General features: G+C 43.9%; 38 protein-coding genes. 24 read left to right on the top strand and 14 right to left on the bottom strand.

Translation table 11 applies throughout. The features are described 5' to 3' along the window. Positions 1-303: 303 nt before the first annotated feature. From K1X61_11860 to K1X61_11850, 3 genes are all read right to left on the bottom strand, one after another. A complete protein-coding gene (locus tag K1X61_11860; protein ID MBX7109334.1) occupies positions 304-963 on the bottom strand; it encodes a response regulator transcription factor in 660 nt (219 codons plus the stop codon). Positions 964-1,005: 42 nt separating this feature from the next. Then, positions 1,006-4,140 (bottom strand): hypothetical protein, encoded by a 3,135-nt coding sequence (locus K1X61_11855; protein ID MBX7109333.1) that lies wholly within the window; start codon positions 4,138-4,140, stop codon positions 1,006-1,008. Positions 4,141-4,275: 135 nt separating this feature from the next. Continuing rightward, a complete protein-coding gene (locus K1X61_11850) occupies positions 4,276-4,917 on the bottom strand; it encodes a hypothetical protein (GenBank protein ID MBX7109332.1) in 642 nt (213 codons plus the stop codon). A 465-nt stretch (positions 4,918-5,382) separates the two neighbouring features. Here K1X61_11850 and K1X61_11845 point away from each other — a divergent pair, with 465 nt between their 5' ends. Then, positions 5,383-7,464 carry a tetratricopeptide repeat protein gene (locus K1X61_11845; GenBank protein MBX7109331.1) on the top strand — a complete coding sequence of 694 codons (2,082 nt, stop codon included), beginning with the start codon at positions 5,383-5,385 and terminating at the stop codon, positions 7,462-7,464. A gap of 346 nt (positions 7,465-7,810) precedes the next feature. On the opposite strand, the gene K1X61_11840 is transcribed toward K1X61_11845, so the two are convergent. Further along, on the bottom strand, positions 7,811-8,893 hold the full coding sequence (locus K1X61_11840; protein MBX7109330.1) for a hypothetical protein: 1,083 nt from the start codon (positions 8,891-8,893) through the stop codon (positions 7,811-7,813). 303 nt (positions 8,894-9,196) lie between these two features. On the opposite strand from K1X61_11840, the gene K1X61_11835 reads away from it, so the two are divergent. The 4 genes from K1X61_11835 (at position 9,197) to K1X61_11820 (ending at position 18,799) form a co-directional block, all read left to right on the top strand. After that, positions 9,197-11,482, top strand: coding sequence for a CotH kinase family protein (locus tag K1X61_11835; GenBank protein MBX7109329.1), 2,286 nt, complete (start codon positions 9,197-9,199; stop codon positions 11,480-11,482). 482 nt (positions 11,483-11,964) lie between these two features. After that, the gene (locus K1X61_11830) at positions 11,965-15,048 is read left to right on the top strand and encodes a TonB-dependent receptor (GenBank protein ID MBX7109328.1); all 3,084 of its coding nucleotides are present in this window, start codon (positions 11,965-11,967) and stop codon (positions 15,046-15,048) included. Between the two features lie 77 nt (positions 15,049-15,125). Further along, entirely contained in the window at positions 15,126-16,508 is a 1,383-nt protein-coding gene (locus K1X61_11825; GenBank protein MBX7109327.1) for a RagB/SusD family nutrient uptake outer membrane protein, read from the top strand. 284 nt (positions 16,509-16,792) lie between these two features. Then, positions 16,793-18,799 (top strand): S9 family peptidase, encoded by a 2,007-nt coding sequence (locus K1X61_11820; GenBank protein ID MBX7109326.1) that lies wholly within the window; start codon positions 16,793-16,795, stop codon positions 18,797-18,799. Between the two features lie 127 nt (positions 18,800-18,926). Here K1X61_11820 and K1X61_11815 read toward each other — a convergent pair whose 3' ends face one another. The 3 genes from K1X61_11815 to K1X61_11805 form a co-directional block, all read right to left on the bottom strand. Next, the gene (locus K1X61_11815; GenBank protein MBX7109325.1) at positions 18,927-19,256 is read right to left on the bottom strand and encodes an iron-sulfur cluster assembly accessory protein; all 330 of its coding nucleotides are present in this window, start codon (positions 19,254-19,256) and stop codon (positions 18,927-18,929) included. Positions 19,257-19,349: 93 nt separating this feature from the next. Next, positions 19,350-19,769 (bottom strand): Fe-S cluster assembly scaffold IscU, encoded by a 420-nt coding sequence (gene iscU, locus K1X61_11810; GenBank protein MBX7109324.1) that lies wholly within the window; start codon positions 19,767-19,769, stop codon positions 19,350-19,352. Positions 19,770-19,829: 60 nt separating this feature from the next. Then, positions 19,830-21,047 (bottom strand): IscS subfamily cysteine desulfurase, encoded by a 1,218-nt coding sequence (locus tag K1X61_11805; protein ID MBX7109323.1) that lies wholly within the window; start codon positions 21,045-21,047, stop codon positions 19,830-19,832. 84 nt (positions 21,048-21,131) lie between these two features. Here K1X61_11805 and mce point away from each other — a divergent pair, with 84 nt between their 5' ends. The 3 genes from mce (at position 21,132) to K1X61_11790 (ending at position 24,770) form a co-directional block, all read left to right on the top strand. Then, positions 21,132-21,533 (top strand): methylmalonyl-CoA epimerase, encoded by a 402-nt coding sequence (mce, locus tag K1X61_11800; protein MBX7109322.1) that lies wholly within the window; start codon positions 21,132-21,134, stop codon positions 21,531-21,533. Positions 21,534-21,693: 160 nt separating this feature from the next. Further along, positions 21,694-22,965, top strand: a complete 1,272-nt coding sequence (gene serS, locus K1X61_11795) for a serine--tRNA ligase (protein MBX7109321.1) — start codon at positions 21,694-21,696, stop codon at positions 22,963-22,965. 230 nt (positions 22,966-23,195) lie between these two features. Then, a complete protein-coding gene (locus K1X61_11790; protein ID MBX7109320.1) occupies positions 23,196-24,770 on the top strand; it encodes a T9SS type A sorting domain-containing protein in 1,575 nt (524 codons plus the stop codon). Positions 24,771-25,077: 307 nt separating this feature from the next. On the opposite strand, the gene K1X61_11785 is transcribed toward K1X61_11790, so the two are convergent. From K1X61_11785 to K1X61_11765, 5 genes are all read right to left on the bottom strand, one after another. Then, positions 25,078-25,356 carry a hypothetical protein gene (locus tag K1X61_11785; protein ID MBX7109319.1) on the bottom strand — a complete coding sequence of 93 codons (279 nt, stop codon included), beginning with the start codon at positions 25,354-25,356 and terminating at the stop codon, positions 25,078-25,080. A gap of 214 nt (positions 25,357-25,570) precedes the next feature. Continuing rightward, positions 25,571-25,858, bottom strand: coding sequence for a hypothetical protein (locus K1X61_11780; protein ID MBX7109318.1), 288 nt, complete (start codon positions 25,856-25,858; stop codon positions 25,571-25,573). Between the two features lie 46 nt (positions 25,859-25,904). Beyond that, the gene (locus K1X61_11775) at positions 25,905-26,258 is read right to left on the bottom strand and encodes a hypothetical protein (protein MBX7109317.1); all 354 of its coding nucleotides are present in this window, start codon (positions 26,256-26,258) and stop codon (positions 25,905-25,907) included. A gap of 46 nt (positions 26,259-26,304) precedes the next feature. Further along, complete coding sequence (locus K1X61_11770) at positions 26,305-27,975, bottom strand: PspC domain-containing protein (protein MBX7109316.1); 1,671 nt, start codon at positions 27,973-27,975, stop codon at positions 26,305-26,307. Continuing rightward, positions 27,968-28,348, bottom strand: coding sequence for a PadR family transcriptional regulator (locus K1X61_11765; GenBank protein ID MBX7109315.1), 381 nt, complete (start codon positions 28,346-28,348; stop codon positions 27,968-27,970). Before K1X61_11765 ends, K1X61_11770 begins: the two co-directional genes overlap by 8 nt. A 422-nt stretch (positions 28,349-28,770) precedes the next feature. On the opposite strand from K1X61_11765, the gene K1X61_11760 reads away from it, so the two are divergent. The 5 genes from K1X61_11760 (at position 28,771) to K1X61_11740 (ending at position 37,644) form a co-directional block, all read left to right on the top strand. After that, entirely contained in the window at positions 28,771-31,356 is a 2,586-nt protein-coding gene (locus tag K1X61_11760; protein ID MBX7109314.1) for an adenosylcobalamin-dependent ribonucleoside-diphosphate reductase, read from the top strand. An 846-nt stretch (positions 31,357-32,202) separates the two neighbouring features. Beyond that, a complete protein-coding gene (locus K1X61_11755) occupies positions 32,203-33,993 on the top strand; it encodes an arylsulfatase (protein MBX7109313.1) in 1,791 nt (596 codons plus the stop codon). A gap of 13 nt (positions 33,994-34,006) precedes the next feature. Further along, entirely contained in the window at positions 34,007-35,008 is a 1,002-nt protein-coding gene (locus K1X61_11750) for a transporter (protein ID MBX7109312.1), read from the top strand. A 174-nt stretch (positions 35,009-35,182) separates the two neighbouring features. Beyond that, a complete protein-coding gene (locus K1X61_11745) occupies positions 35,183-36,625 on the top strand; it encodes a DUF2252 domain-containing protein (GenBank protein MBX7109311.1) in 1,443 nt (480 codons plus the stop codon). Positions 36,626-36,855: 230 nt separating this feature from the next. Further along, positions 36,856-37,644, top strand: coding sequence for a hypothetical protein (locus K1X61_11740; protein ID MBX7109310.1), 789 nt, complete (start codon positions 36,856-36,858; stop codon positions 37,642-37,644). 88 nt (positions 37,645-37,732) lie between these two features. Here the strand turns inward: K1X61_11740 and K1X61_11735 are convergent, their stop codons facing one another. Beyond that, positions 37,733-37,906 (bottom strand): hypothetical protein, encoded by a 174-nt coding sequence (locus tag K1X61_11735; GenBank protein MBX7109309.1) that lies wholly within the window; start codon positions 37,904-37,906, stop codon positions 37,733-37,735. Positions 37,907-38,364: 458 nt separating this feature from the next. On the opposite strand from K1X61_11735, the gene K1X61_11730 reads away from it, so the two are divergent. Beyond that, positions 38,365-39,927 carry a T9SS type A sorting domain-containing protein gene (locus K1X61_11730; GenBank protein ID MBX7109308.1) on the top strand — a complete coding sequence of 521 codons (1,563 nt, stop codon included), beginning with the start codon at positions 38,365-38,367 and terminating at the stop codon, positions 39,925-39,927. A 451-nt stretch (positions 39,928-40,378) separates the two neighbouring features. Here the strand turns inward: K1X61_11730 and K1X61_11725 are convergent, their stop codons facing one another. Then, positions 40,379-41,218 carry a T9SS type A sorting domain-containing protein gene (locus K1X61_11725; GenBank protein ID MBX7109307.1) on the bottom strand — a complete coding sequence of 280 codons (840 nt, stop codon included), beginning with the start codon at positions 41,216-41,218 and terminating at the stop codon, positions 40,379-40,381. A gap of 988 nt (positions 41,219-42,206) precedes the next feature. On the opposite strand from K1X61_11725, the gene K1X61_11720 reads away from it, so the two are divergent. The 10 genes from K1X61_11720 to K1X61_11675 all read left to right on the top strand — a co-directional run bounded on the left by K1X61_11720 (position 42,207) and on the right by K1X61_11675 (position 57,478). Continuing rightward, positions 42,207-43,298: a hypothetical protein gene (locus K1X61_11720; GenBank protein MBX7109306.1), complete on the top strand. Its 1,092-nt coding sequence runs from the start codon at positions 42,207-42,209 to the stop codon at positions 43,296-43,298. A 438-nt stretch (positions 43,299-43,736) separates the two neighbouring features. Continuing rightward, a complete protein-coding gene (locus K1X61_11715) occupies positions 43,737-43,940 on the top strand; it encodes a hypothetical protein (GenBank protein MBX7109305.1) in 204 nt (67 codons plus the stop codon). After that, on the top strand, positions 43,930-45,042 hold the full coding sequence (locus tag K1X61_11710) for a hypothetical protein (GenBank protein ID MBX7109304.1): 1,113 nt from the start codon (positions 43,930-43,932) through the stop codon (positions 45,040-45,042). Before K1X61_11715 ends, K1X61_11710 begins: the two co-directional genes overlap by 11 nt. After that, positions 45,030-45,896 carry an HIT domain-containing protein gene (locus K1X61_11705; protein MBX7109303.1) on the top strand — a complete coding sequence of 289 codons (867 nt, stop codon included), beginning with the start codon at positions 45,030-45,032 and terminating at the stop codon, positions 45,894-45,896. Before K1X61_11710 ends, K1X61_11705 begins: the two co-directional genes overlap by 13 nt. A 288-nt stretch (positions 45,897-46,184) precedes the next feature. Next, the gene (locus K1X61_11700; protein ID MBX7109302.1) at positions 46,185-46,673 is read left to right on the top strand and encodes a hypothetical protein; all 489 of its coding nucleotides are present in this window, start codon (positions 46,185-46,187) and stop codon (positions 46,671-46,673) included. Between the two features lie 465 nt (positions 46,674-47,138). After that, positions 47,139-47,690 (top strand): cupin domain-containing protein, encoded by a 552-nt coding sequence (locus tag K1X61_11695; GenBank protein MBX7109301.1) that lies wholly within the window; start codon positions 47,139-47,141, stop codon positions 47,688-47,690. A 366-nt stretch (positions 47,691-48,056) separates the two neighbouring features. Continuing rightward, complete coding sequence (locus tag K1X61_11690; GenBank protein MBX7109300.1) at positions 48,057-49,871, top strand: hypothetical protein; 1,815 nt, start codon at positions 48,057-48,059, stop codon at positions 49,869-49,871. Between the two features lie 443 nt (positions 49,872-50,314). Continuing rightward, positions 50,315-51,115, top strand: coding sequence for an endonuclease/exonuclease/phosphatase family protein (locus K1X61_11685; protein MBX7109299.1), 801 nt, complete (start codon positions 50,315-50,317; stop codon positions 51,113-51,115). Positions 51,116-51,406: 291 nt separating this feature from the next. After that, entirely contained in the window at positions 51,407-55,477 is a 4,071-nt protein-coding gene (locus K1X61_11680; GenBank protein ID MBX7109298.1) for a putative metal-binding motif-containing protein, read from the top strand. A 270-nt stretch (positions 55,478-55,747) separates the two neighbouring features. Then, the gene (locus tag K1X61_11675) at positions 55,748-57,478 is read left to right on the top strand and encodes a hypothetical protein (GenBank protein ID MBX7109297.1); all 1,731 of its coding nucleotides are present in this window, start codon (positions 55,748-55,750) and stop codon (positions 57,476-57,478) included. The last annotated feature ends 193 nt before the right edge of the window (positions 57,479-57,671 follow it).

Here is a 57,671-nt window from a genome sequence, read left to right as displayed (position 1 = left end):
TGCTCAGGTTGTGCAGATATATCTCCAGCAACGTTTACCGATTCCTGGAAAATTCACTCAACAAACTACTGGGCGAAATCATTTATTATCGCTGCTATGAACATCGAGATGACCGATTAACATTCATTCAAAAATTGAAATTAACTTGACGCAAATGTGATCAATCGGGACAGACTGACTACAACAATTTTGAGATAGCTTCTGAATTTCTACAAGGGCAGCGAATCAGCACCCATAAGAATGATTGCCATAAACCTTTGAAAAACAGCATCTGCAATGAAGCGATGTATAACTGTTTCTTCCTCAATATCCCTTTGATATAGTTTTCGACACTGCTTCTCCCACTGAGTTTACATGCAGCTTCCTGTATATCCTGCTGATATGGGAGTGCACTGTTTCAAAGCTGATGAAAAGCTCATCCGCAATCATTTTATACGATTTACCTTTTACCAAAAGATTCAGCACCACTTTCTCGCGCGGGCTCAGGCTGTTGAATTCATCCTGCTCGGATTTAGACGGCCGGAGTTTAGAAAACTGGTCAAGCACTTTTCGTGCGATAACCGGTGTCATCGGCGCGCCGCCCAAATAGACTTCATTTATATATTGAATAAGTGATTCCATGTTGGCATTCTTCAGCACATAACCATTGGCGCCTGCACAAATGGAGTCGAATACTTTTTCATCATCTTCAAAACCGGTAAGCATCAGCACAGGCAAGTCGGGAAACTTTGTCCGCAGCAGTTTCACCGCATCAATCCCACTCATAAAAGGCATATCAATATCCATCAGCACCACGTCGGGCCTGGTGACTTCGATCTCCTTAATCAGGTGATTGCAGGATTCAAAGCCTGCGGCGAATATCAAATTTTGTGTGGTAGATAACAGCATTTCCACCGAATCACGCACATCTTTATGATCATCAAATATTATAATCCGCAAAATCCTGTTTTCTGAAACTGACATAACACAAAAGTGAAGGAGGACGTATTAACTGTCTATCACCATTTATGGTGAAATCTTTATTTCAATCTGAATAGTGGTTCCCTTTCCCGGTGCCGATTCCATCCTGAATTTTCCGCCGATCTCCCGCGATCGCGCTTGTATGTTTTTTATGCCGTTGCCATTGTACAACTTCTCCTCCAGCACAACGGAATCGCTGGCAGGAAGCTTTCCACCATGATCATGCAGCATAAAGCCTCTCCCGTTATCCGCAATCGTCATTATCAATTTACTTCCGTCTTTTTTAATGATGATATTAACCTCCGAACATTCAGCATATTTAATAATGTTGTGCAGCGCTTCCTTATAAATGTAGAAGAGGTTCTTTCGCTTCGACATTTCCAATTTGGTTTCACCGGTGCTTTGATCAGACGCGATGTTAAACTGAATCCCGGCAGCACCCAGGAGTGATGCAGCATAGCTTTCCATCCTGATCACCAAATTCCGGAGGGTATCATTGGTTGCTTTAACCGCCCACACAGCATCACTGGTTTTATCTACGATTTCGCGGGAAGAGATTTTTATCTTGTCGAGAATGGACAATGTCTCATCCGCCTTTTCCTGCATCAGCTTTACGCTCGCCACCTGGCTGAATAAGCTGATGCTGCCCAACGTGGAACCGATATCATCATGCAGATCTCGGGCTATCTTATTTCTCACTTCCTGCATTTTAATAATCTGGCTCATCCTGTAACGGTAAAATGCGTACCCTGCTGCTAGTACCGAAAAGATCACGCTCAGATAGAACAAGTTGGTTCTGTAAAACGGCGGCGTGATAATAATCGGAACAGAGCGTGTTTCACTCTCCGCGCCATCACTGTTGACGGCTTTAAACTTAAGCTCATAATTTCCCGGCGGCAAATTGGTGTAGGTGATATATGGATTGTTTTCATTGTTTCTCCAGTCGTGATCAATACCCGTTAACTGGTAGATGTATGTAACCTGGTCGTTATTTGAAAAACAGTTTGAGGAAAGATAAAACCTGAGAAAATTCCGGTCGTATTTAAAAATCAATCGTTGCAGCAGAAGTGAGTCCGATGCTTCATCCATCACCCACAACCTGGTAATTTGTACACGCGGCTTCTCTGCATCTCTTTGAATCTGATGCGGATTGAAGGAGAGGAAGCCTCCTTCAAAACCTGCGGAAAGCGTGGAATCATGGTCGTTGAAAAAATACCCGTCAAGTCCTTGCGGGATACCTTGCTTCGAATCAAACAGCTTATACACTTCTTTCGATATGTCGTAACTCAGGAGGCCTTTGGCGGTAATGATCCAAAGGTGCTGATCATCTTGTTTTGCCAAACCCTGCAGTGATTTGTATTCACCTTTCAGGAAGGAGAACGGAGCGCTATCATTCTCCGGATAAAACCGGATCAGTCCTGAAACCCCTGACGTCAACCAAAAACTGCCGTCCTCATTTTCAGCAATATCATATACATCATTTAAATGAATTAAATCATTTCCTTTCCTGTTTTTCCACTCCCGTTCAAAAATCAGGATATCATGCAGCATGGTATCTGCGAATGGAAACAGGTCGGGATCAAATTCCGGAGGTAATATGAATTGGGTGATCCCCTTTGTTGCTCCGCAAATCCACATGCGGTTATTTGAATCCACATATAGCTTGCGAAAAAGATTCTCGATAATCACCGTGTCACCACGGCCCTGGATGAGCCTGAACAAATTTTTGCGCTGCAGGTCAGCCATCACAACAACATGACCATATGGTAAGCCACAGAGTAAATTCCTATTACCGTCCGGGAATTCAGTGATGTAGTTGTATCGTGAAGCATAGACAGCATAAAAACCCTTGTTATCCATCTCCGGATTGGTTGGAATCAACTTTAATGCAACCGATCTGGTGTCGAGCATAAAAATCGTCTTATTCGTTCCGATAAAAACAGTCCCATTACGGCTTAAGTAAATGCTGGTGAGCTGAAGCCTTTCTTTCCTGTAGTTAAAGGATTTGAAGTGATATTGCTTTTCTGTTTTGTTCCGGTAAAACAAACCACAGGCCGAAACGATGTATTCAGTTCCGTCTGTTGTGATAACACGATCAAATACCCTGCAACTGATTTTTTCTCCGGGAACCGGGAGCAACGTTACCTCGAACTGGTTTTGAATCGGATCATAAACGTATAAACCCTGCTCCGTTCCCACCCACATCCGGTTATAGTCATCACGGTAAATGCAGTAAACTTTCGTGGTGAATAGCTCAGGAGCATGATGCCCTGTGAGAAAGATCTTATTTTTTAAATCGAAGAAATGAAGCCCTGATGCTTTACTGCCGCACCACAGCACCTTATGATCATCTTCCGCGATGCTGATAAATTCATCACTCGAAAAATTCAGCTTTCCGGTGCCGTCAAAAATATAGCTCGCCACCAGATTTGCATCTTTATCAAATTGATGAAGAGCATTGTCCCAGGCCCCGCACCAGATGAACCCATCGCTTGCCAACAGTGCGGTATTAACCGTTAACGCACCCTGAATCGGCGACCCCGGCGTACTCTTCAGAGGAACATCGCCTAATTTTTTCAATGAACGGGTCAAAGCCCCGACAAATACCGTGGAGTCCTTTACAATCAACGCATACGTACTTCTTAACCCGGAAAAGTTTGCAAAACTTAAAAGTCCATTTGTTTCCAGTGGCAGCACGTTTCTTGTTTCAAGATTAAATAGCTGCAGGCCTCCATTGTTGAGCCCGATCCAGAGTGCATTTCGCAGGGAATCAAACAGGATAACATTAATACTGCTGGAGAAAAGACCTGTGTTGCTCCTGTTATAGGTCATGAACTTTTGTGTTCTGAAATCATAAGCACAAAAACCTGAAGTAGCAGTACCAATCCATAAGATGGAATCATTATCATATGCAAGGCAAGTGATGTCGTTACTGCATAGCGAAGTGGAATCGTTCACACGATTCCGGAAAACATAAAAACCACGGCCGTCAAAGCGGTTGAGTCCATCCTTCGATCCGAACCACATGAATCCCTGCTTATCATGGAGCATGCAGGTGATACGGTTGTCGGAAAGGCCATCCTGTGAGGTGAGATGCTTGAAGGCAATCGACTTTTCCTGAGCCAGTACGGATTGCAAGGAAAGCAGCCACAATGAAAGCAGTAAAATCAGGAGGCGCATGAAAAAATGGAATGGCGTTACAACACAATATACTTAAAGATAAATATGGTGTGAGGTGCAGACGCCAGGCATGGCGGATTTGCAATCCATCAATACTTTATTGAAGATGAGACGCCGGGCATGGCATCTCTACGATCAATCATAAAAGAATTTATCCTCCTTCCATTTTATAGGGTTGTTGATGATATATGTGGAAATCCGAACATATTCAAGGTAATTGCGGATGATATGATCTTGAAATCGCTCCTGCCAATCAAATTCAATATGGTGATTGCGGGCGTAGATAGTCACCGATGATTTGAAACCACGATTAACAGAACCTAAATTTTTGGATTGTGGTCCGAATTGGTTTTTCGGCAATTCGTTGAATTTAGCGCCCGTAGAGAGGTTATGCATGGCGTCTTTTATTCCACCATCGTGCGGAATATCCGATGTAGAAACGCCATGTATGGCGTCTCTACCAGACATTATTTGTTTTTTTTCAGAGGTGTTGAATTTATTTTCCCCAATCATCAAAATCCCATGAAAATGATTCGGCATCACCTGAAATGAATTCAACGTCAAATTCATATCAGGTCGTATTTCCGGTGTTCTTGCCCATTCCGCATGTGCAATCCTTACTAATTCATGTAGATGCATTTCACCGTCTTCTATTTCCCCAAAATATTTTTTACGGTCTTTCGTGCAGATGGTAATGAAATATGATCCTGGTAAACCATAATTCCAATGCTGCAATCGCGACGATGGGATCCGGTATTTGTTTTTGAATTTGCGCATAACATATTTATATATATTCCACTAATATGAATGTTGCTCAAGCAATGCACATCTAAATGAAGTAGTCTCATTATTGAATCATTTGAGAAAGGATGATATCGTTGTTGGGGAGCCATTAATCCCGGCCTCCTGAGCATCCGGATTTTCAATATGGAACTGCAATCTGTGATTTTATTTAGCTCGTTGAATGGAACCTTGCTGCCGTTGTTAGTCTTCACAAAGCCCGCGCGAGCTTCAGACCAACAACTTGAAACATATTTACTCATATACATTCTGAGGCAGGCAATCTGCTCCGTTAACAGGATCTAAGCTTTTTTTTGAAAGCAGTTCTTCTTCAACTCATTCACATCAGTGCCGTGCTTCAATGGCCGGCAGATTAATCTTTCACATTTGAATCAGGGTTTATAAATTGCAAATAATTTACTGTCAAGCATTTCAAAATAAAATTCAAAAGTGACTCCACCGATGAGCGAGCATACTGTCCTCCGCGGTAGCGGGGCAAAAATCCGGCAACTGTCCGCATCTCAACGAATGGTGCAGCCGGTAAATGAACAACCTATAAAAAAGTGCCTGCTGCTTTTTTTAGTAATCATCTTATTCCCGGGTTTTTCATTTGCGCAAAAGCAGGGACAATCACTGATCGATTCACTTCTTTCCGAACTACAAACAGCAACAGATGACACCGGCAAGGTTAACCTGCTGATCAGTCTCAGTTATAATTACACATTAACCGATCCTGATATTGCATTAAAATACGGAAATGAGGGATTGCAGCTTGCGGAAAAACTCAACTGGAAAAAAGGAACTGCCAATGCCAACAGAACCATTGGAATAAATTACTGTTTCGGGAAGTCCGAATATTCAAAAAGTCTGGATTATTTTTCAAAAGCACTCGAACTGGTCGTGGAAATAAATGACAGGTCCGGAATGGCCAAAGTGCTCAGCAATCTTGGCGTCGTTTACTGGTATCAATCCGATTTTCCCAAAGCCCTGGAATATTATTTTAACGCATTAAAGATTGATGAGGAATTAGGCGACAAAAGCGGCATGGCACGCACACTGGGCAATATTGGTATTGTTTATAACAGCCGGGAAGATTATCACAAAGCGCTGGAGTATATGCTTAAGGCAAATGATATAGATGAAGAATTGGGAAATACCGGCGGAATAGCTTCGAATCTCGGCAACATCGGCGAGATATACAGAAGCCTGGCAGATTTTCCAAAGGCATTGGAATATGAGTCAAGGGCGCTGAAGCTTTGTGAAGAGCTGGGCGATAAAAATGGAATAGCCAGAAACCTCGGTAATATCGGGGCCGTTTATAATGATCAAAGGAATTATCCCAAAGCACTGGAATATTATTTTAATGCATTAAAGATCAGTAAAGAGCTGGGGCTTAAAATTGGCATGGCAACAAACCTCGGCGATATCGGAGGGACCTATTTATCTATCGCAAAAAACAACAACAGAGAAGAGCTCAATAAATTGTTTGCCGGCAGTAAGACACGGGCATTGCAACAGGCCAGGAATTATACAGACAGTGCCATAACTATTCTCAGCGAAATCGGAGAGTTGAATACGCTCTTCAGCAATTATGAAAAGCTGAGTGAGATACAGGCATTGCTCGGAGACCCCGCAGGCGCCCTGGAAAGTTTTAAGATGTACGCCGCCATCAAAGATTCTGTTTTTAATACCGAGAAAGACAAGAAGCTGACTGAAACCGCCATGCAGTATGAGTTCGATAAAAAGGAAGCCGCGGCAAAAGCAATGCAGGAAAAAAGCTACATCCGGCAACGCAATATCCGCAATTCCATAGCGGCAGGACTTGCCGGCGCGCTTATATTTTTAGCAGTAGTATACCGGCAGCGAAACAGGATTGGAAAGGAGAAAAAAAAGAGCGATGCAGAGAAACAGCGCAGCGAAGAATTGCTGCTCAATATTCTTCCTGCCGAAGTTGCCGAAGAACTGAAAACTACCGGCAGGGCTAAAGCCAAAGCGTTTACGATGGTGACCGTCATGTTCACCGATTTCAAAGATTTCACACGCGTCAGTGAAAAAGTAAGCGCCGAATTATTGGTGGATGAAATACATTATTGCTTCAGCGCCTTCGATAATATCATTCAGCAATACAGGATAGAAAAGATAAAAACCATCGGCGATGCCTACCTCTGCGCAAGTGGCTTGCCTGTTTCCAGCTATACTCATGCTATTGATATGGTTAAGGCCGCCATTGAAATACGCGACTTTATGATCACCCGAAAAAAAGAGAAAGAGGCGAAAGGTGAAATACCATTTGAGTTACGCATCGGAATTCATACCGGACCGGTGGTGGCCGGAATTGTCGGGCTCAAGAAATACGCTTATGATATCTGGGGCGATACCGTAAATACCGCCGCCCGTATGGAACAAAACAGTGAGGTAGGAAAAGTAAATATCAGCGGCAGCACGTATGAATTGGTAAAAGAACGATTCAGATGTGAATACAGGGGAAAAATTGAAGCTAAAAACAAAGGAGTAATTGATATGTATTTCGCGGAGCTATCATGATAGGTGTATTATTGTTCAGCCTCCTGTTAGTCCCGTTAGTCCGGATTTTTTTCAATCCGGACTGAATGAGATGAGGATTTTTAATCCACCTGAACTGGCGCAGTTCTTATCAGAGCCTAAAGGGTAGAAAGACTTATGCAGCAATCAAAGCCGCTATATATTTATTGGCGCCGTTGTTGGTCTTAACAGTGCTTGCAGGATGCTGAGACCAACAACCGGAGCCTCTTTGCCCGCGGTCGGTATCGGAGTCAGCTTTATTGCATCCAAATAAGGTAAATGCGGATTTCAGCGACGGCATAAATATTTATCACACCAATTTTCGTCAGCCCTAAAATGATTCTTCCCTTCATTTCAACCGAACAGCACTCAGCTCCATCTCCCTCGATTTCCCTTTCAGGTGAATAGACCCTACGGAGTGCGTTTCATACCGTGAAACAGGCGGGAAGCTCCGGAGCAGTTCATTGGAAATCAGCAATTCGCTTTTCAGCTCTTTGCACATGCCCTGAATGCGCGATGCCGTATTCACCACATCACCCGAATAGCTGATGTCGCGCTTGATGATTCCTATTTCACCCACCACCACTTTTCCGCAATGAATGCCTGCCTTGAATCCGGGCACCACGCCGTATTTTTTCAGGTACTGCTCCTTCTTTTTTTCTATTAACCTTTTCATGTCATAAAAGCAATCAATGCACTGCAGGTCCCGTTCATCCCCGTAATATTTCCACACGATGATGATGCCATCCCCGAGATATTGATAAATCTCGCCTCCATAATCAAGGATGGAATACGTGATGTTGCCAAAATAATTTCTGAGAAATTGATGATACCGTTCATCACTTAACGTTTCTGCAATAGTGGTTGAATCATTCAGGTCGGCAAACATAAAAATCCTGTTTTCAATCTTCGGCGTATTGTAGGTGCCCCTGATAATCTTCCATAACACACCCGGTCCGAATTTAATGGACACCTGCAGCATGAGTTGCTGCATGGCTACCAGCGGAATAATGATGAAGTAGACAGGATCGGCAAAGTGAAATGATTTCCTGAAAACACTCAGATTTTCATGGCTGATGATTGGCCTGCCCGTCACCTGCGCAGCCAGGATGAGGTAATACGGCACACGGATCACCGACATGACTGCGATAACGATCACCAGCAGGATGATCACGGAATATCCATACGGCTTATCGCTCAGCCTGTCCTGTAGATAGTAAACCATAAATGCACCGATCAGGGCGCCGGCAATGAATGCACCTAAAAGATTCAGCACGATGTAATGCATCAGGGATACGCTAGGTGACAGCTGTGCCGCAACAGCAGTGTGCCGCATCGAAATATCATACAGTATCGAAAGCAAGGAGGCAAACAGCGTACTGAAGCTGATAGCCAGCCATTGACGTAATCGTATTGCCGGTCTTCCTTTCATGGTTTGTCTGAAAAGTATCGAATCAGTATAAAGGACGTGAAAATTCTTACCTCGTACACGGAACTTCAGCATAAAGTAAAGGTGCAGACTAATGAGACTCCGGGAATCTGACAGGCTATACTCAATTGTACGGAATATAAGCATATTGTGCATATGTTACTGAATGGGAGGTGATGAAGAGTACTATGTTCTCCACGCTAGTACGGATTTATTTCAATCAGGAATCAGTAAAATGAGGATTTTTAGTCCTCTGCTTACTGCTGTAACGGGCGCTATCCAAACCCATCCATCTCTGCAGATCAAATGGAAATACTTACTTTGTTCCTGCTCAATAAAATACCGCCCCCGTTGCTTCACCATAAAAAAATTTTCACCCTGTTGGCTGCTTTAGTGATTACAGGCTTGCACTTATCAGCACAAACCTATTACACGGTCGTTAACCAGGTCATACCCGACAATGGCAGTGTGGTTACATTCGATCTCGCAGTAAGCGGACTGCCGGATGCAATTGACACCACTTTCGGATTGGAAAGTGTTTGTTTCAATATCACACATACCTGGGATTCAGATCTTCAGTTGAAACTCATCTCACCTGATGGAACGACAGTGCTGCTGATTTCAGGCGTGGGCGGTGATGGCGATAATTTTATCTATACCTGCCTCAATGATTTTTCTCCGAATCCTGTCAGTGCCGGCACCGCGCCCTTCACCGGCATGTACGCTGCCATGGGTGACCTCGGATTGATCAACAACGGACAAAATCCAAACGGTACGTGGAAACTGCAATGCAATGATACTTATCCGCAGGATGAAGGAACACTGCACAACTTTCAGATTACTTTCGGTGATAACCCTGCACTTCCCTTCATCTTCACTGAATCCAACCTGCCGCTGATACTCATCAATACCAACGGCCAGGAAATATTTTCCGAACCTAAGGTTGCAGCAGACATAAAGATCATCGATCACGGCAACGGCATACTGAATCATCCGACCGATACTGACTACGCCTACGTAGGAAAAATAATGATGGAGCTCCAGGGATTTACCGGCCCGTATTATCCGAAAAAAAATTACGACTTCGATCTCGTGGATGATGACAGCCTGGAAATTGATACCGTATTGTTAGCACTGCCTTCCGAAAATGATTTCATCCTGAAAGCCGAATACCTCGACCTAAGCCTGATGAAAAACACCATCACCTATGAGATGAGCAGGCGAATGGGACGCTATGCACCGCGCACCATGTTTTGTGAAGTGATGCTGAATGGCGAATACATCGGTGTCTATACCTTGACGGAAAAAATAAAACGCGATGAGAACAGGGTTGATATCGCTGATTTAAAACCTGAGGACATTGCAGGCGATGAACTGACGGGCGGCTACATCATTGAAATCAATGAAAACGGATATCCGAACGACTGGAACAGCTTGTACCTTCCCATCAATTATGCAACCTGCCAGTTGCCTGTTGCTTATAAAATGGTGGAACCGCAAATCGAAGATATTCAGCCGCAGCAGTTCGATTATATTCATGCATATGTAGACAGTTTTGAAAATGCCCTTCATGGCAATTTGTTTCTCGACAGTGTCAATGGCTACCGGAAATTTATTTCCGTGAAATCATTTATTGACTTCATGATCGTGAATGAATTCAGCGCCAACTACGACAGTTACGGCCGCAGCACTTTTCTTTACAAGGAAAAAATTTCGGATGGCGGTCAGCTTCACATCGGCCCGCCATGGGACTACGACCGTGCATTTGCGCCCGGCACAGAACAGGGATGGGTTTGGGAAATCACGCATCCCTATTGGCCCTTTCCGTTCTGGTGGAGTAAATTCCGCGAAGATCCCGAATGGGTGAATGAAGTGTATTGCCGTTACACTTCTTTGCGGGAAGAAATAATGAAAGACGAATCATTTTTTGAGATCATTGATTCATTGCAGAATTTACTGGAACAACCTGCTGAGCGCAACTTTAAAAAATGGGCGGAGTTGGGTGTCACCAGTCCTCCCTATTTTGTCGAAGAACTCAAAAATTTCATCGCCAGCCGTTTTGAATGGCTGGATGATGCCGTGGCGGCGGATTACATTGCAGCTCCCGATGCAACATTTACAACAGACCAGGTAGCGGCTGCAAGTTTCATATTCACCCCTGTTCTTAGCGGTGCTGACTATAATTGGAATTTTGGCGATGGCACATTTTCATCCGAACAGATTCCCTTGCATGTGTTTGACAACGCTGGTTCTTATACCGTCTCATTAACAGTTGATCAGTATTATGGATGTTCGGCAACCTATGATACTACGCTTGATGTAGTGGTGATTACCGGTGCAGATCAATCTGCAGATAGGTATTTCAAGACTTATCCTTCGCCGTTTTCAAATCTGTTACATATTCAATTGCCGGTTAGTAACGAAGAGTTTGAAATGTCGCTTATCAATAATCTTGGGGTAATTGTAATGAAACAAAAAATATCGCGGACACAGCTATTCACCCTCCATACCGGTCATTTACCCGCAGGCATTTACCGTGTTAAACTTTTTGACGGAGAGAAAAATTATTTTGAAACAGTAATCAAGCAATAGCTTTCAAAAAGAGCATTCTGCTATCTGATAATCCTGATCATTGTTTGTCCGGTTAAATTGAATGTTGACATTTTCGGTCGCCCCTGCAGGGATATGATTCCACGTGATTAATTTTCTGCTGTTCAATTGCCACTACGGACCTTGCCGTTCAAGAAACAAGCAATTCAATTTGATTTATGCTTACGCTTTGATCAAGTATTCTTGGTGTAAAAAAGCCATTCAACTTGATTTGATTTTTGCCCGCACTTTGCTCAATTAATTCGATGCCAAAGTCCCGCAGGGACGACCGTTTGGTAGCTAATGATTGTCGGGGAAAAAAAACCGTGGGGCGACCGTTGTAAGAAAAAAATGCCAACGCATGAAAAAGGTATGTCCGGAAATTTTACGCGGATAGCAATGATCCTTTTTATTAGTTCCCAATCCAATGGGAATTTACTACGTTTATGATTCATATATGAACCGCAACACAACCCAATTGAACCATGAGAAAAATTGTACTCCTTGCGATGAGCCTGCTATTGTATGCTCCGCTTTTTGCGCAATACCGTTCACTGACCGGCGTAGTCACCGATAAGGGAAGCGGTGAACCGCTCGATGGCGTCACCGTAGTCATTAAAGGAACGCAAACAGCAGCCATCTCCAATGAGCTTGGGAAATATGCGATTGACGTGCCCGCCTCAGGAGGCACCCTCATCTTTTCTTATGTGGGTTATGAAACAAAGGAAATCGCTTTCCTGAACGAGTCCGCCGTGGATGTGGTGCTGGCCAACACGGAACAGCTGCTGAAAGAAGTGGTGGTGGTTGGCTATGGCACACAGATAAAAACAGAAGTAACCGGCAGCATTGCGGAAGTAAAAGGTGAAGCGATCGCCCGTGCACCCGTTACCTCCATTGAACAGGCCCTGCAGGGAAAAGCCGCCGGCGTATTCGTGGAAACCAACAATGGAAAAGTAGGCAGCGCTATCAAGGTGAGGGTGCGCGGCTCTTCTTCCATCACCGCCAACAACGAACCATTGTACGTGGTCGATGGCATTCCTATCAATACAAAAGCAGTGAATGATGAAGTGAACCTTTCTATCAACCCGCTGAATGATATTGACTTCAATAATATTGAGTCCGTCAGCATCCTGAAAGATGCGGCGGCATCTGCCATCTATGGCTCGCGCGGCGCTAATGGTGTGGTGTTGATCACCACCAAAAGAGGCAAGGAAGGAAAATCAAAAGTTACCATCGACTATCAGCAGGGCTGGAGCAAGCCCACAGGCCTGCGCGAATTCATGAACAGCGATCAATACATCAATTACTTCGAGCAGGCAGCGGTAAATGCCGGCCAATATGATTTTGCCAATGATATCAGCGGATACGGAAGCGAGCAGGAAGCCATTGACGACTACCTGGAAGATGTGCACAAGCAGTTCGACAGAAATTCAGGATGGGCAGACTGGACTACGAGGGAAGTAAGTACAGACTGGCAGTCTCTTGCCTTTCAAAAAGCCACTTCACGTGATGTGAATGCATCCGTATCCGGCGGCACCGACAAGCTGCAGTATTTTATAGCCGGCGGCTATTCGCAGCAGGACGGCATCCTGATCAATAACTATATGAACCGTGGCAGTATTCAGATCAATCTCGACAGTAAGCTGTCAGACAAATTTGACCTCGGCACATCATTGCAAATGAGCCGCAGCCTGAATAATGATGTTCCGAATGATGATTACTTTGAATCCCCCATGCAGATTGTGGCGCAGTCGCCGCTGACACCGGTAAGAGACACACTGGGCGAACTGTCTGATCAGCCTGTTACGCTTTACTTTAATCCCTTGCTGGAAGCGGAATACACACAATCGAATAATTACACGTTTCGTACCGTTGGCAATATCTACGCAAACTTCCATATCATCCCTTCACTAACACTGCGCGGAGAAGTGGGCGGCGATTTTACCAACTTCACTTCTGACCGTTATTCAGGCAGCCGTTCCAACTTCGGGCAGTCGGTGGGCGGATATGGCGAAGCCTATGCTTCCCGCGTGGAAAATTATGACACTAAACTGTTGCTGACCTATCTCACCGGCATCAACAAGCTGCACAATATCGAAGCGACAGGCGGTATTGAATACCAGCCTTACACGCAGTTCTATCAAAAGGTGGATGGACAGGGATTTCCCAATGATGATCTGAAGACCCTGGCAAGCGCATCACAGATTGTATATGGTACCAGCAACTTTACACAGTATCGCTTTATCTCCTATTTCGCGCGGGCCAATTACAACTATGATGAGAAATATCTCTTTTCACTCACCGGCCGCATCGACGGATCATCCCGCTTCGGTGAAAACAAACGCTATGGATTTTTCCCTTCTGCCTCGGCCGGCTGGATTTTAAGCAGGGAATCATTCTTAGCCGGCATTCCCGCCATCAGCTTCCTGAAAGTCAGGGCCAGTGCCGGCGAAATCGGTAATGCTGAAATCGGCGACTTTGATTACATCGGAAAATATGGCGTCGCTTCCTACAATGGTAATCCGGCCCTCTACCCTTCCACCATCGAGAACCCTGATCTTACCTGGGAAAGAACCTTTCAGTTTGATGCCGGCATTGACTTCGGTTTCTTTGGCGACCGCCTCAACGGCGAACTGGATTATTACATAAAGAATACCTCCAATCTCCTGCTCGATGTGCCTATTCCCGCCACAACCGGTATCCTGTTGCAGACACAAAATATCGGTAAGATGAAAAACAATGGAGTGGAGCTTGTCGTGAACGGCGACATACTGGTGAATGAATTTAAATGGACAGCCAGCGTAAATTTCGCCGCCAACAAAAATGAAGTGTTGGAACTTGCGCCTGGCCAGGATCTCATAGACAATGGCGGCTCGGATATTCTGAATGTAGTGAAGGTCGGTGAACCATTGGGCGTCTTCTATGGCGCGGAATACGCCGGAGTGGATCCTGCAAACGGCGATGCGTTGTGGTATGTAAATGGCACGGAGGGCTCCACTGAAACAACCAACGATTTCAACCTTGCCAACTTTGTGGTATTGGGCGATCCCAATCCTGATTTCATCGCCGGATTCTCCAACAGCTTCACATATAAAGGATTTACTTTGGATATCGCTACGCAAAGTGTTTATGGCAACCAGATCAACCTGAATGGCGATCACTGGATGGAAGCCAATGGCGCCGTGTATGATAATCAGACCACCAATATGCTGAATTCCTGGCAGCATCCCGGCGATATTACGGATGTTCCGCAGGCAAGGCTCGGCTTTGATAATGGTGATCAGACACGCTCCAGCCGCTACATTGATGACGGATCATACATCCGGCTCAAATCACTTACACTTGGATATGACTTTTCTAACCGCTTGCTTAAAAAAATAAAATTCTCCAGTCTCCGGGTTTACATGTCGGCATACAACCTGCTTACCATAACCAGCTACCGCGGATGGGATCCTGAAGTTACTTCCGACTATGTGCTGCCCGAAGAGGCCAATGTATTAGCAGGCATAGATTTTTACAGCGCCCCGCAACCTAAAACCATTGTATTCGGATTGACGATAGGATTGTGATTTGTTTTTACTGAAATAATTGCTTCACCGGCCAATCAATCAAAATGAAAAATCTAATAACAGATAAAAATAACGACATGAATACGATTATAAATTCAGACTGCCACACATCCGCTCCCGCAAAAAGATGGTTGCATGTTACCATCCTCCTCACTGCCATTTTGTTTATGAATGGCTGTGCCGGCAAGCTCGACCTTCAGCCTGCGCAGGACCTCACCAATGCCACGGCACTCAGCAATGATGCCGGCGTAAAACAGGTATTGGTGGGTGCTTATGATGAACTTTCACAGGATGACTTGTTTGGCGGCAACATTCTCAGAAATGCTGAACTGTATGCCGGCGAAGGCGAAGTGCTGTGGGTAGGAACCTTCGAAGCGCCGCGCGAAATTTTTAACCGGCAGATACTGGTAACTAATTCAGACGTAGAAGCATGCTGGTCAGATGCCTACAACTGCATTAACATCTGTAACAATGTTTTGTCTGCATTGTCAGTGGTGAATGACGAAGACCGCGCGCAGGTGGAAGGTGAAGCTAAATGCCTGCGCGGCTGGATGTATTTTGAACTGGTGCGCTATTTCGGGCAGCAATACGAAACGGGCCAGGTCAACAGTCAGTTAGGCGTACCTATTGTGTTAACACCAACTATCGTGATTGATGCATCATCAACACCTGCAAGAAATACCGTGGAAGAATGCTATGCACAGGCAATCGCCGACCTGACTTCGGCGGAAAGCCTTTTACCGGAAACGAATAATGTGTATGCCGACAAATTTGTTGCCGCAGCCTTATTGGCCAGGATTTATCTGCAGCAAGGTGATTATGCAAATGCGCGTGATGCCGCAGACCGCGTTATTGCATCCGGAAAGTATAGCCTTGTTCCTGCCTATAAGGATGTATTCAACCAGGTGGAAGACACCAAGGAATCGGTGTTCTCGGTTCAAATCAATGAGCAGGATGGCAATAATTCAATGAATGAGTTTTTTGCCAACGCCTCGAACGGCGGCCGTCGTGATATATTGATTGAAGATGCGCATCTCGCGCTCTATCCCGCCGACGATGTGAGGAAGTCGCTCTTCTACACCAGCTCCGGCGATTACCTTTCCGGCAAATGGAAAAATCAGTATGCGAATATCGCTGTCATCCGCCTCGCGGAAATGTACCTGGTGCGCGCCGAATGTAATCAGCGGCTCGGCACTTCCGTTGGTGCGACTCCGGCAGATGACTACAATATGGTGCATGTTAGGGCTGCCTTGCCTGCTGTTACCTCCGTCACGCTGGATGATATATTACTGGAGCGCAGACTGGAACTTGCACATGAAGGTTTCAAATACCACGATGTAAAACGGTTGCATGGTGTCGTGGGCACCATGCCTTACAACGACGATAAGCTGGTGTTTCCAATTCCGCAACGCGAGCTGGAGGTGAATAACAACCTGGTCCAGAATCCGGGGTATCAATAGTCTTCCGATAATTCTTTAGCAAATGTGGCGATGAACAACAGCCATTACGCTTCTTTCATTTAATATTGACAGTTGCAATGCGCGGGAATAAGACAACCATTTACCTTAAGAAAACGGAAATTATGTATTCTCTGTAAGCAACACAGTTGCAGCCGTGCTTACTAAGAAGTAACGATGAACAAATAAGGTAACAATGACGGCAGCAGGTCAGCACAGTAACAATTCTCCGCAATTCAACTTAACATCATCATTCAATCATCAATAATTCACCACAATTCAAAATCATGCGTCACACGATCATCACGCTGCTCACATTAACCGCCTGCCACCTGTGTTTTGCCCAGTCACCCAAAAAACCCATCACCATTGCCGATGCAGACAGTATTCATGATGTTACAGAACCTTCCATTTCTCCCGATGGTAAATGGGTGGCTTATACGGTTTCATCCACCAACTTTGAAGATGATGATTTCACCACAGATATATGGATGTCGGGCTGGGATGGAAAAACCACCATGCAACTCACGTACACAAAAGAGGAAAGCGAAAGCACTCCCCGCTGGTCGCCTGACAATATCTACCTGGCTTTCCTTTCTTCAAGATCCGACAGTAATGAAACCAGTCAGCTTTGGCTGCTGAACCGTAATGGTGGTGAAGCAAAAAAACTAACCTCATTTGCCGGTGGTGTGGAAGATTATGCCTGGAGCCCTGACGGGAAGAAAATTGCATTGATTGTAAATGTTATTGACACAACAGAATATATAGAAGGCACGGAAACGCCGGTGCCCATTGTCATTGATCGCTATTATTTCAAGGAAGATTATGCAGGATATCTTACTACTGCGCGAAAACATTTGTTTGTGATGGATATTGCAACCGGCGATACGGCCAGGATTGTAGATGGCAATTTTGAAGAACAGCTTCCCTCGTGGAGTCCTGATGGTAAACAGCTTGCTTTTGTAAGCAAACGTGCACGTGAAGACTGGGACCGCGACGACAATTATGATGTATATGTGGTGGATGCAAAAGCACATGCAGCGCCGCGTCAGCTCACTACCAATGCCGGTAACGATAACGATCCATCTTATGAATCGCCGCCGGCATGGAGCCCCGACGGAAAATACATTGCCTACACGGCAGGCGGTCCGCTGAAACTCATTTATTATGCTACGCAACGCCTGGCCATTATTCCGGTTGCAGGCGGCACGGCAAAAATCATAACCGCTGCATACGACCGGAATGTCTGGAATCCGCAATGGTCGCCGGATGGAAAGGATATTTATTTCATTGCAGAGGATGACCAAAACCTCGATCTGAATAAAATTTCATTTGAAGGCGGTGAGATGAAGAAAGTAATTACCGGCCGGCATACGGTTTACAAGTATCACTTACTTACGGCGGATAAAATTGCTATGCAATACACCACGCCGATGATTCCTGAAGAAATTTTTGTGCAGGATGAAAATGGCTTCCGCAGGTTATCACATCAGAATGACGGCTGGCTGTCACGCCATCAGCTGGCCACCACGAAAGAGTTCCAGTCAAAAAGTAAAGACGGAACAATGATCAGCGGCTTCATGGTTTTACCCGCTGATTATGTAGAAGGCAAAAAGTATCCTGCCATACTGCAGATCCATGGCGGCCCAACGAGTCAGAATCAGAATGAGTGGGCACTTGACTGGCAATTGTACGCGTCGTGGGGCTATGTAACCGTTTCCATGAATCCACGGGGAAGCACGACCAGGGGCGAGAAGTTTGCCACGGCGATTTTTGCTGCATGGGGCTCCGTGGATATTGATGATGATTTATCCGGTGTAGACTATATCGTGAAAAACGGTATTGCTGATGCTAACCGGTTAGCGGTGGAAGGCTGGAGCTATGGCGGCATCGCCACCGATTATGTTATCGCACGCGATCAGCGTTTCAAATGTGCCATCAGCGGCGCAAGTATAGGCAATGCCCTGGCTGGTTATGGCACCGACATGTATATCCGCGAATATGAAGCAGAGCTGGGAACTCCCTGGGCCAACTTTGATACTTATGTAAAAAATTCCATGCCCTTCCTGCATGCTGACAGGATAAAAACCCCGACACTCTTTATGTGCGGCGCAAAAGACTTTAATGTTCCGCTGTTGAATTCAGAACAGATGTACCAGGCATTAAAGAGTCTGGGTGTTGAAACACAACTCGTCATCTATCCCAACCAATATCATGGCCTCGATGTGCCCAGTTACCTTCGCGACCGGTTTGAGAGAAGAAAAGAATGGTTTGACGATCATTTGAAAAACTGATAGACTTAGCATAGGAAATCCGGATAGCGGTTAACCCGAAGGAAGAGCAACAATAAAGTTGAATTGTATACAAAAAAGAGCGTCTCCTCGCTGACGGGGAGACGCTCCTGTTATTTGAATGCATCATTTACACTGCAAAACTCTCCCCGCATCCGCAGGTTCTCGTTGCATTAGGATTCACAAAATGAAATCCTTTGCCATTTAGTCCGTCAGAATAATCGAGTTCTGTTCCGCACAGGTAAAGAAAACTCTTAAGATCACATACCAGCTTCAGTCCTTTGTCTTCAAATACCTGGTCATCTTTCTTCGACTCATTGTCAAAATCCATCTTGTAGGAAAGTCCTGAACAGCCGCCGCCTACTACTGATACGCGCACAAAATAATCTTTGTCAAGGCCCGCTTCATGCGTCAGCGCATCCACTTTTGTTTTCGCTTTTTCGCTTACTGTAATCATGATGCAAAATATTGAAGATTAAAGCGCTGAAAGACGGATTACCATATTACAGGTCTCATCTCTTCAGTTCTTAAGTCTCTGTTCTTTTATTATTTTCTAATGAACCACACTTTCCTTCAGCTTAATTGGTTCCATGCCATTCTTCACGCGATAGTCGTTGATGGCAGCTTTCACTGCATCTTCTGCTAATACAGAGCAATGAATCTTAACCGGAGGCAGTGCAAGTTCTTCCACGATGTCCATGTTGTCAAGCGTGGCAGCATCATCCAGTGATCGTCCTTTCAGCCACTCGGTGGCCAGGGAAGACGAAGCAATGGCAGAACCGCAGCCGAATGTTTTGAATTTGGCATCTATAATAGTTTGCGTTGCCGGATCTACCTCAATCTGCAGGCGCATCACATCTCCGCATTCCGGCGCACCCACCAATCCTGTTCCTACGGTATTTTTATTTTTATCGAGTGTTCCTACATTTTTAGGATGCTCATAATGTTCCAGCACTTTTTCTGAGTAAGCCATCTGATGGGTGATTAAAGGTTTGTATTAAGTTATTTGTTTTCTGTGCTTCAAATTATTCGGTTAATGGGCAGCCCATTCAATCTTGTTCACATCAATTCCCTCTTTGAACATTTCCCACAGCGGGCTTAGTTCCCGTAGTTTATTCACCGCATCCGTCAATCTTTGTATGGTATAATCAACCTGTTCCTCTGTGGTAAATCTTCCCAGCGAAAAACGGATCGAAGAATGTGCGAGGTCATCACCCAGCCCAAGGGCTTTGAGTACGTAAGATGGTTCAAGCGAGGCAGACGTACAGGCACTTCCTGATGAAACAGCAATGTCCTTATTGAATGCCATCATCAGCCCTTCGCCTTCCACATATTTGAAGGAGATGTTGGAGATATGCGGCAAACGGTGCGCCGGGTTGCCATTCACATAAGCCTCTTCAAGCTGCAGCAATGCATTTTCCAACTTATCACGCAGGCCTGAAAGACGGGCAGCTTCCTGTTCCATTTCCCTGCTGCAAATTTCACAGGCTGCGCCAAAACCTACAATGCCCGGAACATTCATGGTGCCTGAACGCATGGCACGCTCATGTCCTCCACCGTCCATTTGTGCAGTAACCTTCACACGCGGGTTTTTACGACGCACATACAAAGCGCCGATTCCCTTTGGACCATACATTTTATGCGCAGTGAATGACATGAGGTGAATACCGTCTGCTTGTACATCTATCGGCACTTTCCCAACAGCCTGCGTGGCATCTGAATGAAACAGCACGCCATGTTTTTTCGCGATAGCTGCGATTTCACGCACCGGATGCATGACCCCAATCTCGTTATTGGCAAACATGATGGAAATCAGGATGGTTTTATCGGTGATCGCCGCCTCAAGTGCCTGCAGGTCAATCTCTCCTTTGTCGTTAACTGCGAGATAGGTGATCTGCCCGCCCATTTTTTCGATGTGCTTGCAGGTATCAAGGATTGCTTTGTGCTCTGTGGTGACCGTGATGATGTGGTTACCCTTAGAAGCATACATTTCAAAAACTCCCTTCAGTGCCAGGTTATTCGATTCTGTGGCGCCGGAAGTGAAGATGATTTCTTTAGGATCGGCATGAATGATGGCGGCCACCTGTTCACGCGCATAATCCACCGCTTCTTCCGCCACCCAGCCGAATGGATGACTGCGGCTGGCGGCATTACCAAACTTCTCAGTGAAGTAGGGTATCATCTGTTCCAGCACACGCGGATCTACGGGTGTAGTGGCGCTGTTATCAAGGTAAATCGGTAGCTTTAACATAAATTATGCGCAGCGGAATTTGTTTATTTAGATTTAATCTAAACGCGAAATTAGTTAAAAAGTTTACAGCAACACTCCTTTTTTATGGAAAAAATAGAGCATATCGGCATCGCGGTGAAAGACCTTGCTACAGCCAATGAAACGTATGGTAAATTATTAGGTGTTCAGCACTATAAAACGGAGGTGGTTACCAGTGAAAAAGTCACCACTTCTTTTTTCCGGATCGGCGAAAACAAGATTGAGCTGCTTGTCTCCAATGACCCGGATGGTGTTATCGCGCGGTTTATTGAAAAGAAAGGAGAAGGCATTCATCACATTGCCTATGCGGTGGACAATATCCGTGAAGAAATGAAGCGCCTTAAATCGGAAGGCTTTGTATTGCTGAATGAAGAACCTAAAATAGGCGCCGACAATAAACTCGTTTGCTTTGTACATCCGAAAAATACGCATGGTGTCTTGATGGAATTATGCCAGGAAATCAGGTGATGTCACGTTCATTTCAGGCCCGCCTGCATTCGCAATAGCTGCATATATTCTCACTCCGCTCCTTCAGCAATATTCTAATAGCCATGAACATCGCCGCCATGATACCCTTTGCCAGTCTGATCTTAACCCTGTAGTACTATCTTTACGGAAAAAATACTGCATGCTTACCCTTCAATATCTCAGGAGTAATTCAGCATCGGCCATTCAGCGCCTTGCAAAAAAACATTTCGATGCAAAGGATATCATCGGGAAAATTATCTCCCTCGATGCCGACCGCAGGCAAACGCAGGCGCAGTTAGATCAGTTACTGGGACAATCCAATGCACTATCGAAAGAAATAGGGCAGTTATTCTCACAGGGCAAAAAGGAAGCTGCAGAAGAAAAGCGCACCCTTTCCATTCAATACCGCGATGATGCAAAAAAACTGGAAGAGAAACTGAAAGCAACGGAAGATCAGTTGCAGCAATTGCTTGTCCGGCTTCCCAACTTACCGAATGAACTGGTGCCGGAAGGAAAAACACCGGAAGATAATGTGGTTGTCCGCGAAGGCGGCATGATGCCGGTATTGCCTGAAGATGCAAAACCACATTGGGAGCTGGCTTCAAAATATGACATCATCGATTTTGAAACAGGAAACAAAGTGACCGGTGCGGGATTTCCCTTTTATAAAGGCAAGGGTGCAAAACTGCAGCGTGCGCTGATTTCCTTTTTCCTTGACAATGCCATGGCTGCCGGCTATACTGAATATCAGCCGCCACTGCTGGTGAATGCCGACACCGGCTTTGGCACCGGTCAATTGCCTGATAAAGACGGTCAGATGTACTTCGTCAGTGAAGATGGATTTTACCTGATACCTACCGCAGAAGTTCCTGTTACAAATATCTACCGCGACATGTTGGTGAAGGAAGAACAGCTGCCCATTAAGATGACTGCTTACTCTCAATGTTTCCGGCGCGAAGCAGGATCCTATGGCAAAGATGTACGCGGCCTGAACCGGTTGCATCAGTTTGATAAGGTGGAAATTGTCCGCATCAATCATCCGGAAACTTCTTATGCGGCATTGGATGAAATGGTTGCACATGTAGAGGGGCTGGTAAAAAAATTGGAACTGCCTTACCGCATATTAAGACTGTGCGGCGGTGACATGAGTTTCGCATCTGCACTCACTTATGATTTTGAAGTGTATTGCGCCGCACAAAAAAAATGGCTTGAAGTGAGCAGCGTTTCCAACTTCGAAACATTTCAGACAAGCCGCATGAAGCTGCGGTTTAAAGACAAGGATGGTAAAATTCAGCTGGCCCACACACTCAATGGCAGCGCACTCGCATTGCCGCGCATCGTTGCTACCCTGCTGGAAAACAACCAGACTGCCGATGGCATTAAAATGCCGGCAGCATTGATTCCATATACCGGATGGCAATTGATTGACTGAAACGTAGACAGATTATTATGATGGTCCTTATGAAGGCAATTCAACCTGATGTCTCCTGTGTGCCTCCGGCGTTGCGTTGCTGTTCTTCATTTGCATGATCATTGATTTCTGCTCAACATATTGATAGCAGGAAGGAATGCTACTGATATTTTTTTGAACGATCGCTTTGCAAATCATAATTAAAATTATCCTACATTAGTTGAATGAATTAAATCCTAAAACCACTACACATGAAAAGACCATTACTATCTGTTGTCATAATTCTTGCTGTTCTGCTGTTTGCAAAACCCTCTTCGGCACAGCGCTATTTTGAAGAAGTATTTTCCTCCACCACTTTTACCGGTCCTGTTGTGTATGGACAAAACTATGGTGTGCTGACAGGTGTGCCTGCCTTACAGCCATTGGTGATGGATGTTTATCAGCCTGATGGTGATACAGCACAAGCACGTCCACTGGTGATTTACCTTCATACCGGCAGCTTTCTTCCCTTATTGATCAATGGTACTGCAACTGGCGATCGTCACGACAGTGCCACAGTAGAAATGTGCAAACAGTTTGCCCGCCGTGGCTATGTTGCCGCTTCCATGGATTACCGGTTGGGATGGAATCCGGTTGGTGCCACACAGGATATCCGTACCGGCACTTTGCTCATGGCTGTGTATCGTTCGATACAGGATGCTAAAACTTGCGTACGCTATTTTAAGATGGATGCAAAAGTGCAGGGCAATACTTATAAAGTTGACACCAACAGAATCATGCTCGTGGGCCAGGGTTCAGGTGGTTACGTCTGCCTGGCTTATGCAACACTCGACAAAACAGCTGAAATTCAATTGTTGAAGTTTATTGCCGCCGAGACGGATTTGAGTTACGGATTTGTTGCAGGCCAGCCTTATGTAAACCAGGCGCTCTGGGGTGACTATGATGGCCTTGGCGGATTGACAGGATTTAACCAACCCAACTGGCCACAATACGGGAACGATGTGAATATGGTAGTGAACATGGGTGGCGCTATTGGCGATTCCAGCTGGCTGGAAGCCGGAGACGTTCCAATGGTTTGTTTTCATGTTACCAATGATCCGTTTGCGCCGTATGGAAATGGTAATGTAATCGTTCCTACAACGGGGCAATTTGTGGTATATGTCAGTGGCAGCCGCGAAGTAGTCCGCATGGCCAATCAGTTCGGAAACAACGATGTCTTCGATATTCCTTACAACGATCCTTATACCACCCGCGCCAACCAGGTGAATGAAGGGTTTGAAGGGTTGTTCCCATTCATCCTGCCGGATCCTTCCATCATCATTCCGGGCAATCCTTTCCATGGGCAGGCCGGACCATGGGAATGGTGGGATTCCATCGCCCTGCAAACGGTAGCACCTGCATACGGAGTGCCTGCAGCAAATGTGGCCGTGATTTATCAAAATGCTTTTCTCACCAATCCTGACGCATCAAAAGCAAAAGGTCTCGCTTACATTGATTCGATACAGGGATACCTTGCACCAAGGGTAGTGCAGTCTATGCAGCTGCCCGGCTTCATCAGCGGTGTTCAGACACCCGATGTTTTCGCTTCGGATGTGAAGATGTTCCCTAATCCGGCCGTTACCTCTTTTGTATTGCAACTGGATGATCCCAGGCTAAAAATCAGTTATGTTCGGCTCTATGATATGGCAGGACGCCTCGTGGCGGATGTTAAAAATATCAATAGCGCACAGGTTAGCATCAACCGCGAAGGATTGGTGAACGGACTTTACCTCGTGAAAATCGGATTGGATAACAAGGAAATTCAGGGCAAACTGCTGTTTGAATAAGTAAAGAATAATGACCGGAACAAAAGTAAAATGGTTGATCCACCAGGGTCAACCGTTTTTTTTTGTATTGTAACCTGCATTTGCATGTCAACACACAAAAGGGTTGAAGTCCGGCCGAAAATTTTCAAATGTTTGTGCGTCTTTTTTTTCCTGCAATGCAGAATGCATGCAGGATTTTTAGATTGCAGAGCACGCTAAGCGTTATCCCGTCATCGGGCATTGCTTCAACGCTTTCTTTTGTATTGCTTCAAAAAAAATCCCCCCGTAAATTCCGGGAGGATCCTTTCATCTGCCATGAGCAGCTGATCTATTTTGGAGCGCCGCCGTCAACAAAAGCGAGCGTGGCTTTGAGCATATTGGCATCGTTAATATTAAATCCGGATGCCTGTTTATTCGTGCTTTTTTCCGGCGTTTTGGGAGTAGCTTCCTGCTCATTGTCCTTCTTCTTCTGATCTGACGAAGACGGCACTGTTCTTACCCTCATGCAAACAGCTGTTTCGCGGCTGCTCAGGAATGCCGGTTGATTTACCCTGGCTAAAACGGCAGTGAAAAGGGCCGTGAGAAAAAGTAATTTGGCTATTTTCATAATTGCATTTTCTTGTAGACGCATTATAACGGAGAAAAGTTACAGTTATTAAATAAAGCGGCACTAAAATTAACTATATATTAACTATTTAACCACTGTTTTTTGAAAGGTTTAATTCATCAATGGAGCTGTGACCATAATTTGCTGTCCATCTTTGGTTTGAAAAGGAAGGCGGGCTCTTCCTTTCCCGCCTTCACCCCAGGCAATCGCAGTGTCACCGGCTTCCCGTTTCACGGGATTTGGCGTCTGCGATCGATTCTTTTTCCATCCTTCGTAATGCCAGCCTGTCGTCAATAATCGCTGCAATGAAAAGGATAGGTTTCATCACGGAAATATCTTCTGTCTCTCTTTGCAGCCTGTCAAGCGTTCCGGCATCTGTTTCCATCGCCGATGTAACGGCTGCTTCCACCGGTTTATTTTTGAGATTCCCGTTATGCTTATCCTGTGAAAAGGCCATGGCGGATAAGAAGAGTGATATGGCTAAAAAGACTATCGTTTTCATGTTTTGTTGTGTTAGATGCTGAATGAAATGTTGCAGCGGTTTTGTTCTACTTGTTTTTCACCCCCTTCACTGCGGCTTGCGCTTTTGCAGCAATCACCTGCAACGCTTCCACGGGAATGCTTTCCGTTTCATGCTGCATTAGGGTCATTGACGCATGTAAATCACTTTCCACAGCTACTTTCCTTTGCACCTGCTCATGCACGGCCTTTGCTGTATGTGTAAGCATACTTTCACTTTCCGCCTGCAGCTGATCTAAAAGCAATTGCTGACTTTGAACGGCTGATGTGCTGACCTGCTCTACTGCGGGGCAACAATTTGCGGAACGATCCATTGAATCGGCATAAACTGTCTGCAGGCCGAGTACCAGGAGAGCGGTTAGAAGGATGGTTATTGTTTTCATGATCTTACTTTATTAGGGATGAAAAATGCTGTTGACTACAATGATTTTAAAGGGTCTTGATTTCAATTCCGCCAGAGTCGATTTTAATCTTCTGCTCTGTATGTGTTTCTCCATCTTTGTCGCTGATTCCCGGGCATTGGTTACACTCCAATCCATCTTTCGTCATTTTCCACTCATGTCCCAGCATATCCCAGTCCCAGGTGTCTGTAACATTTGATACATCATCCAGCATGCCTTCGAGCGATTTATCCAGCACCACCGATTTACCGACCGGTAATTTCAAAACCATCTTCACATGCTGTCCGCGGAATTTGGAAGCAATACTCAGGTTGAAATATTTTGGGAACAGGATCACCGAATCATTCACCCGGTAATTGTAATGAATGTCATCAGCGAGTTGCTTTGCTTCATCATAGGTCTTGCCACGTGAATAAAGCGTGGAAACCAGGTAAACAGAATCATTCTCGCTCTGTTCGATGTCAAGATGTACCATCCGGTTCATTACGGAGTCGGCACTTGCATCAAGGATGAAAAGGTCTCCGAACTGAATGGCTTCATCCTGTCTGAATGCATCATCCCATTGTCCCGTATTTGATCTGAGCACCAGCGGGCCGGTTGCGACGCTGCTGATTTTAATACTCTGTTTAATCGTAGCTGAGCGCTGATATTCACTTGCGATTCTGATGCCGGTCAGAATACATATCGCAATACCTACCAGCCACAGGCCGGCCATGACGGCACCAATCATGCGCAGGTTCAGCTTCACTTTGAAAAGAATTTTCAACCCGTTCAACAACAACAGCGTGAAAGGAATACCAATAGCCAGGATGCCTCCGATAACCAGCCACCATAATTGAGAATTGGTAAGCACCATATTGGTGATCTCATGAGGTACGGCAAAACTGAAGACACCAATCCCGCTGAAAATGGCTATGGTTAAGCCAACCAGAACGGCGATGCTGAAGATGGTAATGACAAGACCGAATACGCCGGCGATAAATTTCCCGAATGCTCTTAAAACGTCACCGATAAAATCACCAACTTTCTGCGATGATGATCTCACGCGGTGCTTCATTTCATCCGAGGAAAGTTCACCGGCTAAGACCTCCCCCCGCTTCTTCAGGCTTTCCATTTCTTCCCGTACATTTTTTTCTATCGTGGCAATATTCACGCGCTCCCCGCGCATGAGCAATTTGTCGGAAGTGGTTTTTGCTTCCGGGATGATGAACCACAGGATGATATACAGTAATATGCCGGTACCGGCAAAAATGACGGATAACCCGAATACCAGGCGCAGGTAAATCGGGTCAATATCAAAGTAAGCACTGATGCCGGAACATACACCACCCAGTACTTTGTCATCCGGATTGCGGAAGAACCGTTTGCGGCCGTTTTCATAATAGATGGTTTGATCGGGTTGCGGAGCACTCTTTTGGTTTTGTTCCTCCTCCTCGTTGCCGGAAAGTTCTTCCGGTTTACCCATGGCCAGAATCACCTGTTCCACATCAGTTGCCATGATTACTTTACTGGCATCGGCATTGCGCTCGGTAAACATTTCAGCCAGCCGGCTTTCGATGTCGGCAATGATTTCTTCTTTGCCTTGCGTGGTGGAGAAATGAGCTTTGAGTTTCTCCAGGTATTTTTTCAACAGCTCGTATGCATTTTCATCAATGTGAAATACTATTCCACTGAGGTTGATGGTTACGGTTTTATTCATTGTTTGATTCGATTTGAGTTGTTTGAGAAGATGGGGTTGTTTCAGTCTTTTGGGTGGTGAGGTCTACGGCGAGCACCAACTCATCCCAGGTTTTTCTGAGCTCTTCGAGGAATTTTTCCCCGAGCCCGGTGAGCTTGTAGTATTTCCTGGGTGGTCCCGATTTTGATTCAACCCATTGGTAGCTGAGATAGCCGTCGTTTTTCAGACGGGTGAGCAGTGGATACAGCGTTCCTTCCACCACGATCAGTTTAGCCCTCTTCATGCGGTTAAGTATCTCCGAAGCATAGCACTCTTCATCATTGCCTATGATGGAAAGAATGCAAAACTCGAGGATGCCTTTTCGCATTTGGGCTTGTGTGTTCTCGATGTTCATGGTATTAACTTGTTTTTGACATAGCAAAGATATATGCAGTATTCAGTATTTTGTATCACATAGTACCATTTATTTTTGAAAAATGCATTTAACTAATTGATTTTCAAAGAATAAAAATTTAGTACTTGGTTATAAAAAGTACTAAAATTAGACAAAAATCAATATTCATCGCTGATCATCATTGCTGTATTTTCACCAGTATATATAGAATATCAATAATATTCTCATAGATGGCTTATCCACTTTTCTTCAGGTAATAAGTGGGCTAAATGCTTTAATAAAGTGTGAAGAACTGCTTGCAGCAATTTCATAGTTAAACGCTGATGCTGTTAACAGTGTGTGTATAAAATTCAAGGCCGGCAAATCATGTTTGATCTACTTTCGTGTCCCCTATTTTTTCCAACCACTAAAGCGAATACTATATGTCAGCAACCCTCACCTTGAACAAAGGAGAAAACATTATCACCGGCACTGTTTATTCCTATGATGAAGTACTGCATGCAGCCATTGAATATTTCCATGGCGATGAACTCGCCGCTACCACGTGGATGAATAAATATGCAGTGAAGGATGCAAAAGGTCATTACTATGAACTGACACCGGATGACATGCACCGGAGGATGGCGCGTGAGTTTGGAAAAATGGAAATGCTGTTTGCAGAAAAGTATCAGGCCGGCGCGGCAGCAGCACACCTGTCTGCCTATGGAAAAAAACGCGAACTGCTCAGTGAGGATAAAATCTATGAATACTTCCGGCGCTTCAGCTACATTATTCCACAGGGCAGTGTGATGGGCGTTTTAGGTAATCAAACCATGGTAGCATCACTGAGCAACTGCGTGGTATTACCTGAAATTTATGATTCCTACGGTGGTATATTCTTTACTGATCAGCAGCTTGCACAATTGTTTAAACGCCGCTGCGGAGTGGGAATTGATATTTCCAGCATCCGTCCTGCCGGCGCACCTGTGTTGAATGCCGCCGGAACAACCACCGGAGCCGTTTCATTCATGGAACGATTCTCCAATACTACCCGCGAAGTGGCACAGCATGGCCGTCGTGGTGCGCTGATGATTACCATGGATATCACGCATCCCGATGTGGAATATTTTATCACAGCCAAGCAGGATCTTGCAAAGATCACCGGCGCCAATGTTTCTGTAAGGCTGAGTGATGAATTTATGCATGCAGTTGCTGAAGACGGCGACTTCACACATCGCTGGCCGATCGATGCACCGAATCCAAAATACACAAAGACTGTACGTGCCCGCGAGCTTTGGGAAACCATCATCACCTGCGCACATAAAACGGCGGAACCCGGATTGATTTTCTGGGACCGGCAGCACAAGTATTCCACTTCCTCCGTTTATCCCGGTTATAAAAATGTCTCCACCAATCCCTGCAGCGAAATCGCCATGCAGGGCGGAGACAGCTGCCGTTTGATTGCGCTCAATCTTTTTTCATTTGTAGAAAATCCGTTTACGCCGCAGGCAAGTTTCAATTATAAAAAGCTGTATGAAGTTACGTATGAAGCACAACGGCTGAGCGATGATTTAGTGGAACTGGAATTACAACACATAGACCGCATCCTTGAAAAAGTAGCCAGCGATCCCGAACCGGATTACATTAAAGACGTGGAAATACGCACGTGGAAATTGTTGCAGGAACAGGGAAGAAAGGGCCGCCGCACTGGTTTGGGATTTACTGCACTCGGAGATGCGATTGCCGCACTGGGCCTGCCCTTTGATTCAGCACCTGCATTGAAAGTTATTGATGAAATGCAGAAGACCAAATGTATGGCTGAATTTGACAGCTCAGTGGATATGTCCATTGAACGCGGTTCATTTGAGGGATTCAAACCGGAAACAGAAAACACTTCTGAATTCGTGCAGATGCTGCAGCAGGAGATGCCGGAACTCTATGCACGCATGATGCACTTCGGCAGACGGAATATTTCATTGAGTACCGTGGCACCTACCGGCACACTCAGCATCCTGGCGCAAACATCGTCGGGCATTGAACCGGTGTATATGCTCAGCTATAAGCGCCGCCGCAAGGTGAATCCGAATGATAAAAATCAGCGGGTGGATTTTGTAGATGCTATGGGCGATCCCTGGCAGGAGTTTGAAGTGTATCATCCCAAACTCAAAATGTGGATGGAAATTACCGGGCAGAAAGACCTTAAAAAATCTCCTTACTACGGCAGTACTGCACCGGAAATTGACTGGATCAAACGTGTGGAGATTCAAAGCGTGGTGCAGAAATATATCACCCATTCCATTTCTTCCACTATCAATTTACCGAATGATGTATCCGTTGAAAAAGTTGGCGAGATCTACCTGGAAGCATGGAAACACGGGTTGAAAGGCATCACTGTTTACCGCGACGGCTCCCGTTCCGGTGTGTTGATTGCCAATGACGATAAGAGTAAAAAATCGTCTGCTGATGAAGTGCTGACTTCTAATGCACCCAAGCGTCCGAAAGTTTTAGAAGCAGATGTTTTGCGCTTCATGAATGGCAATGAAAAATGGAGTGCCGTAGTGGGTTTGCTGAAAGGAAAACCGTATGAGATATTTACCGGTGTCGTGAATGAAGACTCCATCCTGCTGCCCAACTACGTTGACAAAGGCTGGGTGATCAAAACAAGGCTTGAAGATAAAACCACACGTTACGATTTTCAGTACATTGACCGTGCAGGGTATAAAGTGACGATTGAAGGGCTCTCCCGTTCCTTCGAGCAGGAATTCTGGAATTATGCGAAGCTCATCTCCGGCGTGCTGCGACATGGCATGCCTTTACCGCATGTGATTGACCTTATTGAAAACCTCGACCTGAAGGCCGAATCGCTCAACACCTGGAAAGCCGGCGTTGAACGTGCCCTCAAAAAATATATTGAAGACGGCACCCCGGCCGTTGACAAACAATGCCCTGAATGCGGCGATCTTACAGGACTGGTGTATGAGGAAGGGTGTTTGGTTTGTAAGAGTTGCGGGTCATCTAAATGCGGGTGATTTAGTTTTGTTGGATTAAAAATCCAAAACTCAAGAGGACGGGATTGTAAATCACAAGTGTTCGAAACATCATCAAAGGCTTATCCAGTATACATTACAGCTGTTTTAATGAAGCGTTTTCACCTATTTAAATATTCCTTTGGCATCGTGAATGTGATTTCTTTCAGTGACAAACATACATGAGGATTTTTCGGAACAAGTTCAGACTCGATATCTAGACATTAAAAATGCTTTGGAACTGAAGCCAGTAAAGAGTTTCAAAGGTTTCGAACACCTGTGATTGTAAATCCCGTCCAACAGGGATGAATGCGGAGAGGTGAAAGGCAGGGCTGAGCCGGTACCTGATGTCAGTTTCCGGCCAAAATTCAGATGAGGTGTTTTGTGCATGGAGAGTACCGGATGAAAGCTGCAGCAAAGCCCACAGTAATAGCTGAAGCGCAATGAAACCGGATTTTGCATTCATTACTTTCCGTTTGAAAAAGGTTGAGACGCCTTGCTGATATCCATTTCAATCATCGTTTCACTTTTTCATTTTGTCTTTGCTTTCGGCACATACAAAGTTCGCTGCGAAATCTGAAATTTCAGACTTGCTCTACCGTTCATGGAAAAAGATGACCTTCCGGCCGTCTGAAAATTCGCTTCGCAGGCAGTGAAGACCATCTGAGTAAGATTGGCTTGAACAATGATAAAAATCATCTTCGACTCCATGTCTCTGAATTAATTTGCGACTAGGAAACGGTATTAAGTTGACCAATTAAATTATGATCAATCGCGAACGAGCGTTAAATCTCCTTTTCCTGATTAACAAAAGCCCCCTACCCTCTTGCATTCAAAAATTCACTTAGTATGAAAAAGACTCCTTTAATTGCGACTATATTTTTATTGATTGTACAAGCTGCCCTTGGTCAATCTTCAGCTTCGCAACCGGAAGCGAAGAGACCCAATATCGTAATCATTGTGGCTGATGACATGGGCTACTCAGATATGGGCATGTTTGGCAGCGAGATCAAGACACCCAATCTCGATAAGCTGGCATCATACGGTGTGCGGTTCACCAATTTCTATACCCATGCAAGTTGTTCGCCTTCCCGTTCGATGCTGCTGTCAGGAGTGGATACTCATCTCAATGGTCTCGGCAACATGGACGAATGGACCGCTCCCAACCAGGAGGGAAAACCGGGCTATGAAGGAAATCTCAACAACAATGTTGTCACGATTGCACAGTTATTGAAAGACGCCGGTTATCACACCTACATGGTGGGCAAATGGCACTTGGGAAAATCACCGGATAAAATTCCGGCCGCCCGCGGCTTTGAACGCGATTTCACTCTGCTCGATGGCATGGGAAGTTATTGGGACATGACCAATATGACGGCGCTTGTCCCCAATTCTCTTTTTACTGAAGACGGAAAGTATCTCACCAAACTTCCGAAGCATTACTACGCCACAAAAACCTATACTGACAAGCTCATTGGTTTCATTGATGCAAACCATAATGACGGAAAACCATTCTTTGCTTACGTTTCTCATCAGGCGCCTCACGATCCTTATCACCTCCCGCGCGATTGGCGCGACAGGCATGTAGGGCAATATGATATCGGGTGGGATGTGGTACGGGACCAGCGTTTAAAAAGAGAGAAAGAACTCGGCATCATATCAGACTCGGCCGACCTGGCTGAGCGCATGTGGTTCGTGCCTGATTATTCATTGCTTGCTCCGGCTGCAAGAGCCCTGGTCGGTAGAAAAATGGAACTATATGCCGGACTGGTGGAGAATATGGATTTTCATATCGGTCGCCTCATTGATCACTTAAAAGAAATCGGAGAATTCGATAATACCGTGTTCATTGTTTTCGGCGACAATGGTGCAGAAGGAAATGATCTTGGAGCCATGATTGCCGGCACACCCGGAACACGCGACTATCTCTATTTCGCCAGCAAGTGGTCAAACAACAATCCCAATGCCTGGGGCGATCCGGGATCGTACGTTGGCTATGGCCCGGGTTGGGCACAGGTTTCCATGACGCCCTTCAGCCAGTATAAAGGATGGCTCGGCGAAGGAGGAATACATAATGCGCTTATTGTAAGTGGTCCGGTAGTCAAACGCGATAAGGGCAGCATAAACAATGGACTCATGTCAGTCGCTGACATCATGCCCACGCTTCTGGATATTGCCGGGGCATCGTATCCTAAGACCTATAATGGAAAAGAGTTACCGCCGCTTATCGGTAAATCATGGCTGAAGATGCTATCAAGTGAAGTTCAGTCACCCCGATCACCGCGGGATTACTTAGCGTGGGAGCTTTTCGGCAACCGCGCAGTGAGGCAAGGCGACTGGAAATTACGATGGGAATACAGCCCGCTTGGCAAATCTGACTGGGAACTGCACAATCTCGCCACCGATCCTGCAGAACGGAAAGACCTTGCATCTTCCAATCCTGAAAAAGTAAAAGAGATGATTATGCTGTGGAACGATTATGTGAAGAACAACAATGTCATTCTCCCCGACCGTTCACCGTTCGAAGGGCTTTATGATGTGTTGCCTGCACGGTTCCCCGTAGATGAAGGATACCCGCCACTGGTGAACAAGCGACAGTATGTGCCACCTAAAGAAATGATGGCTGATCCAAAGAAATAAATTGAAAATCGCTATGAAGAAATATTTGTTAAACCTCCGCTCCATCTGTCAAAAGCATCTTGGTTCTATTGCTTTGCTGTTGATCATGGGTTGGAGTGCCACTACCCAAGCGCAGGGAGATGGTCCACGCTTTTATTGGAAAAGTTTGATGGGAACAAACGCCGTTCCGCTGATTGGTTCATCACTTGGCGGAAACGCAAACCCTTTGGATCCTTCGCATTTTGTTATACCGGGATCTGATTTCTCATCCACCATGGCCTCGGCCGGTTATGCGAGGATGATTCCCGTGTTCAAACGCTCGGCCATCGTTTCCATATTGGTTCCGATGGGAAGGATTTCCAGCGACGTTACGCTTAACGGTCAGTACTACAACAACACAGCAAGAGGATACGGAGACCCGATGCTGCAATTCGGGATCAACGTGATCGGTCCAAAAGCTATCATGAACCTTCCGGATATGTTGAGGTACAAACCCAAATTTTCCGTTGACATCATCGGCAGTCTCGCCATACCCATCGGAACCTATGACAATACCACTCCCATCAACATCGGGCAAAACCGTTGGTATGGTCGCATAGGCACGCCTGTTGTCTGGCAAATCGGACCGTGGATTCCCGGCAAGCGAACAACCATCGAGTTTCTTCCTGCCATTTGGCTTTTCGGTGACAACAATGATTTTGTTGGACAGAAAATGGAAACGAAACCAACCTATCAGCTCGAAGGCCATATCACCCGTGATTTTATGGAGCGGCTGTGGGGTTCACTCGATGTCATTTCCTATCTGGGCGGTGCGGCAACCGTGGACACACTCGAAGGTAACGCGCTCAGCAATGTGGGCATAGGCGGAACGATCGGTTATCAGGTTAATGATAACATGATGCTGAGCGTCTCCTACTCCTCAACAGTAAACGATAATGAAGATGAAGACCTGAAGATGGACGGCTTCCGTGTTACGCTTGTTTACGGTTGGCACGAGCTGGTGGAAGGAATGAAACGGCTGAAGGAACATGAGTGAAGCGCTTGACGCTCTTTCATCTCAAACTGCGCACCTATAGCGGCATCAGCGCGATGCTGCTTTATCATATTCCATCCTGCAGAAAAAGGCAGTGAGCAAGATAAGTGTCTTTCATGATTTTGGTCATGCTTCCACTTCATTGGCTGAGCTACTTTAGCTAAAATTCTCTTCATCATGAGAAACTTCATTTATTTACTTCAATCACCTTCTAAAGAATACGAAATGAGTCAGGAACTTTTGCATCATTTTCAAAGCAAACTGCCCGCCATTGAAGAGCGGATAGCAGCCGGCAAAAAACTGCGCGAGAAATTTCCACGCATCAACCAGGGCAATTACAGTCCGGCTCCCGACCGCGCCGATCCTGTTTCCATTCTCGAAGAGCAGGCGAAGACGCGGCTGCAGGAATTGGTGCCGATCCGGTATGCACGCATGCTTACGTCACCGTTTGCTTTCCTGCGCGGCGCAGCGGCCATTATGGCTGCCGATCTCGCAGCAAGTAACAAGACCACCGGCATCACCGTGCAGGCATGCGGCGATATGCACGTGGCCAACTTCGGATTGTTCGCCTCGGCAGAGCGCAATCTTATTTTCGGTATAAATGATTTTGATGAAACACTGCCCGGTCCATGGGAGTGGGATTTGAAACGACTGGTGGCCAGCATCGTGGCTGCCGGAAGATTCTTGGGAGCCGATGATGAATTATGCAAAGACGGCGTGCGGGCTGCCGTGAACTCGTACCGCAAGAGGATGAAGGAATACGCCCACATGGGAAACATGGAATTGCATTACACAACCATTAGTGAAAAGGACATTCTCAAAGCGATGCCCGTTCAGGAAAAGGCCATAAAGAGAATAACGAATAAGGCCCGCACACGCACGCACATGCAGGTGCTGGGTAAGCTCACAGATATTGTAGATGAGAAATACCGCCTGCGCGATGATGCTCCGTTTATCGTGCACCAAACCCACACACAGAGAGGCAAACCGGTAGAAGAAGCCATGGGATTATTGCTTGAATCTTATTTTCAGTCCATCTCTGACGAACGCAAGTCATTGCTTCGCCACTATCGCGTAGTGGATGTGGCCAGGAAAATTGTAGGTGTTGGCAGCGTAGGTACCAGATGCTGGATTATTTTCATGAGCGGCAATCATACGGATGATCCGCTTTTCCTGCAAGTGAAGGAGGCGCAGCATTCCGTGCTGGAGCCATTCCTTCCCAAATCAAACTATTCCAATCAGGGGCAGCGCGTGGTAGCCGGTCAACGGCTCATTCAGGGAGCGCCTGATATTTTTCTCGGATGGGGCGAACAGGAAGGATTTCATTTTTATGTGCGGCAGCTGCGTGACATGAAAGGCGGCATTGACTTCACTCCCGGAAAAGTGATTCTCGAAAACATTCCTGCTTATGGCAAGATTTGCGCCTGGGCACTGGCGCTGGCACATGCCAAGTCAGGTGATGCGGCTATGATTGCAGGGTATGTCGGCAACAGCGATGAACTGGATGAAGCCATGGTGAATTTTGCCGTGGCTTATGCTGATCAAACGGAGAAGGATCATGCTGCCCTTGTTGCAGCGGCCAGGAGCGGAAGGATCAGGGTTGCCGAGAAGGCAGAATAAAAAGGACAAATACAACTGCCCTGCGCGAAGCGTGAAAGAAAAAAAGCAGAAATCAAAGGAAAGAAACTGCGTTTATTCATCGGCAGTCCGATGTTCTTTGATCAGCATTCAACATCAAATGTGCCGTGACGGAAAAGTGAATGAAGAGCCCGCCTGCTTTCCACATTCACTCATAACTGTTGAAGGCGCACAAATTGGTGCAGGTAGCGGAAGGAATTAAACCTGATGACTTGAAAAAACTGCTGATCATATCCCTTCTGGTTATTCAGGCCGCGGGCCTGCGGGCGCAAACTGCGAAAGACTCCGTTTCAGAAACCGCCGGCGATGATCCCTCGCAGTTTTTCACCCGCTTTGAATTCTTTAATGAGATTCAGCACCATACCAATAGCGGAACTGATTTCTACTTCAATCAAACCACGCTGCGCGCTATAGTAAAAATTGGAAAACGGTTTACCACGCGGCTTGATGTTCCTTTCGTTTACAATTCAATCGCAACGGAGAAAGACTATCAGCCATTCGGACTCAGTGATATCTCTTTCCGACTGCTGGGTTACAAAATCAATCAGTCGAAAAGGTCAGCCACCACGGCTTCCATGGAGTTTAACCTGAACACGGCTTCATCACCCGTGCTGGGTACCGGAAAAAACATGCTCATCCCCATGGTGACGTACACCCGGGCGCTTAACCAAAGAGGATTGCTGATGGCTATCGTTTTTCAGGAAGTAATTTCTTTCAGCGGCGATGAAAACCGCGAAGACATCAGCTATTCCAAAATACAACCCATCCTGCTTTACCCGTGGACAAGAAAAATGTGGGCCGTGGTGGCGCCTGAGTTATACCTTGATTACATCAACGGTGGCGCTTCCATGAATCTTGAAGGACGCATCGCTTATGCACCTGCGAAGCGCATCAATGTGTGGCTGCAGGTGGGTGGTGGATTGTTTGGCGATTTCGTTCCGCGTTATCAATGGGGCGGCGAAATCGGCTGCCGCTATTTCCTATTCCGGATACGGCCATGAAGAAGAATGGTGGTTAAATGTTTAGCCCCCTCGTCACGATTTCGTAGGGTTCTGAATGATTTGATCTCGCTTAAGTTGTTAAAGCCAATTAATTATGATAGCTGCCATTGAGTATTGTCACGCCTTCCCGGTTACAGTAATGGAGAGAATCAATCACTACCTCCAACAATTTTTTTCTGGTAAACAAATCAATCCACTGCACAATCTTGGATGTTGCAAAGCAATTGCCTTCAGGAATATCTGCTTTGCTGTTGAATCCCATGGCCGGTGGTTGGAGATTGAAGGCAACTTATTGCGGAATTACAAATTCCGTTTCTTAATCAGTCCCGATTACAAATCATAGGTGATCGAAACCTTAGAAACTCCTTATTGGCTTCAGTTTCAAAGCATTTTTAATGTCTAAATATCGAGTCTGAACCTGTTCCGCAAAATCCTCATGTATGTTTCTCATTGATAGAAATCACATTCACGATGCCAAAGGAATATTTAAATGGGTGAAAACGCTTCATTAAAACAGCTGTAATGTATACTGGATAAGCCTTTGATGATGTTTCGAACACTTGTGATTACAAATCTGGACTATTAGGGTCATCTAAATGCGGGTGATTTAGTTTTGTTGGATTAAAAATCCAAAACTCAAGAGGACGGGATTGTAAATCCCGCCCAACGGGGAATAGAAAGTTGTTGTTATTATTTTTGTTGTTCAATAAATTCCCTCCCGTGCATAACCTGATTGCCACTTCCTTTTTTTCAATCACGCTTCTAATGACATTAAATATTCAAGCGCAACTTGCACCGTCAATAGAATGGCAGAAAACTTTTGGCGGTAGTGGGTATGATCAAGCAAATTCTGTGATTCAAACTTTTGATGGAGGACTTGTTGTTGCAGGTTATGTAAGATCCAATGATGGAGATGTGACGGGAAATCATGGAGGCTGCTTGATTGACTATTGGATTATTAAACTTGATATGAACGGAAACCTTCTGTGGAAAAGAATATATGGTGGTAGTAATTGTGAGTCGGCTCATCAGATAATTCAAACGAGTGATAGTGGTTTCGCTGCTGTTGGTTATGCTTCTTCGATAGATGGTGATGTAACAAGTAATCATGGTAGTTCTGATATATGGGTTACGCGCTTGGATATAAATGGTAACCTGATTTGGCAAAAATGTTTGGGAGGATCGGAGACTGAACTTGGATATTCAATTATTGAAACTTCAGATGACGGATTCGTTGTCTCCGGAATTTCCGAATCTAATGACGGCGATGTTTCAGCAAACTATGGTTACTGGGATTGCTGGTTTGTTAAGATAAGTTTGATCGGTGATATTGAGTGGGCAAAACCTGCCGGGGGATCAAACATCGATTACTCGGTGTCGATCTTAAAGTCTTTAAGTGGCGGATATATTTCTGCATGCACATCCTCATCCACAGATTACGATGTTACATCTAATCATGGGTACGATGACTTTTGGTTAGTGAACCTCGATACTGCTGGCAATATTAGTTGGCAAAAATCAATTGGAGGATCAGGCGGAGACAGTGATGTTGGAATGTGTTATTCAATTGATAGTGGTTATGTCATTGTTGGACAATCAAGTTCCAATGATGGTGATGTTTCCGGAAATCATGGAAGCATTGACGTTTGGATTGCGAAGACAAATAAGGAAGGAGTGTTGCTCTGGCAAAAAAGTATTGGTGGAACAGGCATTGATGAGATTGGAAATTCTGTTGCTCGTACAAATGATGGCGGCTATATCATTTCAGGTCATTCAGATTCTAGTGATGGAGACTTTTCAGGTAATCATGGCGACATTGATATGGTTATTGTTAAGGTTAATCAAAATGGAAATATCGAATGGCAAAAGGTATTAGGTGGTTCTTTAGCTGATGAGGCTTATTCAATTCTTCAGACAAATGATGGCGGCTACATTGCCGTAGGTCGTACTGCGTCAAATGATGGCGATGTAACATTGAACAATGGTGAAAGCGATTGGTGGATAGTAAAACTATCTCCAGAGGTCGGTATTGAAGAGCATTCACAAAATTTTGAACCGGAAGTTTCACCAAATCCTTTTGCAACATCTACATCAATTACATTGAGTAACAGTCAAAATTTCCAACTTGAATTGTATGATCTCTTTGGAAACAAAGTTTTATCTAAGGAAGGCAAATCACAAAAAATATTTCTTGAAAGAGGGAATCTTTCATCAGGAATTTATTTCTACCAATTGATTGTAAATAACCGTTCAATTAACTTAGGGAAATTGGTCATTCAATAAACCCGTTGGTTCTGTTTGGTGTCAGTGTCCGTGGCTGTTGCACAACATGTTTTGCGAATTGATTTTAAGAAAGATATTTTATAAAGCATTACTTATCGCATTTTAGGACTATAATTAAAATGATAACTATTGTGCGCTCACTAGTGCAAGTCTTTGAAGAGCCATAAGTCAAGGAAGACTTGTGCGGGTATCAAAGATATTCGTAAGCATCCTGCAAACCATGTACTCTCGCTACAAGCAATCTTAAGGCATCTTTTAAGCTAAGCCAGACTGGTGCGCTTCATATAAATCGCTCGCTACCTATTTTTTACGAATCCTTTTGGTCCGGCACAGGGTTTGGCTTACACCTATGGCCCCGCTTAGACCTGCGCCAGCGAAGGCTCGTGCGATGCACACAACGAAGCCTTAGTTGTTATAGCGCCTTTTTCTGTTCATTGGAATTCGTGTCGTTTCAATCTTTCACAATTTTTCCTTTCTTGCACAAACCGTTTTTGTTTCGCACTTCGTAAAAATACAAGCCCTTTGCAAGTTGTTCTGTATTCAGTGAAACAGCGTTTGTAAAATTTTGATTCAGCATTTCTCTTGAGGTTATATCAAAGATGAATACTTCATACCACTTGTTATCATTTGCTGCAAAGTTGATTTTATCTGAAAACGGATTGGGAAAGACATACGGCAATTCTTTGATATTGTTATTTAGGAGAATACCGGTCGGGGTAATTTTTTCCAAGTGTAGATTATCTACTTCCAATCCTGAACCCCCACCCATTCCTTTAATTTCAATTTCAGTAGAAACTGCGGATGCCATAAATGTAGTATCATATGCCAGCCAATTCAGAGAGTCACTTATAAATGGGGTGATTAGGGTATCCCCTCCATTAAAAATAAATTGTATTCTGCAAGGCCATGGCTGTGTGCCTCTGAACGTTTCCAGTTGAATATAGCCTCCAAAGTCATAGATATAGTCTTTTTCCAATGAATTAATTAATGTTGCTTTGCCACCCTCTGTCCCACCCAAGACAATAAATGCACTGCCGGATTGTGCAGTATCATCATCCCAGTTGCATGGAATCTGTCCTTCCAACATTCTATCGGGAGTAAAAGCGGTAACAGTCCATTCATCAGGACCATAAACAAAATTATACGGCAGGCAATTAGGAAATACCCCATGCATCCAACCCATTGAAATAAGCGTTGGCCCTAATTCAAAATCAGCATTTGGAATTAAATTCTGTGAATGGCAAATTTGGATTGTCAGAAAACAAATAATTATACAGATTCTTTTTTTCATGGCTATCATGTTTGAATTGGCCACTGTTTCTTTGAAGCGTTAAAATGGCCACTAACGTCAGTCTGTGAAAAAACCAATTAACATAAATGCTAAAAATTACGTTGATAAAGATAACGAAATGGCCAGCTAACAAACCGATGCAATCCCCATAGCAAATCATCGCCCTCATCACCTGGAAAAGATCCCGAAGGTTTCGTGCCCTTCACTGGCGCAAGATTTAGAAGAGCTATAAGGCAAAGAAGACCCGTGGGGGAATCAAAGATATTCATAAGCATTTCCTTATACCAAGCTTTACCGCCAGCGCCAGTCTTAGTGCAACTTTGAGCTAAGCCAGACTGATGCGCTTCAGATAAATCCCCCGCTGCCTATTTTTCGCGAATCCTTTTCGTCCGGCACAGGTCTGGCTGAAACTTATGGCCACGTTTTGACCTGCGCCAGCGAAGGTATCATAGTTAACACTTTAGTAAAGACATTTTCCGGATCTGAAGAGTATTCATCACACTATTGAATGGATGCTGTTTGCATGTTATATATCCATTCCGCATATCGTTCTCAATATCGCATCACATATCTTTCCATTCGCACATTGGTCAAAACGGCTGAACATCGGATGTGAATTTACTTCCAGGAAAACCGGTGCATCATTGTTTTCCTTGAAGTCAGCAGCTCCCCATTGTAGGTGCATGGCATTCATCAGCTTTGCGAGCGGCCTGATCAGCTGTTGCGGCAACTTTTTATGCTGCACCCATGTGTGTAAACTGGAGATTAACAAAGCGGCCGGCTCCTTTGATCAACTCCATTCAGAGCAATAAGCGAAATTTCGTTTTCGGGATTATTCATCCGATCGCGAAATTTTCTATCCTCCCCAGCTTCTTGATTGAAAAGAGCTCAAAAGGCAATGTGCAATTTTTCATTTGTCTTTAACTTCGTATAATAACAGTGAGCGGTCAATGCAAAGTGAGCTCAATCCACAATGACCTTTTTAACAATGAATAAATTATCCCTAATACAAATAATTGCTTGTCTCACAATACTTGTTTCAGAGCCTGCCTGCAATGGACCAGTAAAAAAAGATATATCCAATCAAAAGGCAAATTCAGCACTACTCAATAAAACCGTCGCCCCGCCTGGTGATGTCAGGTGCATTTTGCAGGATAAAGAAGGTAATATTTGGTTTGGAATAAGGGGAAACGGACTTTACAAGTATGACGGAAAATCCTTTACTCAATTTACAGTAAAAGACGGGTTAGATTGCAATAATATTTATTGCATTTTGGAAGATAAAGAGGGTAAACTTTGGATAGGTACTGAAGAAGGACTTTGTCTTTACAATGGCAAAACATTTGACAAAATCCAGATTCCTTTACCAGAAAACCTGCCTCCTAACAAGAATACCTACTATCAAAACCATTGGGTGTTCAGTATGATACAGGCGAAAAACGGCAAACTATGGTTTGCAACAATGGATGGTGTTTATATCTACGATGGCAAATCTTTTACACATTTTCCATTGAAGGAAGCTGCCAATGGCTTTTTAAGCAGTAACGCTAAGGTGGAACGCATGCTTGAAGATAATGCAGGTAATATTTGGCTGGGCGGCAGAACCAATGAAGGTATTTTTCGCTACGATGGTAAATCGATTGCCCATTGTAATCTACCGCAATTAATTCAAGGTCAGAATGGGCCCAGGCCAAAACTTCATAATTGGGGATGGCCTCAATTGCAGGATAAAAACGGGAATATCTGGTTCAGTAATTGGGGAGGTGCCTACCGTTATGACGGGAAAGATTTTACAGGCTTTTCAGCAAAAGATGGCTTAAACGTTACTATGATAGCCAAAATAATCGAAGACAAAAAGGGAAACGTCTGGCTTAATGGTGATGAACTTTTCTGTTATGATGGAAACTCTTTCACTCGTTTTATTACAGAAGACAGACAAGCCCATTTAGGTGGTTGGTCAATATTAGAAGATAGAAGCGGTATTCTTTGGGTGGGTACGAAAAATAATGGCCTATACCTTTTTGATGGTAAAGAGTTTATTACTTATGCTGAATACAAACAAAAGGAACAAATGAAATAACAAGCATGATTTACTACGACAATGAATAGCAAAAAAAAGCACGAACCGCTGGTATGGGTTTGTCAAAATAGGGGCAGAAGTGCTGCATTGAACATTGGGTATTCTATTGATTTTTTGTACTAAATTTGAACATGCGCACTCTGAATTTCCCCACTGCGGCAAGCACAAACTGTTACCGGCAACCGTATGAGTATCCTGCTATTCGTCATTACAACAGTGAACGGCCTCCTATGCATATCAGCAATCATACTCCTGTTAAAGTTAATCATGCAAACCATCCGGTAGCAGCGAAGCGAATCCGGAAATAATATTACCCTAAAAACAGATCAACTGTAAACTGATATCAGGATTATCTACTAAAACTGTAAATTTTTTCAGGACTGGTCCTTCCGCAACTATCCCTAATGCCAACAACCATCTTACATAAAATTCCATGTTATGAAATATTTAAAACTTGATGGCTTTGAAATTTACTTGCTACAAGAATCTTTAAAGCATTACAAAACTTTGATTGCAAAAGAAGATTTTCCAAAAAATTCTGTTGTAACGAAAGAGTATGTTGAAATGATGATTACTCAACTTGAAGAAAAGCTGAGCGAGAAATCTGTCAAAGAAAAAATCAGAGAGTTAAATGCAAACTGATGTATTTCAGAATATCAGTAAAATCATTGAAAGAGATAGCAAGACCACAACTTACAAGTTTGCTCTCTTACGTGGAGTGATTGACATAATTCAAGACAATTCTCCATTCACAAATATTTCCAAAGACAGAGTTCATTTTCCAACAGGTTTACTGATTGAGAAATGGATGTTGTATTACTATCCGATTTTAGAATGTTCAACTAACATTCCTCAAATCAACGGAGCTACAAATCTTGCATTCGGAATTCAGTTCAAGAATATTATCAAAGCTTATGAAAGTGTTGGAGGTTTCTCAGCTTTCTGCAATGATCTAAAGAACAAGGGAATTCCTAAAAATCTGCATGCAGATTTTTTGGCGTTATCAAAAAAACTAAAAGGCACGATAACAACAATGCCAATGAAATACATTGGCCGTTCAATCAGCAATGAATACTATTCCATTTTCAATTTTGATTCCGCAACTACAAGAAGAAGTTCAATTCAAATTGATTTGGAATTTTTGATAACCCACTTCGGAACATTTTCTATTCCCAGAGATTATTACGAAGCATTTAAAGTTTTGGGAAGTTTTATTAGCGGACAAGATTCCATTCTTTTCAAGTGGGCTGAGTTTTCAGTGAACGCATCTGGACAAAATTTATCAATAGAAAAAGTTGTCAATGAAGTTTTGAAAAGCCCGATTACAGAAAGAGAAATTGCAGAATCAAAAAAGATTTACAAAGAAATTTTGAAACGAGAAGGTAAAGTGTTTTGCGTCTGGACTGGAAATGAAATTTCGATTTATGATGTTGACCACATGATCCCTTTTTCTGTTTGGAAGAATAATGACTTGTGGAATTTACTTCCTTCACAACCAAAAACGAACAATCAAAAGCGGAACAAGATTCCTTCACCTGAGTTAATTGAAAAGCAAAAAGATTTGATTCTTCAGTATTGGGGATTGCTTAATGATAGTCAATCGCAACGATTCAAAAAAGAAATCCAAGTTGCACTGCTTGGAAATAATTCATTCGCCTCATGGCAACAAACAGGAATCAAGCAACTGCAAAGCAGTTGTAGTTATTTAATTTCTAATCGTGGCTTTGAAGAATGGTATATCTAAAATCTAATCATTACAATTACCTAACAGCGAAAGAAAGAGAAACACTTTCATTTCCAGCAAAACTTTTGTTGAACAAAAGCTTGTTGGTTGGTGATGTGCTGGATTTTGGTTGTGGATTTGGAAAAGACGTTGAATTGCTGAAAGCAAAAGGAAAAAATATTGTCGGCTACGACAAACATTATTTTCCAAAGTATCCTGCAAAAAAGTTTGACACAATCATCTGCTTTTATGTGCTGAATGTTTTGATGCAAGAAGAACAAGCAAATGTTCTCATGGAAATATCTCAACTGTTAAAGCCAAATGGCAAAGCATACTTTGCCGTGAGAAGAGATTTGCAATACGAAGGTTTCAGAACTCACAAGGTTCATAAGAAACCCACTTACCAATGCAATGTGATTTTGAATTACAAATCAATTTTCAAAAATGAAAATTGTGAAGTGTATGAATACAAGCACTTCAATCAATTCAAGCGAAAAGAAAATTCCACTTGTCCGTTTTGCAATCCTGATTCAGAAAGAGAATTGCTTTTAGAATCTGCAACCGCTTATGCAATGTTTGATAAATTTCCAGTGAGCAACGGACACACTTTAATCATTCCGAAAAAACATTGTGCAGATTATTTTCAACTTTCATTTAAAGAACAATCTGCTTGTTGGTTCATGCTGAACAAAGCAAAAGAGCTTTTAAAAAAGAAATTGAATCCTGACGGATTCAATGTTGGAATCAACATCAGCGAATCAGCAGGACAAACTGTTCCTCATGTTCACATACATTTGATTCCACGATACAAAGGAGATGTGAAGGAACCTCGAGGTGGAATAAGAGCTGTAATTCCCGGAAAGAAAGATTATTGAAATGTTTTTCCAATGCTTGCAATGGAAATAAAAAACGAAATTGATTTACAGGCCAAGTTGAGTATATACATTAGTAATTCCTAAGGTTTGTTTATTTTTTGACAACTTACCAAGCAAATTTCAGAAGATAATATGATAACGAATTGAAAAATGAAATGGATGCAATTGTAAGTCCGCAAGAAATTCAAAAGCGATTCAAGAAATACAAAGAATTGACTGACTAAATGCTTGAAGTCAACAAAACTTTAGAAGCACACAGCGAACAATTAAAAACTTCATTAAGAACAAATGAAAACAACAGAAGACTACTTAGACGACTATCTTGACAAATACAACGAGTTGAAAAATAAAAACGAGTTGTGGCGGCTTCGTGTTACGCCTGAAAAATTTCTTGCGGAGATTGAAAGAATAAGAGCCTACGGAATTGAACAGAGAAAAAGTAATTACCTAAATGAATATCACATTCAGAGAAATCAAGAAGGAATGATTGCAGTTATGCTGATGGATGCGATGACACTTGATGAAATGATTGAACAGGCCAACAGGTTATCCGAAGCAGCTAAATTGCAATTTGCCGAAGAAGCACCCGAAGTTCAGAAGCAAGTAAAGAAAATTCAAACACCATTGAAGCTTGACGACTCAAGAAGAATTTACACATGGCTTTTCAGAAAACAAATCACTTTGGAGATGTTGTCAAAAGAAGTGTTTGAAGAATTCAGCAAGACAAGACAATACCAATCACTGATAAATAAAAATGTAATTGAAGAAAAGAAATAAGAGCCAACGGACATTGCAACCACATTATTTTTTTACACCCGCGCGAATAGCATCGCAGAAAAAAAATAAAGAGGTTGCCGGTTTGTTCAAGGGAATAGCGGTTGAATTAAAAGCAACTTCCTAAGTAACATCATATACATTGTTCTGGAGACAGTTGTGTATTCGCATAACAGCAAGATCAAAAAAAATATTAATGAGGTTTATCGTGAAAGATACCAAATACAAAAACCGGGTTCAGCAAAGTTTTGATAAACAGGGTCTGATAAAACTTACAAGCAATTGGCGGTTCAGTGGTTAAATCAAGCTTTGGGCTTCTATTCAATTTCGTTGCTGCCAGATGGTTTTCTGTTTCGAAATCGCAACTTCTTGCGGTTGCAACCCGTTAGGCGTCATACCTGAATGGCCGTGCAGCTTTGAAACAACAACGGCGGAACCTAAATTTGCTACGTTCTAAATTTAAATAAAATGAAATTTACGCTGCCACACACAATTGAAAGCGGTCTAGGTGAAAAAATGATTTTCAAAGAAATCATTAAAGAACCGGATGGCGATAAAGTGATTATTGAAGGACACTGCAAGCCGAAAGCCGGGCCTGCTATGCATGTTCATTTTAAGCAGGACGAAGCACTCACTGTAGTTAAAGGTAAAATGGGTTATCAAATTTTAGGACAGGAACCTGTTTATTGTTCTGTCGGACAGACAGCTACATTTCTCAGAAATGTTCCGCATCGCTTTTGGAATGCAGGTGAGGATGAACTGGTAATAAGCAGTTGGGTGAAACCTGTAAACAGCATTATTTTCTTTTTGACCGCTTTATATGCTGCGCAAAAAAAGTCGGGAAGCGGGCGACCAGAGATATTTGACGCCTCCTATTTAATGACAAAATATAAGCATGAATACGATTTGCCCGAACTCCCTTCCTTTGTTAAAAAGGTTATTATGCCTACAACCTGTCTTATTGGACGACTGCTTGGCAAGTACAAAAAATTTAATGGTGCTCCTGAGCCATTAAATTAGAAGACGTCCGTTTACATGAAATTGAATAAAATCTGACAAACCTAATTGTGGACTGGAGCTAATATATGCTTAGGAAAAGAGTAGCTCGGCTTCAAAGCAGGTGTTTGGCAAAAAAGCACATTTGGCACTTAATGGAGCATTCTGCCTCCAAACACCTTTTATGTTGGGTTGACAGTTTAGTGCTTCGAAATCCGCAGCTTCGCCAAGTGCCATAACGTGGTGTACCAAAATATGCAACTCTTTCAAAATTTCCTGAATTGTATGACAGTGAACATTACCAAGTTAAAAATAGCAATGCTTTTATTCAAGAGGAACAAACAAATCAACCGCCTCAGACAATACAGATATTCAGGTTTGTTGCTTTTTATGGTATTTACTCAAGATCTTTTTGCACAGCAGTATGTTACGGTTGGCATAGCAGCCTATGGCAATCCAACTTATAAAGTAGCTGCAAAATATGATGCTGAAAGTGGTGAGGGAAAAGTTTGGTACGATTATAACCGGATGGTTTTTACAAACGACGGCAAAACACTGTTGATAAACAACCCTGTGCTGCTCACATACGACTATTGGGATATTGAAAACAACAGGATGTATAAAAGCATTGCTATCAGTAGTGCAACCCAATCAAGAAGCGGAAGAGAGGCAATAGCGGCATTTCTACCCAGACAATCATTTGTTTTTGAAAATGATAACGGTATTGTGTCTATGATTAATGCCGACAATAAACTAATACTCCAACCGGATGGTTCTTTTGAGATAAAAGACACGATAGATCATACGGTAGTAAAAGGAAACCTGCCGTTTAGTTCATTACCTAAAAAAGCAACGTACCTGCTGCGCTTTTGCAAGTTCAAATACTTTGCACCTGCGAATACATTGTACATCATGTATTTTTCTCACTTCACCGGAGGGGATCATACTGTTACGCTTTTTTCGGTGAACATGAGCAACGGAATCGTTACAGAGCATTTATCTGAAATTGTGGCAGGATGGCAAACTATGGAACAGTTTGATAACAGTAAAGATGAGCGGTATTATTTAACGGGCGACTTCATAGGCAATTTCTTTATTTCTTACCGAACAGCCAATAACCGCATTCCCATTGAAGAAATGGGCTATTCAGCATTTTCATTGGTTACCCAAAAAAAGGTGGGCTCATTTTATTATCACAAGTTGACGGAATGGAAGGAATGGCCATTAGGACTGACTGCCAGTGGCAATGTGGGTTACCGATTGAGCAGTGGGCAGTTGCAAGGCCAAAAAGTCGCATTGGCAATAGATTCCATTAATAGCTACACAACCGGGAAATTGATCCTGGATCTTGGCAAATCAAAGCATAATGAGTACAACAGCATTGTTCCATCCATAGTAATGGATAATGAAGGAAAACAAATTGCTTTTCCCACATTCTTTAAAACTGATTCGCTCGGCGATTTCGTTTCCATCAATATTGTAAAAACGAATCCTTATCCATACAATTTTACCGCCAGCCTGATGGGAGTTTACAATACAAAGCCATTGTTCAGCGGGTATTATGATCTGGAAAAGTTGACCGTGAAATCCGAGAAGCAGGAACTGCTGGAAAGACAGGCAAGGCTCACTACAGAAATTGATAGTATCAGCAAACGCTATAAAGAATGGCTCAGGGAGAAAAATATAAGCACATTGCTTATCAACGATTTTTGGACCAGGGAAAACCAGCGTTATAAGTTTGAATATGTGAAGCAGATAAACGCAACCGGAAAATTAGGCGAAATGACTGTTTCGAACGATATCACGTTCAAGTACGCATCTGGTACGAAAGACCTGAAGATGACCGTAAACAGCAGTATGGCAATTGACGGTCAACTTTTCGTTGTGGAATCAACCGAGTATTCAAAATATATAAATGCTGCAACCACAGGCGGGCAATCAATTTTTTTTGACCCATCACGAAAGACTGAAATTTATGATTCCCACAATGCACCCTTTGATGTATGGGATGATTACCAATGGGACGCTGATAAATACCGGCATATTTTTGATACCGATGGATTTGAAATAGTACAAAACGGCGAATTGGTAGTGTTGAAATTTGTTACGCGACAGAAAGAAACACTTTATGTGGCTCCAAACAGCATCATTAAACGTATTGAGGAATTGAATGTAGTAAAAAATCAGATAAATAAATTACTTTGATATCCTGCCAAAATAAAATACGGCACATAACAAAAGGGTTGCCGCAAGGCCGGCAGAAAGCATATCACTATTATTATGATGCGGTAAACGCTTTTCGCGTTTTACACATCGCTTAAAAGAAATCAGCCGTCTGTCAGATTAAGTAGTAGTGATTACAAATCAAACAACAATAGGGAGTGTATTCTAAACTGTGTCAAGCGAAGTAAGGAATAAATTTTCAAAATTATCATTGTTGTGACTCGTCCTGAAACAGCTATTTTGAGTTACCGGATTTTTATCCTGATTTTGTAACCCGGCCGCTGTCGCGTTTTTTTGTTTCCGCGACTATTGAGTTGGGGGGATTAACCTCCGCCAGATATCGATGATTTCCGTTCCTGCGGCTGATTTCTTGTTACATTTGATTTCTGCCTTTTATGATGCAACTCCTTCTGATTACTCTGTTGATGAACCAGCTGTTAATCAGCCATGAAATCAGCGTGATGAGTTATAACATCCGGTACGGAACGGCAGACGATGGCGAAAATCATTGGGAGAAACGGAAAAACAAAGTAGCTGATTTAATAAACTATTATGCGCCGGATTTTATCGGTATGCAGGAAGCGCAGCGCTTTCAGCAGGAATTCCTTTTAGGCCAGCTGCCGCAGTATGCATCGATTGGCAAGCCGAGGACGAATGATGAAAACGCGGAGTATTCCAATATTTTCTACAACAAAAACCGGTTTGAGCTGATACAACAGCGCACTTTCTGGCTTTCTCCCACACCGGATACTATTTCCACCGGATGGGATGCGGCATTATCGCGGATCGCAACGTATGGATTGTTCCGATCGCTGGAAAGCAAACGATTTGTCTGGGTGATGAATGCTCATTTCGACCATGTCGGATCACAGGCAAGACTGGAATCTGCCCGGTTAATTATTGCCACCATCGCAACGCTGAAAAAAATCAATAACTGCGAAGTGATCTTTACGGGCGACCTGAATGCCCGGCCGGAGGAGGCACCTGTTACCTATTTATCGGAGAACCTGTCGGAAGCGAGGAGCCATTGCCAGACTAAACCTTACGGCGAACAGGATACCTGGAATGGCTTTAACTTCAAAGAAAAGCCCAACGGGCAGATTGACTATATCTTTATTGATGATACGAAAGTCATGCAAGTCAGCAAATACATCACTATTGATGACTTTTATGATTTCAAATATCCCTCTGATCATTTGCCGGTGATGGCCACCTTATCCTGGTAAGCGGCACCCTTTCCTGCCGTATTAAACCATCAAAAAAAGTGCATGGCGCCGCCTTTTGCACCACAGGAAAGCTTCCTCCGGTAAAGGATGATACCGTTGAAAACATCCTTACTCCCGAATATCAAAAAAAGTTGCATTTCAGAGATTAAAAGATAAGAATTGTTTAACGAATCATATAGCTTTATGGCTTTATCTTTCGTTTCCTTTGCGCCGTCATTTACCCTCGTTTTTAATATCATTTTTTACCATCCAAATCTTCCCATCATGAACAAAAATTTTTACCGTCAATGCTTGCCATCAGTATTTGCTGATCACCTCTTCACCATAATGGGACGATTTACAGTATTGCTGCTATTTATGCTTTACAGCATAAGCAGTATAGGACAACAGTCCTACAGCAGCGGTACCTACACGCAGGATTTCAACGGGCTGCCGAATAGCGGCACCTTCTCCTTCATAGGGCTGGGTAACGGCCCGTTTAACTTTACGGCAGCGCCATTGAATGTTGCAACTATGAACGGCTGGCAGCTATTAAAGTTTACAGGTTCAGGTTCAAATGCTGTTTTCCTCGTGGGAACAGGCAGCGGAAACGGAGGTGGCGCTTATAGCTTTGGTTCAACAGGATCAACCGATCGGGCCGTTGGCTCACTGGCTTCCGGTACAGTGACTTCCGCTTTTGGCATCTTACTCACCAATAACTCAGGTACCGCTATTGGTTCGTTCACCATTACCTACAGAGGGGAACAATGGAGAAACGGCGGAAGCAATACCCAAAATAAACTTGCCTTCTCCTATAAGATTGGGGGAAATATTTCAGGAACCGGATTTACCGCGGAGCCATTGCTCGATTTCGTTTCGCTGAAGACTTCCTCTACGGCAGCTACGCTGGATGGTAATGCCTCCGGCAACTTCACCACCATTTCCGCTACCGTATCCAATATCGTGTGGCCTGATGGTGCAACCCTCGTGCTTAAATGGGCTGACAACGATGAGACCGGTGCTGACGATGGCTTGGCCATTGATGATTTCAACTTCACCGGCTTTCCCGCACCACCCACCATTTCCACGGTTACCACTTCTTTCACCAATAACTTCGGAAATGTTTTTGTCGGCAGCAGCAGCAGCAGTTCTACGTTCTCCGTTTCCGGTGCCAACCTCACCGACAGCATCATTATCACTCCACCTGCCGGCTTTGAGATGAGAACCGGCGCTAATCCTTTTTCCACCAGCCATATTGCACTTGCCCATACAGGCGGAACGGTGGCCTCCACCAATATTGATGTGCGCTTCACCCCTTCATCGGCCATTGGTTACAATGGAAATATTTCCTGCACGAGCACCGGAGCACAGTCACAATTTATACCGGTCAGCGGTACCGGACTTGCCAGCGATTTTCCGACGAAGCTGGTGATTACCAGTGTGAATGGGGGCATAGATGCCGAAGCTACCTATCCATTCAGCGTGGTAGTACAGGCTCAGGATAACCTGAATGTACCTCAGAACGTCACAGCCAATACCGTTGTTCAACTCACCCTGGGCTCAGGAGGAGGCACGCTTTCAGGATCATTGACCGACTCGATACTGGCGGGAACCAATAGCGTGACGTTTACCAATGTTATTTATGACCAGGAAGAAAGTTCCATAGTGATCAATGCAGCAAGAACGAAAGGCGATACGCTTATTGCAGGAAACAGTGCGCCATTCAACGTGCTGGCAAAAGCTTCCTTCCTGCGCTTTGTTGGTGTTCCTGCTTCAGGCGTCACGAATACCAACCTCAGCACCTTTACCGTAGAAGCAAGAAGGGCGGACAACACCGTCGACAACCTGTTTACGGATACCATTACCATCTCGCTTTACAGCGGCACGGGAACGCTTACCGGTACCCTGAAAAGGAAAGCCGTTGGAGGTGTTGCCACGTATAACGATTTGCAAATTGATCAGCCCGGCTATTTTGCTTTGCAAGCTGTTGCGCCGGGTGTGAGTCTTGACGTCAGTATTAATGTTTACATCAGCATACCGGCTGTATTCACCGAGCTCGTGGTGCCGCAATATTTCGGCAGCAAATCAGCAGGCAGTACCAACGATACCCGAACGCCTTTTGCTGTTTGTTTCAGGATCGACAACCTTGTCCCTAATACCAGCTACGATCTCAGGATTGGCCTTGGTGTTACGAATGGTGCAACGCCGGATGCAGTAACATCTTATGGCGCCGGAAACCTCTGGAATCAGTCTGCATTCAATGCCAATAACCTTTTAAACTATTTCACTACCGATGGTTCAGGAAGCTCAGGTCCTGTCTGGGTGTATATTGAACCAACTGGCAATGCCAGCCGGTTTGACGCCGGCCAGACGCATACGATCAGGGTCGGATATGCCATCAACGGATCAGGAAGTTTTCCCCCATCGGCACCCAATTTCGTGGGTTCAAAAATCATGACGGCACTCGACATCGCCACCACGGCAAGAACAGTATCTACTGCCGATGATGGTGCCTTTTTAAAAGGATCTGCCAATGCATGTATCAGCGGAAAGTACATCCTGCTCTATGATAATATGGCAGGAAGCGGCGACCCGTTATTTTCTTATATGGCGCGCACAGCTATCCCCACGCAGACAACACAATCGCAGTTGCCGGCAGCAATTAATGACATTTATTTACAGTCGGGAACGTCAGCTATAGGAGATTTTCCTGCGGTGATTCCTATCGGCGTCAATAATGCAAATGGTGTAAGGCGCATTGAAGCACGCTATGCCGATAATACGCTGGCATCTTTTGCCACCAACGCAACAGGCAACTGGAATACCGGCGGAAATACCACTACCATCACCCGCAGAAGCGTAGCAACCATACAAAACAGCAGCGCACCGCTGAATACTGTCACCGTTGAAGTAACCGGAACAGGCCCAAGTTGCAATGGCGGCAGCGGCGGAACGGATGGCTTTGCGATCGCCACGGCAACATCCACTGCCAATCCTGTCAGCTACTCGTGGAACAGTATTCCACTACAAACGACAGATACGGCGACAGGTCTCGCTGCAGGTAATTATACCGTGATAGTTACTGATAACAATACCTGCACAGCATCTGCCTCCATTCAGCTCAATAATTCAACGCCGGCTACATCTTTCTTTGACACCACCTGTGACAGTTATTCACTGCCATGGGGCGGAACAGCTACTGTTACCGGCGACTACGTGCATACCTATATTAATACAGCCGGTTGTGACAGCATCGTAACAGCGCACCTTACCATTAAGCAATCGAGCACGCCATCTGCATTCCCTGCAGTTGCCTGCGACAGCTACACATTACCCTGGGGCGGAACGGTTAACAGCAATGGCGCATACGATCATACCTACACAAATGCAGCAGGATGCGACAGCATTATTACCATTAATGTAACGATTAACCATGCAAGCACACCCACATCCTTTTCGGCAACCGGATGCGACAGCTACACATTGCCCTGGGGCGGAACGGTGAATATGAGCGGATCATACGATCACACCTACACGAATGCCGCAGGATGCGACAGCATGGTTACGGCAATGGTTACCATAGATATCAGTTCAACCTACTATGCAGATGGCGACGGAGACGGTTATGGTGCAGGCGCGCCGGTTCAGGCTTGTATTCAACCTCCAAATACCTCAACGCTGAATACGGATTGTAATGATACCCTTTCATCTGTTAATCCAGGAGCTACTGAGATTTGTGCGAATGGCATTGATGACAACTGCGACAACCAGGTGGATGAAGGCTGTCCGGCTGCTTTAGCGTTTGATGTGAAATGTTTTATACAGGGATACATGGATGAATTTAATCCCGGCCTTATGAAATCTGTGCTGGTTAACCAGGGAGTTGGTGCAGATCCAAATGAAGTGGATACCGTAATGGTCATCCTGCATGATGAGTTTACCTATGCCGACCTTGATACTTTCCGCGGGCTGCTGCACACAGACGGAATGATTAACTGCACTTTCAGTCATGCCGGCATCAGCAATGCCTACTTCGTTTCCGTGAAGAGCAAAAACACGCTGGAAACCTGGAGTGCTGCAGCTGTTCCGATGTCACAAGGCAGTTATGATTTCTCCACCGACTTTACGCAGGCTTATCCGGATGTGAACAATCCGAATCCGCAGATGACGCTGGTTGCCGGCGTTTGGACCATTTACAGCGGTGATGTGAACCAGGACGGTCAGGTTGCAGGCGACGACTTTAACATTGTGGAATCAGATGTTACTGGGCAGGCATTCGGATACAATGTGACTGACATCACCGGAGAAGGACCGACCGATGGCGCTGACTTTAACCTGCTTGAATCGAATGTAAGCTTCGGATTGTTTGTCGCCCATCCGTAACACGAAGAGCGCGATCTGCTGATACATGATAACAGGCTGCCACAGGGTTAACAGATTATTTCCATCCGGAAATTTTTGCAACCCGGTGGCAGACTCCTTTTATCATTACACTATCGATAGAACGGATTACTCGCAAGTCGTTTACAGAAGCTATCTCAAAACAAGAAATAAATCCGGCATGACCGCATTGATTTCCTGTTAGCGGCAAGGCTTTGGCGGTGGTGCTAAAATTAACTTGATTGCAAGAAACAAACATAAATAACATACAATATGACAGACAACAGACAACTTTTAATTAAAGTGGCATCTACAATAGAAGATTTTGACGAATGGTTTGACTTAGACAGTTTTAATCAACTCTTGATAGATAATGGCTTTAATCTTTCTTCAACAGGTGAGCCAAGACTAGTTGATTATCTTCTAAAACAACCTGACTTATTCAAGGTAAAACTTGATATGGAAAGACCAAAACAACAGCATTTCTTTATCACGTTTATTGGGCAACCGATAATTGCAGACGAAATTGAACAAGCCCCTATCATAAGTCAGCCAGGAAAAGGCTTACCTATTATTAATAGTAAATCGATAATTAAGAGTATAGCTGAGAACTGGAAACTTGAAGCAAAGTTAGAGGCAAATCACAATTACTTTTATCATTTACAAGAGATAAATTCAATTCTGAATAAATCTAAGTATTACATTATTGGTAGAAAAGGTTCTGGTAAATCATCTATCAGTGAATACCTCTATGGTCTTAAGAATCATGATACATTTACTGAGAAGTTGAGTTTTAAGAACTTTCCATTTAATGAGCTATACAGTTTAGACAATCCAAAATACACTCCGCCAAATCAATACATAACTCTTTGGAAATATCTTATTTATTCTACCGTAGCACGACTGATGGTACTAAATGAAAAAATTGACTCTCAGATTAGAAATAAGCTAAAGGAGATTTATGCACCTGACCCAATTCGTTCTTTGGCGAGAACTATCAATCAATGGACTTCGGCTGAATTTGGTGCATCAATTCTTGGCACTGGTGGAAATTTTAAGCTTGAGAGAAATATAAGTAATCAAAACGCAAATTGGATTGAACGTGTAAATAACTTGGAAGACATTATTCTTAATCACTGTGACAATTCAAATTACTTTATAATTTTTGATGAACTAGACGAAGATTACCGTGCTATTAAAACCACAGAACATGAACTTTACAACTTTCTACTTACAAGTTTATTCAAAGCTGTCCAAGACGTTAAGTATACTTTTAGTGGGACAAACTTGAATATATGTCCTATAGTATTTCTCAGAGACGATATTTACTCACTTGTAAGGGATGCAGATAAAAATAAATGGCGAGACTTCAAGATAGAAATTGAATGGAATACTGATAAAATCAAACAACTTCTAGCTTATCGTATTTCAAAGGATGCCAATGCTGAGTTGAGCTTTCAAAACGCATGGGACCTAATTTTTCTTACTCCCCAGATTAAATCAGCAAGTAGAAAGAATACTTTAAACTCATTCGATTACATATCAAGAAGCACACACTTAAGACCAAGGGACTATATCCGCTTCATTCAAGTTTGTGCCGAAGAAACAGCCAACTTCAATCGGTTTAAGATAGCAAACCAAACAATCAAATTTGTTGATAGAGCATTCTCAAATTATCTAAAGGACGAAATAGTTGATGAAGTTTATCCAATTCTTCCTGACATTGAAGAAATACTTCAAATAATTTCCAACCTAAGAAAATGGGCATTTAGTGCTGAAGAATTTAAAAGAGAATATCTCAAATATCTCAGGAGTAAAACGGTAAGTGAAGAAAATGTTGATTTCGTTTTAGACACATTATACAGATTTAGTGTCCTTGGGAATCAAAGTAAGTATCGCATTGACACACTGTATTTCAAATACATGCATACAAACATGAACTTGAATCGGAATGAAAAATTAGTTGTTCACCGTGGACTATTCAAAGCTTTGCAAATAATATAGAGGAATACATCTCGTGAAAGAAAATAGCCCAGCCGCTAACAAGGGTAACCGTTGCACAACTTCAAATTAACCCGGATTTAGCAGTTGAAAACTAAGGTTAAAGATATATACGGGCATATTAAAGAAATAATGACCTTAGAAGGAGTAAGCAAATCTTACTGTAAGAGCCATGTCATTAACAGTAGAATTCAGT

The sequence above is a fragment of the Chitinophagales bacterium genome, assembly GCA_019694975.1.
GTDB lineage: Bacteria > Bacteroidota > Bacteroidia > Chitinophagales > UBA10324 > JACCZZ01.
Note: the sequence above shows the minus strand (reverse complement) of the source record. Positions and strands in the feature narration are given on the sequence as shown.

Excerpts from the sequence above, each read along its gene's own strand:
- K1X61_11860 (MBX7109334.1), bottom strand. The coding sequence starts at position 963 with ATGTCAGTTTCAGAAAACAGGATTTTGCGGATTATAATATTTGATGAT.
- K1X61_11855 (MBX7109333.1), bottom strand. The coding sequence starts at position 4,140 with ATGCGCCTCCTGATTTTACTGCTTTCATTGTGGCTGCTTTCCTTGCAA.
- K1X61_11850 (MBX7109332.1), bottom strand. The coding sequence starts at position 4,917 with ATGCGCAAATTCAAAAACAAATACCGGATCCCATCGTCGCGATTGCAG.
- K1X61_11845 (MBX7109331.1), top strand. The coding sequence starts at position 5,383 with ATGAGCGAGCATACTGTCCTCCGCGGTAGCGGGGCAAAAATCCGGCAA.
- K1X61_11840 (MBX7109330.1), bottom strand. The coding sequence starts at position 8,893 with ATGAAAGGAAGACCGGCAATACGATTACGTCAATGGCTGGCTATCAGC.
- K1X61_11835 (MBX7109329.1), top strand. The coding sequence starts at position 9,197 with ATGGAAATACTTACTTTGTTCCTGCTCAATAAAATACCGCCCCCGTTG.
- K1X61_11830 (MBX7109328.1), top strand. The coding sequence starts at position 11,965 with ATGAGAAAAATTGTACTCCTTGCGATGAGCCTGCTATTGTATGCTCCG.
- K1X61_11825 (MBX7109327.1), top strand. The coding sequence starts at position 15,126 with ATGAATACGATTATAAATTCAGACTGCCACACATCCGCTCCCGCAAAA.
- K1X61_11820 (MBX7109326.1), top strand. The coding sequence starts at position 16,793 with ATGCGTCACACGATCATCACGCTGCTCACATTAACCGCCTGCCACCTG.
- iscU (MBX7109324.1), bottom strand. The coding sequence starts at position 19,769 with ATGGCTTACTCAGAAAAAGTGCTGGAACATTATGAGCATCCTAAAAAT.
- K1X61_11805 (MBX7109323.1), bottom strand. The coding sequence starts at position 21,047 with ATGTTAAAGCTACCGATTTACCTTGATAACAGCGCCACTACACCCGTA.
- mce (MBX7109322.1), top strand. The coding sequence starts at position 21,132 with ATGGAAAAAATAGAGCATATCGGCATCGCGGTGAAAGACCTTGCTACA.
- serS (MBX7109321.1), top strand. The coding sequence starts at position 21,694 with ATGCTTACCCTTCAATATCTCAGGAGTAATTCAGCATCGGCCATTCAG.
- K1X61_11790 (MBX7109320.1), top strand. The coding sequence starts at position 23,196 with ATGAAAAGACCATTACTATCTGTTGTCATAATTCTTGCTGTTCTGCTG.
- K1X61_11785 (MBX7109319.1), bottom strand. The coding sequence starts at position 25,356 with ATGAAAATAGCCAAATTACTTTTTCTCACGGCCCTTTTCACTGCCGTT.
- K1X61_11780 (MBX7109318.1), bottom strand. The coding sequence starts at position 25,858 with ATGAAAACGATAGTCTTTTTAGCCATATCACTCTTCTTATCCGCCATG.
- K1X61_11775 (MBX7109317.1), bottom strand. The coding sequence starts at position 26,258 with ATGAAAACAATAACCATCCTTCTAACCGCTCTCCTGGTACTCGGCCTG.
- K1X61_11770 (MBX7109316.1), bottom strand. The coding sequence starts at position 27,975 with ATGAATAAAACCGTAACCATCAACCTCAGTGGAATAGTATTTCACATT.
- K1X61_11765 (MBX7109315.1), bottom strand. The coding sequence starts at position 28,348 with ATGAACATCGAGAACACACAAGCCCAAATGCGAAAAGGCATCCTCGAG.
- K1X61_11760 (MBX7109314.1), top strand. The coding sequence starts at position 28,771 with ATGTCAGCAACCCTCACCTTGAACAAAGGAGAAAACATTATCACCGGC.
- K1X61_11755 (MBX7109313.1), top strand. The coding sequence starts at position 32,203 with ATGAAAAAGACTCCTTTAATTGCGACTATATTTTTATTGATTGTACAA.
- K1X61_11750 (MBX7109312.1), top strand. The coding sequence starts at position 34,007 with ATGAAGAAATATTTGTTAAACCTCCGCTCCATCTGTCAAAAGCATCTT.
- K1X61_11745 (MBX7109311.1), top strand. The coding sequence starts at position 35,183 with ATGAGAAACTTCATTTATTTACTTCAATCACCTTCTAAAGAATACGAA.
- K1X61_11735 (MBX7109309.1), bottom strand. The coding sequence starts at position 37,906 with ATGGGATTCAACAGCAAAGCAGATATTCCTGAAGGCAATTGCTTTGCA.
- K1X61_11725 (MBX7109307.1), bottom strand. The coding sequence starts at position 41,218 with ATGAAAAAAAGAATCTGTATAATTATTTGTTTTCTGACAATCCAAATT.
- K1X61_11720 (MBX7109306.1), top strand. The coding sequence starts at position 42,207 with ATGAATAAATTATCCCTAATACAAATAATTGCTTGTCTCACAATACTT.
- K1X61_11715 (MBX7109305.1), top strand. The coding sequence starts at position 43,737 with ATGAAATATTTAAAACTTGATGGCTTTGAAATTTACTTGCTACAAGAA.
- K1X61_11710 (MBX7109304.1), top strand. The coding sequence starts at position 43,930 with ATGCAAACTGATGTATTTCAGAATATCAGTAAAATCATTGAAAGAGAT.
- K1X61_11705 (MBX7109303.1), top strand. The coding sequence starts at position 45,030 with ATGGTATATCTAAAATCTAATCATTACAATTACCTAACAGCGAAAGAA.
- K1X61_11700 (MBX7109302.1), top strand. The coding sequence starts at position 46,185 with ATGAAAACAACAGAAGACTACTTAGACGACTATCTTGACAAATACAAC.
- K1X61_11695 (MBX7109301.1), top strand. The coding sequence starts at position 47,139 with ATGAAATTTACGCTGCCACACACAATTGAAAGCGGTCTAGGTGAAAAA.
- K1X61_11690 (MBX7109300.1), top strand. The coding sequence starts at position 48,057 with ATGGTATTTACTCAAGATCTTTTTGCACAGCAGTATGTTACGGTTGGC.
- K1X61_11685 (MBX7109299.1), top strand. The coding sequence starts at position 50,315 with ATGAACCAGCTGTTAATCAGCCATGAAATCAGCGTGATGAGTTATAAC.
- K1X61_11675 (MBX7109297.1), top strand. The coding sequence starts at position 55,748 with ATGACAGACAACAGACAACTTTTAATTAAAGTGGCATCTACAATAGAA.